This is a genomic window from Candidatus Thiodiazotropha sp. AKAK2, assembly GCF_058244685.1.
In genome coordinates this window covers 57,672-115,342 of the sequence record NZ_JBSYOP010000021.1, presented here as the reverse complement: position 1 = coordinate 115,342, position 57,671 = coordinate 57,672, and the positions used below count along the sequence as shown (strand labels likewise).

The window sequence follows — 57,671 nt, the reverse complement described above, 5'->3', positions numbered from 1 at the left end:
GCCTAACACAGTTGATTCTTAAAAACCGATGCGGTTATGACGATATCGAGTTGATAGATTATTGAACACTAGGGTTTACCCTATTCTGTGAAACGAAGCAGCGTATGAAATGTGAAACAATCGACCCTTTAATAACCTTGTGCCAACCAGGTTCAGTGTGGATTTTTCAACGTAAATAATGAAAGGCCAGTTGAGAATCGATGTGAAGAGAGATGATTGGGGGCTTGTCTATTTTTAGCGGGATATTTCAGTTAAAGTGCTGGTCCAGATTTCCCTAATCCGTTAGCTAGACTTAAATGACTCACTAAAGACCCAGAAAACATGGATTTCAGCTATGTGAGAATCAATGAAACCCGTTTACAATATCGATAAACTGGAAAGGCGGATTTTCTATCAATAATGACTCAACAGCGTGCTAAGACCATGACAGACAGAATATACGAAGGTATTCACAACGATCCCAAAGGCGCCATGAATCCCACCGGAAACATCATCCGGGATGCCTGGGTTTTTGGATTGATTCCGGAAACTGAGACCTGCGAAGGTTGGACGGTTCAGGGGATCACCGATCTCTATGACAAGGTTACTCTAGAGTGGGAGAAATATGGACACTTGGTGTCGAATCTACCGGAGGATCTAGCCGAAAGACACAGCCGAATCTATCAACAGGCGATCAGCCAGGCAAAGGCCAAAGGCTGGGATCCTGAATTGGGTGATGATGACTGAGGTTTGTTGATATGGGGGAAAATCTCAGCGAATTATTCTTTCGCCCGGATGAGCTGGCTTGTGAACGTTTGACCATTCCGGCTCCTCTCTACAATCAGTGTCGGCTTATTTTGAGTCGCTGTCAGTATGAACATGTATTTGTCCCGGTTCGTACCATGCAGATACAGGCGGTGCTGGATGAAAACGAGGTAATTTTTATCGATAACCTGGCCTATGCGGTTAAGGATGGCCAGGGTGGTAAGCTGATTCGATTGGCCTGGAAGTTCCGTCGTGATCTCGATCGGGATAATCTGACCGAACCGGCGCCAATCGATATGATCTATTACGACGAGAAAGCCAGGGAGCTTCATAATCGTCTGATCGGCGAGTTTAAGAAAGCCATGGATCTGCTTGAGGAAAGGGCCAAAGAGCATGGCTGTGAACCCAAAGTCAAACGGGTCCTGCCCTTTCCAAAAGCAGATTCCTGATCAGAGTCAGCTGTCTCGGTTAGCCGGTCAGTGCGGCGAACACACTGGGTAGTCTTTCCGGCAGGCGTTCCACATTATCCACGATAGAGTAGCCGTTCTCACCAAAGATTCTGGAGACATAGCGGTCAGCGTTGGGATCAAGGGTCAGGCAATAGGTATAGACGCCCTGCATGGCCAGGTCCTCAACCGCCTTTTTGGCATCGTGTCGAAGGTATTGAGGATCCCGCTCATCGATATCTGCTGGCTCTCCGTCGGTAACCAGTAGCACCAGTCTTTTTTGTGCATTTTGCTCGGTCAGATGCCAGCCGGCATGACGCAGTGCCGCCCCCATACGGGTGGAGAGCCCACCCTTCATGCCCGCCATGCGTGCTTTGGCTACATCGTCATAACTCTGATCGAAGTCCTTGAAGCGATAATACTGCACATCATGACGACCATCCGATGCAAAGCCGTGAACGGCAAAGTTATCACCAATCGAGTCGATCGCCCAGGAGAGCAGTCCGGCAGACTCCCGGGTCAGGTCGAGAATGCTTTCCTGATCCTCATAACCCTCTTCACCTTCGGCGATGTCGCCAATCTTTTCATTGGTCGATTCAGAGAGGTCGAGCAACAGTACGATCGAGAGATCGCGAACATGGCGTGTGATGCGAATGTTGATCCGTGGGTCGGGCATAACGCCTCGGCGGATGTCGATCATTGACCGAACAGCCGCGTTAAGATCCAGCTCTTCCCCCTCTTCGTACCCCCTGCGCCGTACAATGCCCTGGGGTTGCAGCGCATCGATCAGATGGCGGATACGCGAAGCGATTGGTTTGTGCTTGGTAAGGATCTCGTCCATGATTTCGGGATCGCCAACGCCTTGCTTGCGCTCAATGACGGTTGCCCATTCGGGACGCGCAAGCTGTACATGGTAATCCCACTCATTGTAGTGGTAGGGATCGGATACTGGCTCCACGCCTTCCATCTGATTGTAACTGACTCCCATGTCTTCGTAGGGGAACAGCTCAGTGGAGAGCACCAGGATCTCATCCGGATTGTCGTGAGTCATCTCTGAGTCGAGGTCGTTGACGAACTCCATCAGACTGACGTACCGACGAACCGTCTTCTGTGAAGTCGGCAGGTAGTCGATGCCCTGGGATTCGAACATGTTCTCAGAGAAATCCCAGAAATAGCGGTTGTCGTCCCGATATGGGATCGGCCACTCGGAGAGGATGCGCACACTGGGAATCTTGGCGATTTCGGTAATCTTGTTGTAGAAATCGATACCAGCCATCCAGGACAAGCGTGGATTGTAGGGGTCCTCTTCCAATTTGGTTACGAATTCATCGGCCGTCTGATTGATTACATCAAGCTCATCACGATAATCGCGATCCATGATGGTGCGGGTTGTTCGCATCATCAGGTCCATGGTCTCGTGCGGCTTGCCATAATCATCGTTCTCACCAGGCTCGGAGGTGAAGAACTGCAACCAGAGTTTGCGTAAACCGGGAAATGCGCTGTAGGCAAGGTACTCGACGCGAGCATCCTCGAACAGTTCAATCATACGCATTTGTGCCTGTGAGAGTTGCTCTGCAGAGATCGGTTCACGGGTATAGACCATGTGCGCAGCTGCATGAGCTGCAGTGGCCCGATAGACCTCCATGCCATGAATGCCACGGAATGGATCGAAGGCATCCGGAACGTGGATCTGAAAACTCTCGATATAGGGTCGAATGCCCTGACGGGATTCGAAGTCGCCTGCCGTGGGTCGCATGAAAAAGGCGCGTGCCCAGAGTGCGCGCAAGTAGAAGTTGAGCTTGCGCTGATTATCGATGAACAGGGTACCGCGTCTTTCAGACTGGAGAATCGAGCGGGCTGACTCGGTCTGCAGGCCAAAGTAGGCCAACTGCCCATCCAGGTCACGCTGATGCGCCTGTGCTCCCCACATCACCCAACGACGAAGTCCGCCCAGAGTCAGCTTGGAGAGGAGTTCGTCCAGGTTCTCCATCATCGGACGCAGACCCCTTGGGGCTTTGCCTGTCATCTGGTGCAACAGCTTGAGAAAACCGCGCATGACATCAGCATCGCCGAGGCGTGAGGCTGCTAGTGGTAGGCTGGCCACAATCAGGGTGATGACACTGCCGGAGGTGTGCGAAGCCAGTTTCATCATCGCTTCGACGATATCGGGGATGATGTCCTCACCCACCTCTTTGGCAACCCCCGGCATTTCCTGTACATAGGTCAGTACCAAGTCCTGGCCACGACCCAGAGTACAGAAGGCGCGCATACCTTCCAGGTAGTTTTGCAGGCCACGCGGCGACATGACCCGTTGGGCCTCATGGTAGGATGACTCAAGTGCCTCAAAGTGCTCGTGGTCGCCCTCATCGAGGCAGGTGATATATTCCGAAAAATTGACGCTCATGGTTCTCTCCGGACGCAAATTCCGCCGAGGTACGCAGAGGCCGCAGAACAAACAGCTGATACAGATGGGTAAGAATCAGTGTCTGCAGACTGAAAGGGGCTTTCCGCCCAGGCGCCTACCTCTTGGGAAGGCACTCTTTCAAATCGATACACGACATGAGTCATTGATTGAACCCTCTGCGCAGTCTGCACTCCTGTACGGTCTCCGCGTCCAACGCGCATCAGAAATAGGTGTTGACCGCAGCACTCAGGGTGTCGCGCATATCCGGATCATCGGTAAGCGGGGTGACCAGGGCCATTTGACACGCTGACATTGGGTCGATGCCTTTGGAAACCAGCTGTGCCGCGTACACCAGCAGTCGGGTAGACATGCCTTCATCCAGGCCATGACCTTTAAGGTTTCGAGAACGCTGAGCGATCTGTACCAGCTTGCCGGCAGTCTCCGCGTCTACGCCGCCTTCATGCTGTACGATCTCGGTCTCGGTTTCGGTTTCCGGATAGTCAAAGTCCATGCCGCCAAAGCGTTGTTTCGTGGACTGTTTAAGATCCTTCATCAACGACTGATAGCCCGGGTTGTAGGAGATAACAATCTGGAAATCCGGATGTGCCTTGACCAGTTCGCCTTTCTTTTCAAGCGGCAGTTCGCGACGGTGGTCGGTCAGCGGGTGAATCACCACAGTGGTGTCCTGACGGGCCTCGACGACTTCATCGAGATAGCAGATGGCGCCGATCCGTGCAGCCACGGTCAATGGTCCGTCCTGCCACTTGGTGCCGTTGATATCGAGTAGGAAACGTCCAACCAGATCGGAGGCGGTCATGTCTTCATTACAGGCAACGGTGATCAACGGCTTGTTCAGCTTGTACGCCATATATTCAACAAAGCGTGATTTACCGCAACCCGTTGGGCCTTTGAGCATGACCGGCATGCGCGCATCGTAGGCTGCCTGGTACATCTCGACTTCATTACCTACGGAGCGGTAGTAAGGCTCTTCTTTAATCTGATACTGGTCTGAGTTGATATCGCTCATGATGTCCTACCTTTTGTAATCAGGTTGTTATTCACCAGGATGCCAAAGGCACCGCAGGGGTAATAGTTGAAAGCAGGTTTTCCGAAACCCTAACACACTGTTTTGGAAAACCAGCTGACTTTGAGCAGCTGTTTCAAAAAAAAGCCCCGCCGCCCAGGGTAGGGGGGCGGGGCCCTTCGACTAAGGTTCTGAAATCAGAACTTAGACAGTTTCACCACGGTAGATAACCATGGACGCACCAGCGCACTGGGCATAGTTGTCCAGGCCCAGCAGGCGTACGTGGTTCTTCGGGTGAGCCTGGTGGCAAGCTTCACACTCGGCCAGGATGGCGTCAACGTCGGTCTCACCGAACATCGGAAGTTTCCACATGTACCAGTAGCTGCCACTCGCATTTTCTGGTTCAGTATGTTCGATGGATGGGTTCCAGCCTTTGGATACGATGAACTCGATCTGGGTACGGATCTGGTCAGCATCCATTGAAGGCAGGTAGGAGAAAGTTTCAAACTTGCGGCTATCTGCATTGGCCAAGCTTGACTTGTAGTCTTGCATATCACTCATTGGTATATACCTCTAACTGTTCGAATTTGATTGAGTCGTTCAGCCGGTGGTCGGGTGCCGACCACCGCTGAACTGGTCATTACTTGTGAGAAACGTCCAGCTTGTCGACGGTGTCGAATTCGAACTTGATCTCTTTCCAGGTTTCCATGGCGGCTTTCAGCTCAGGGCTGGAAGCAGCAGCATTGGTAAGGATGTCCTTACCTTCCTTCTCCAGCTCACGGCCTTGGTTACGAGCTTCAACACAGGCTTCAACCGCAACACGGTTAGCAGCGGCGCCAGCAGCGTTGCCCCATGGGTGACCCAGGGTACCACCACCGAACTGGAGTACAGAGTCGTCACCAAAGATGTTAACCAGTGCAGGCATGTGCCATACATGGATACCACCGGAAGCAACCGGCAGTACGCCAGGCATAGAGCCCCAGTCCTGATCGAAGAAGATACCGCGTGAGCGGTCTTCTTTGACGAAGGAGTCGCGCATGATGTCGATCCAGCCCAGGGTCGCGTCACGGTCGCCTTCCAGCTTACCGACAACGGTACCGGAATGCAGATGGTCACCACCGGACAGACGCAGGATCTTGGTCAGTACGCGGAAGTGGATACCGTGGTGCGGATTACGGTCGAGGACCGCATGCATGGCGCGGTGAATGTGCAGCAGCATGCCGTTGTCCTGACACCATTGAGCTAGCTGGGTGTTTGCAGACCAGCCACCAGTGATGTAGTCATGCATGATGATCGGCGCGCCGATTTCTTTTGCGTATTCAGCTCGCTTCATCATTTCGTCGGAAGTCGGTGCAGTAACGTTCAGGTAGTGACCCTTGCGTTCGCCGGTTTCAGCTTCCGCTTTCTGAATCGCTTCCATGACGAAGTCAAAACGATGTTTCCAGCGCATGAATGGCTGGGAGTTGACGTTCTCGTCATCCTTGGTGAAGTCGAGACCACCACGCAGACCTTCATAGCAGGCACGGCCGTAGTTTTTAGCGGACAGGCCAAGCTTTGGCTTGATGGTACAACCCAGCAGTGGACGACCGTACTTGTTCAGCATATCACGCTCAACCTGGATACCCTGAGGTGGTCCATTACAGGTCATGACATAGGCAATTGGGAAGCGGATGTCTTCCAGGCGCAGTGCACGCAGGGCCTTGAAGCCGAAAACGTTACCAACAAGAGAGGTCATGACGTTAACGACAGAGCCCTCTTCGAACAGATCGATCGGGTAGGCTACGAATGCGTAGAAACAGGTGTCGTCGCCAGGAACGTCTTCGATGGCGTAGGCACGACCTTTGTAGTGATCCAGGTCGGTCAGCAGGTCGGTCCATACAGTAGTCCAGGTACCGGTAGAAGACTCAGCGGCCACAGCGGCTGCCACCTCTTCACGTGGTACGCCCGGCTGAGGGGTAACTTTGAAGCATGCCAGGATATCAGTATCCAGTGGCGTGTACTCGGGCATCCAGTATGTCTCGCGGTACTCTTTTACACCCGCATCATATTTCTTGGCCATTATAGCGATTCCTCCAAATTTAGGATTGCGTTGCCTTGAAATACAGCCGGTAGTCAGTTAACCGGCTGTAAGTAAATGTTTCATGTATATGCTCAATTAAAGTTTCAGCATATGCTCAATCAAGGTGCAGCTAGTATAGGTATCTCAGAGCTTAAGGGAAGTCAGATCTTTTAATCGAAATCATAAATAAAAACTTATACTATAATGGAGTCATAATCATATTTTCTGATACTTGGATCGGTAGATACCTCTGGAATGCACGTAACTCTCCGTCAATTAAAGGTTTTTGAGACCGTCGCCCAACATCTCAACTACACTCAGGCCGCCAAGGCGCTGCATCTGAGCCAGCCGGCCGTGTCGATGCAGGTCAAACAGTTGGAAGAGTCGGTGGGTATGCCCCTGTTCGAACATGCGGGTAAAAAGATCCAGCTGACCGAGGTCGGGCGGGAAGTGCATCAATACGCCCGCACGATCTTTCAGACCTTTGAAGAGATGGAGGATGTGGTGTCAGCCTTGAAAGGGCTCGATACCGGGCATCTGGATATCGCGGTGGCGAGTACCGTCAACTATTTCGCCCCCAGGCTGTTGGCGGCGTTCAGCCGCAGTTTTCCCAGTATCGATCTGCGTCTGGATGTGACCAATCGTGAGCGGTTGATGAGCCTGCTGCAGAATAATGAGACCGATCTGGTGCTGATGGGGCGGCCTCCGGGGGATATCGATCTGGAATTCAAGCCTTTCATGGATAACCCTTTGGTGGTGATCGCACCACCGGGCCACCCTTTGCAGAATCAACGGAATATTCCTGCCAAGCGTTTAAGTGAAGAGGTTTTCATCATGCGTGAGGCGGGGTCGGGCACGCGATTGGCCATGGAGCGCTATTTCGACGAGCAGCAGATTGAGATCAGACCCGGTATGCAGATGACCCGTAATGAAGCGATCAAGCAAGCGGTACGTGCGGGGATGGGGCTGGGTGTGGTCTCCACCCACACGATCGAGCTCGAGCTGGAGACAGGGCGCTTGGTGGTGCTCGATATCGAAGGTTTTCCACTGCAGCGCCACTGGTACCTGGTTTACCGTAAAAACAAGCGCTTATCTCCGGCTGCCCGGGCATTTTTCGATTTTGTGATGGCGGAAGCCCAGCACATCAAAGATGCGCCGGTTTGAATGCAGGAGTGGCAGTGAAAGGGTATAATCACCATTTAAGGTCCACTGTTTCACGGCGTCGCTGCAACAGGCCGGTTTTTCCCCTTGCAGCGGTGAAACAGCAGCGGACTTTAAAGCATTCTGCCGATTCTAGATTCGATCATAGGTTTCTGCAGTAGAGGGGCTGTCGGGCAGAGGGCAGCTTCAATTTCAGACTGTATCATCAAGGAGCCATCCTAATCATGTCAGATCAGGGCACGACGGGTAACACCCCCAAGAGCATGGGTGACTATCCAATCCTGAGCCAGGTTAACTACCCGGGTGATTTGCGTAAGCTGGACCCGATCAAGCTGCGTCCACTGGCGGTGGAAATGCGGCGATTTCTCATCGACAGCGTAGCTCAGACCGGAGGGCATCTGGCGGCTGGATTGGGGGTAGTGGAGCTGACCATTGCCCTGCACTATGTGTTCAATACCCCCTATGACCGGCTGATCTGGGATGTGGGTCATCAGGCCTATCCACACAAGATTCTCACCGGGCGGCGCGAACGTATGGGGAGCCTGCGTAAAAAAGGTGGGCTATCCGGTTTTCCCAAGCGTAGCGAGAGTGACTATGACGCCTTCGGCACCGGCCACTCCAGCACCTCCATCGGTGCCGCACTGGGTATGGCGGTGGCCGCCAAACAGAAGGGGGAGAACCGCAAGGTTGTCGCCATCATCGGCGATGGCGCCATGGGGGCCGGGATGGCCTTTGAGGCCCTCAATCAGGCTGGCGCCCTGGATCAGGATCTGCTGGTGATCCTCAATGACAACGATATGTCGATCTCCGAACCCGTGGGTGGGTTCAGTAATCACCTGGCGAAACTGCTCTCCGGCAAGGTCTATACCAGCATGCGTGAGGGTGGCAAATCTGCGCTCAGCCATCTGCCCCACCAGTTAAGCGATCTGGTGGGCAAATGGGAGGAGCATATGAAGGGCATGGTGATGCCAGGCACCCTGTTTGAAGAGATGGGCTTTAACTATATCGGTCCCATCGAAGGGCATGACTTCGATACCCTGATCACCACGCTGCACAACATGCGGCATATGCGTGGCCCCCGTCTGCTGCATGTGGTGACCCAGAAGGGTAAGGGCTATATCCCGGCAGAGCAGGATCCCTGTGTCTACCATGGGGTGACTCCGTTCGATCCGGCCACCGGCAAAATGGAGAAAGGTACCAGCAGCAAGACCTATACCCAGGTATTCGGTGATTGGTTATGTCATGTTGCCGAGCAGGATGAAAAGCTGGTCGCCATCACACCGGCCATGAGTGAAGGCTCTGGCATGGTGACCTATGCCAAACGTTTTCCACAGCGCTATTTTGACGTGGGAATCGCCGAACAGCATGCGCTCACCTTCGCGGCCGGCCTCGCCTGTGAGGGGTTGAAGCCGGTGGTGGCGATCTACTCCACTTTTCTGCAGCGGGCCTATGATCAGTTGATCCACGATGTGGCCCTGCAAAATCTGGATGTCACCCTGGCTGTGGATCGGGCCGGGCAGGTTGGTGCTGACGGGGCGACACATGCGGGTTGTTTCGACCTGAGTTATGTCCGCAGTCTGCCCAATATGGTGATCATGGCTCCAGGGGATGAGCAGGAGTGTGATCGTCTGCTGCAAACCGGCTATGAGTATGAGGGGCCTGCGATGATCCGCTACCCCAGAGGAGCCGGTCCGGGGGTTGAGGTCGAGGTCGGATCAGCCGCATTGGAGGTCGGTAAGGGTGAAATCAGACGTACCGGCAAACAGGTGGCTCTGCTGGTGTTTGGCAGTCTGCTTGCCACCGCCCAGCAGGTTGCCGATCACCTCGATGCCACGCTGGTGAATATGCGTTTCATCAAACCGCTGGATGAGGCTCTGGTGCGGGAGATGGCTGCCAGCCATGAAATTCTGGTCACGCTTGAGGAGAATGTGGTTCAAGGTGGTGCCGGCTCTGCGGTCAACGAGTTCCTTGCGGCCAAGGGTATTCAAGTCAATCTGATCAATCTGGGGTTGCCCGATCGTTACCTGGATCATGCCAGTCATCAGGAGCAGTTGACGGAAGCCGGATTGGACTATGCGGGTATCCTCTCGGCCATTGAAAGGGTCAGTCGTTCATCCAAGTTGCGTCTGGTCTGAGTTACGATGCTGCAGATCACCCCAATCAAAGCCTTTGATGACAACTACATCTGGACACTGAGAAATCCCGGCGCCTCAACGGCTGTTGCTGTTGACCCTGGAGATGAAACTCCACTGCTCGACTGGCTGCAGGAAAACTCACTGACGCTGAGCGCGGTACTGATCACCCATCGCCACTATGATCACGTGGGAGGGGTTCCGGAACTGCGGACGGCGTTTCCCGACCTGAAGGTTTTCGGTCCTGCCGGGGAGTCGATCAAAGGGGTAACTGAGCCTCTGCATGAGGGGGATCGGCCGCTGATTCCGGGTCTGGATGCAGATTTTCAAGTACTTGAGGTGCCTGGCCATACCGCCGGACATATTGCTTATCTGGGTGAGCAGGCGCTGTTTTGTGGCGATACTCTGTTCGCTGCAGGCTGTGGACGGGTATTCGATGGCACGATGGCGCAACTGGCGAACTCATTGCAGAGGATTGCGCAACTGCCGGCAGAAACCAAAATCTATTGCGCCCACGAATACACCCTCGACAATCTGGGCTTTGCCCGTTGGGTGGAGCCTCAAAGTGAGGCGGTCATGCAGCGTATTGAAACCGAACAGGGTAAACGACAAAACGGCGAGCCGACCCTGCCCTCTAGTCTGCAGCTTGAGTTGGCGACCAATCCTTTTCTACGCACTCAGGTTCCATCGGTAGTGGCGGCAGCGGAAAAAGTTGTTGGAAAAACCTTGACCGATCACGCAGAAATTTTTAAGGTTATCCGTCAATGGAAGGATAGGGAATATGATTGAGGGGAGGGAGTCTCTATGATCGACTGTTCAATTATTCCTTCATCACTGGTCATCCGCTTGTGCCAATCATGACCAGGGCTCGAGTCCAACAGTGAATGTGACATGAGTTTATCAAGGAAAAAAGTACCGCCAAGTCAGGGAAGACCGTATGACAACTGCTCCACAAACAGTCACCTTTGATCTTAAGCGTCTCCCCTTGGTGACGTTCACGCTGATTCTGATCAACCTTTTTTTCTATTCGATTTGGCATCAACCAACCATAATCGGTTGCATCGATTGCGGTTTTTATACCGGTAAGTGGATCGGTCTGACGCTGGTCAGCCATATGTTTGTCCACGCAGGATTACTGAATCTCATCAGCAACCTGCTGTTCTTGGCGCTGCTGGGTTATATGACCGAGAGACTGCTTGGCCGTCATCTGTTTCTCGCCCTCTATCTGGGATCCGGCCTGGTGGTGACCATTTTGGCACTGATGTTTGTACCAGAGACCCTGGTTCCAGGATTTGGCACCTCCGGGGCGATCTCGGGTGTGCTGGGGCTTTCGGCAGTGATTTTTGGTCATCGGCAGATTCCTCTGTTGAAACTGTCCAGTCGTTACACCAATGTACAGTCAATGCCGGTATTCGGTTTGCTGCCACTTTGGATAAGCATCGAGTTTATTCAGTTCATGGTCTACTCCAACAGTCAGATGAACTACCTGGTGCATATCCTGGGTTTGCTGATCGGTGCGGTGGTTGTGCTGGTGATCAAGAAAACTCATTGGGTGTCGAGTTTAAGTTTGTTTGATGGAGCAGCGATCGCCAAAGACATCGATGCTGAATTGGATCGAGCCGGAGTCTATTTTGGTGAGCAACAATTCAGTGATGCATTGAAGGTACTCAGGCAAATCTATCGTGAGGAGTGTGGTGACTTGAGGTTTTTATCGCTCTACTATCAGTGTGGACGGCATTTTCCACAACAAGAGGATGTACATCGGGCTGCGCGAAAAATCTTCAGTCTGCCTGAGCGTGATAGCAAAACCGTTGATCTGATAGTCAAAACTTATCGTAACTATATCCGTTTAGCCGAACCTGGGCCCAGGTTCAATGAATCGATGCTGTTTCATCTTGCCGATCTTTTTGTCGATCGTAAATGGGGTAGTGAGTTGGATAAGATCATGTTGCTGATGCGGAAGAAGCATGCGGCCTGTCTGTTCGACAGTAATCTGCCTTACCGGTATGCAAAGCTGCTGGATGAGCAGGGTCGAACCTCGGAAGGTCTCGATTACCTTAAAAACATCACCTAAGGAATCTCTGTGTTGGTCGTCTCTGCGACACAGTTGTTACAACAGTGGGGGATACCACTCTGTAGCCTGCAGTGAAGCGATTGCTATGGGCCACAATCAGACGCAATTCACCGCAAATATTCATAATCTGCACAAGGCAATATTAAACAGACCTGAATGGTGCTTACTCTTACCCTGTTTGGTGGGGCATGGCCCCACCCTACGCTCTGAAATCAATGGTAGGGTGGGGCCATGCCCCACCAAATACGTTTTGATTAAATACATTGAAGCCCATGGCGCTTACTGAGCCACCATCAGTTTTAATACTGATGATAAGGTTAGTAATAGGGTGAAGCATCGCCATGATCATCGAATCTGCACAGACGCACTGATTTTTTCCGGACAGCAGTGGCCGAAGGTCGGGATCCAGCTGCCTCACACCTGGAACTCCCCTCTACACTATATTCCGACCGACTGACCGTCCTTTCTTCTGCTCAACACAATCGATGTTTTGAGACTAATCCTCCGGCACGCAGATCTTATTCTCGCCAACCGCTTTCAGTGTCCGGTAAAACAGAAAAGTAACAACCAGAGTCAGCACAGAGAGCAGTAGCCAACCAATAACAGCAAATCCAGACAGACCGGTTAATTCATACATCAGCAGGGTGGCAATGGTGATCGCAGCCAGTGGAAAGGAGTAGGCCCACCAGGAGAGAAAGAACTGAAGTCTTGTAAAGCGAGGTGCCATACTGGCCAGCAGCAGGGTGAGGAACAGGCCACTGTAGTAGAGCACATGGGCAAAGTTGTCCAATTCACCATTCAATTTCACGTAGGAGATGAAACCGACCGCGGGTGGTGCAATAAGAATGAAGAAGGTTGGCATCAATTTATCCGGCAGCGGATTATGAAACAGAACCCGATAGATGATGATGGTCAACAGCACCATCCAGAAGACAATGCCGATACTGAAAAAGAACCAGGAGATTTCATTGTGTCCATGGGTGGTACCGGCCACCGGTACCAGCACATTACCAACCACAGGAATAAACCAGGCCGGGTTGATATGGTTGATCTCAAACTTGTCGTGATGAATCCAGATATTCATGACGTAGAGTGTGAAAGCGAGATGCAGTGCGCTGCCGATTGACCAGAGTAGATAGGAGATCGATGGTAGCGTCTGTAACAGGGTGATCGACAACAGAATCAGGCTGATGGATACCGCTGGAAAGAAGTTGAGTTTGACCGGGTGATTGAGTTCCTTTACCACCTGTTGCGGATATCGGAACAGTTTTATGCTGTAGAGCCCGACCAACAAGATAAAGATTAGGGCCGTGAAGGGGATCAGGGCCATATCGATACGGATCGGTAATTCGAATCCGCTTTGGGCTTTCTCCCAGGCGATACAGAGACCGGCCAAACCCATGACCATCGCAAAGAATGAGATCGGAAAGTGTGCAAGACGTGGTGTTTCTTTCATGGGTTTGATTCCGGGATGGGCCAGCGTTAATTGTTGACTGAAATGATAAGTTAAGAGGATGGTCGGGACATTGAAAATTCTCAAAACCCCTGGGATCCATCTGGGTATGGAGAGGTTGGCGGGATAAAAAAAGCCGCCAAACCGGGAGGCAGGGCGGCTGTCTGGTTTGAGCGGTGTGAAATCAGACGTTACGGGCGTCCATCATGCGCTCAATGATCGGCTGCAGGACGATCTCCATTGAGAATCCCATCTTGCCGCCAGGCACAACAATGGAGTTGCGCCGAGACATGAAGGAGCCTTCAATCATCGACAGCAGATAAGGAAAGTTGATATCGAACTTCTTCGGATCACTGAAACGAATTACAACAAAGCTCTCGTCCGGTGTCGGAATATCGCGGGCGATAAAGGGGTTCGAGGTATCCACCGTCGGTACCCGCTGGAAGTTGATGTCTGTGCGGGAGAACTGGGGCGTAATGTGGTTGATGTAGTCCGGCATGCGTCGCATGATGGTATCGACGATCGCCTCTTCGCTGTAGCCCCGCTCTGCGTTGTCCCGGAAAATCTTCTGGATCCACTCCAGGTTGACGATCGGTACCACGCCAACACCCAGATCGACATGTTTGGCAACATCCGTTTCACCATCCACAACCATTCCGTGCAGGCCTTCATAGAACAGCAGATCGGTACCCTGATTAATCTCCTCCCAGGGAGTGAACTCACCAGGTTTCTGATCACAGCCGAGTCGGGCATTGTGTTCAGCGGCTTCTTCCGGGCTATGGAGGTAGTAGCGTTTGTTGCCGCTGCCGGTTGCACCGTAGGTCTTGAAGAGCTCTGCGATCTTATCAAAATGGTTGGCTTCTGGGCCAAAATGGCTGAGACCATTTGCCATTTTCTCACGCATTTCCACACGGGTATAGCGGTGAAAGCTGTCGCCTTCTACGACGGCGGGTTTGATGCCGTCACGATAGAAGATGTGCTCGAATGCACGTTTAACAGTTGTGGTGCCAGCGCCTGATGAGCCGGTTACGGCCACCACTGGATGCTTCTTTGACATGTGCTTCTCCCTAATCTGATCATTGTAATGGTTATGTCCGGTGTCCCCTCTTGGGGGTGATTTTTCTCTGTCCGGACCGCATATTGTTGAAAAAATGGTTGCCAACTATAACACGGCATTTCCCCAATACCAGAGATTTGGCGGCACAGAACCACCCTTCGGTTTAACCTTTTTCACCAAGTCATTCGGCTATCCGGCGGATAAAAATATCATGCTGCGATGCAATATCCGCATTGCTTCCGAAGCCTCGGTTATGCCCTGGGTAGGGTATTCGGAATTTAACACGATATGGTGTATTTAGCCGCAAATGTCCGCATATTTACTGCAAATTTCATGCAGATTTCCCAATATTGTTATGTCTCTGTTGTCTGCTTGATTGGGCGCTTAGCCATGACATTTTCGGGGTTGCGCTGACGACTCGGAATCATTGTGCCTCGCCAGTGACCCGGTTCAGCGGCTACTCATGAAACTCTGTTTATACGCAATGACTTGCGATCTTCTGCGGTTCTGTATTCCGTTTATTCGTGGCAAAAGACCCGCAATCGGCTGGGAGAAGGGTGTTGAGCCACCATGGCCCAACGAATCTTCAGTGCATAGTCAAGTGAATATGTCACATCGGGCGGATGCGCCTTTGCCTGGCTGGGAATGGCTTTCGTGCTGCATGCTATCTGGGCAGGCTCGCATCCAAGGCTTTAGGACAAGCTAATGAAAAATAATATAACCATTCCAGAGAAGGGGGAGGCGGGAGCAGACGAACTGATCCTTGCCCGAAGCGTTCTGTTGGCAAACATGTTTTCCGGAAAAGTGCCACCGGAGGATATTTTACGCTGTGTGCGCCGCTATTCAGAGGTCACTCACTGGGAAGAAGTTTTGTGCGCGGCAATCTACCCGAAAGCAGGAAAGCTCATCGCCATCGTCAGCCGACGCCAGCCTGATGGCTACAGTGGCATTCTGCGACGCCATGGGTCGGTGCAGTACGTAAGATTTTTTATCGACTGGGGAGATCAATCCGGTTTTCAGGCATTGGGGTTGAGCCATTTCAAGGTCTGTGATGCTACGCCGGATGAGTCCGAGGATCAGTTTCCGGTGTGTCATCTGGTGTCACTCGGTTTCAATGCTGATCGTTATTGGGAGTCGTTGATGCAAGGCTATCGGCCGGTCGTCCGGGCCGTGCTTTCGTGGAATCAGGTGCCAGAGTTGGATCCGGAGTTCGTACCTGTTTTCGGTAATCGAATCGATTCCCAGATTCAGGTCGAATCAGAGAAAGAGCTGCTGTTCCATTTCAAGATGCCGATCCGCGGTAGTCAACAGGGGGAAGGGCGACCACCCTGTGTGATGAGCGTGAGCTAGCCAGCCCCGGCTGTACCTTAGTGGGTACTGCTTTGTCAGCTCACCCTGATAATAAGCAGCACTAACAGATTCCCCCGCCACTCTATCGGCAGTAGCAGATCAATCCTTAGTGACAAGTGAATATGTCACACATTCTGAGTGTTCCATTCGATAACTTCCCAGGCCTGGGATTTGAAATCATAAAGTCATACCAGGCGGAAGCGGCGCCGCAGAAGCAGAGAATGAATCGTTTCAATGGATAAAAAGTCTGGTACAGCCAAGTGAATCGGCTGAGTTGGGTAAGGAAGCCCAAACCTACAAAACAGACGGGGAGAGGAAGATGAATGTTCAGACTGATCGCGACATGTTCGTAAGTCAAGATGGACCGGGTTACGGATTCAATCAAATTGATACCACAGACTCACTGGGTGCTATCAACACATCAGGATCGATGACAGGCAAATACCTGTTCAGTCAGCTCGCACTGACAAAAACGGCGGGTGGTGAAAGTCTCGGTAAACGACAATTCGATCTTGTATTGGGTACACTGATCCTGCTGCTGGCAAGCCCGGTGATGTTGCTTACTGCCTCACTGATCTGGTTGAGCTCCATGGGCCGAGATCCGGTGTTTTACCGTCAGCTCAGGGTTGGACTGAAAGGTCGTGAGTTTTATGTCTGGAAATTCCGCAGTATGCGTACCGATGCAGAACGCAATGGTGCACAGATGGCTGCGAAAAACGATAACCGTGTAACTCGTATCGGTCGTTTCATCAGAAAGACACGAATCGATGAATTGCCACAGCTGTGGAATGTATTTGTCGGCGACATGAGTTTGGTCGGTCCCCGTCCCGAGCGGCCGGAATTCGTCTCCAGCTTCCAGCGCAAGATTCGTGGATATGCGCTAAGGCATCAGGTAAAGCCGGGAATCACCGGTTGGGCGCAGGTTAAGTATCCCTATGGAGAGACGGTGGAAGATGCCGCTCACAAACTCTACTACGACCTGACCTATGTGCGTAAGAACAGTGTGCTGTTCGACCTGATGGTGCTGCTGCGGACCATACCGGTGATCCTGACCGGGCATGGTGCACGATAGTTTGTATCTGATTTAATCCGCAGATGAACGCAAATAGTATTCGTGAATAGGATATTCATCGAGATTCAAGGCAGGGTGTAGGGTTTCCGCACCCTGTCTTGCTTCTGACTCAAATATAATCCGGGGTTGGGTTTTGCCTTTTTCAGGGTGTTACTTTGTCACTTTCAGGTCGGCACAAATCCACAACAGATTTTTATTGTTTCTACAAGAATTAAAAGAAACAGAACCGGTTTTTATTGATACAAAAAAATAGTTTGAGTTTCTGTTAACCCGGTCAATACCGACTCCATGAACCAGGGAAGGATGTAAAGAAAAATCCGGTTCGCAGTTGTTGATAACAATCGTACTCCAGAGGAGTTTGCAAAATGTTTCTTCCAACTGATCAAGCCCTGGCAATCGATATTCGCAGCAGTGCAGAGGTTATGTTGTATGGTGTGGCCGAAAGTGCGGATGCCCACATTCCTTACTATGGTGGTCCGATTGATGAGTGGAATGTATTTCAGCAAAGCTTTATCACCCATGGTAATACCAGCTTTGTCAATGGTGTGTTTGATCTGATAAGAGAATATGGACTCTATCGGGATTGCTCGATTGTGTTGCTAACCAAGTCGAACCGTAAAGGGGTAAGGGCGGCAAGTCTGCTTCAAGTTGCTGGGTATAAGAATATACGCGTTGTTCAAAGAGTGGGTAACTCAGATAGCTTGGTGGAAGTTGCTCGTAAAAAGCAGGCATATACTTGTGATGAAGAAGGGGTTATGGAGGAGGGGTCTTATTCACCTTATCCTTCTGCGACTCTGCAATAAATATTATTTCTACGAGAATCGGTTCGTGATATTGGTGTCAGTATTTGCAGACGCTGTGGCATCTCCAAGCCCACATTAAGTTGGATTTTGAACTGGTCAGATTGAAACGATCTATGTGAATCACACAGCTTAGATCGGTAACCCGGCGGTCTGTTGATTTTCTTCGCCAATCTTCCGCTATTCTGGGTTACCTGTCATCAGTTTATGAAAGTTGATACCATTTGCCGGGAGGTTCCACGTATATCAAATTAGAATCATCCTTTGCTTCCATGATGGTTATTATACGTGTGTTGAGAACCTCCTTGATTGCAGGCGTTGTTTTTCTTCCTTTGGTTTTTAGCGTTTTATTTTTTTTATCTGATATCTGAAAACTGCCATCTGGCCTTATCGCCAATGTATACTCAAATGCCGACTTTTTGGATTTGATTTTGCAAAACTTGGCCATAATTCACCTACTAAAAAAATAATTATTTGTGGAAAGCTGACGTGAGCCAGAAAAGAGGCCATTCAAATCTGCATCCGATCCGATCAAGCCAAATCACTACGTCTCCATTTGCTTCCTGAACTACTTTCTCTTCACCTTGCATCCATTTTGGGTGAAGAGAAACTCAATACGAGACGTCCTGTAACTACGATTCTGCGGAAAGCATGCGGATAAAGTTAGTTGAAAAAATACATCATCAAGAAAAATTTCCTGTAATGTATTAAATAATGCAGTGAAATGGCGCTTAGGCCGTTATTATCGGGCTTCTGTCATTATATACAACAGAGTCTCGGTAAGCGGTTGTCAAAAGCGCATAAATCACATGCGAAAAAGGCCTTATATTTCACTAAGCAATTTAATATATTGCAGTAGCTGGTTTTAGACTGGCCACCAATAACCTGGTGGATCGATATATGCCCAGCGAGAGCCCTTTGCTTCGACTATTGTCAATTTCCGCACGTTGAGTACTTTCTTGATTGGCGGGCATTTTCGTTTTGAGGGCTTTATAAGTTTCATCTTGCCGTCACTGTCATCATATACTTTGACAGTCCCGTCAGGTTTCAATACCAGAGTATAATCAAAAATAGATTCGTTATCTTTTTTCTTGGATTTTGTCTTTTTTTCTCTATCGCTATTTGCCATATCTTGCTCCTCTCTACTGTGGTTGTACTAAGCTAGCGGACGTTTACTGAGATTTTTCCAAACACAAATCTTTCGCCAGCAAAGGATGAAGGTGACGCGGTAAGTTCCGGGTCGTTAATGTCATAACTATCTCGATCTTCAAAATTCATTTGTTTATCGAAGATGTTATTTATGCCAAGAGATACAGATCCGCGACGGTTTGGAAATCGGTAGTTAAAAGCAAGGTCAGTTGACACGCCACTGTCTTCACCTTGCTGGGTTTCTGTCCCGGTTTTGTTGAGGAACTCGCCTTCTTGGTCATAGTAGGTAGCAGTAAGCTTGGTAGAGAAACCGAGCGGATGATAATAACTGATGGAGACGGGTAGTTGGTGAGTCTTCAATTCAAGAACGCCGTCTGGTGCCAATACAACGGAATTTGATTGAATGTTTTTAGCGAGATCGCTCTTGTTATATGAGTACTCGACTCCAAAGGACCAGAAAGGTGAAGAGGTCCAATTAAGCCAAAACACGGTGTTCATGTCATCGTGTTCTATTGTTTGAGAAGTGCTACCTGGAGGTATGGTTGAAAAGTCAACAAGCCCGATCTCTGTCTCTAATTCACGATAAACCGAAGAGAGACCAGCATGTAAATTATGTGTAAATTGATGGTTATATTCCGCTGCATAGGCCCAGTAATCAGTTTTATCGAAATCATCGTACAATTGATTGAAACCGATAATTTGTGAAGGCTCCAGTGTCTCATAGAGTGATGGTAAAACAACACTCATCCGGTTTCGAAAAACAGCCAATCGAAGATCGCTGCTGGTCGTTGGGATGAACTGAAATCCTAATTTTGGATAGGCCTTGTTAAATTCGTCATTGTCTACTTCTTCCTTTATATAGCTTAACCCACCCATCAAAGTGGATTTATCGTTGATGTCGTAATGCAGATAACCATATAGTCTTGTTTGCCATGCCTCATGTTCAGATGAGGATATACAACTTGGTAACGGACAGCCCATTGCGAACTCAAACACGGACACGGCATCTTCATCTTCATTTTGACGGCTTACGCCCGCCAACCAAGCCGTTTGCTCCAGTTTTCCGGATAATTGCACTTCATAGAGATCAATCGTACGGTCGCTTTCTGTACTGAATGTTGTAAAGGGATCAAGGTCCTGAGAGCGGACAAATTCATAATCGCGCCTAATGCCGGAAATCAGCAAGTTGGTGTTGGCCGCCAATGCATGCCTAACACCTAATCGAATCGTGGATATGTCACTATTGACCTGGAAGTCATCAACATTGAGAAACTCTGGGAGCAGTCGTTGAGTCACATCCCCTTTTTCTTCTTCGGATTCGCTAATCTCAATTTGGAACGATGTGCTATCTGAAAGAGCAAATTGGGCAAATCCGTTATAGATGTCCTGCTCATAAACAGCACTTTCGTTACGAAATCCATCTGTTTCGGCATGGTACTGTCCAAGACTGAACGCAAATCGATCAGTTAATCCGGCTAAAATTGCATCCTCAGCCCAGGTGCTCTCTTCACCATATGAGGCATCTAATTGAAACGCCAAACCACTCTTAGTAAACAGCGGATTATATTCATAGTAGGATAGGTCGGCTGGCCCATTTCCATCCAATAGACCAAGGTTTGAGTTACTCAATTGAGGTTGCAGAGGATCCAGGTTCAGGGGTTGAGTCAATTTTGATTGTAGCAACTCGCTTTGTCTTGCGGCATCCCGGTTGCTAATACCCACGTAGCTGTCAGCCAACAACCGATGAGCTGAGTGATTGATGGGAGCCTGTATTAAGGCGTCGGTCGCCTGATAGGCTGCCTGCTGTTCAAAACTCAAATCGTTGTAGATTCTACCAAGCGCTACGTTTCGTGATGCCTCGTCATTATCAAGAAGCTGCCTTGAACGATATACACCCCGGTTATCATTTAACTCAATCGCACGCTGCTGCGCATGTAACGCCTCTACCGGTCTATTGGCTGATTGCAACAATATTGAATCATAAAACCAGGCCGTGGGATCGTTGGGATCGAGTTCTTTCGCCATGGCAAATTGTTGGGATGCCAAGTCGTTGCGCCTCTCCTCGTAATAGGCCTTGCCCATGTAACTGCGAAGCAAGGCGTTGTTTGGATCGAGCAGTGCTGCCGTTTCAATCTCTTTGCGGCCTTCCTCCAAATCACCTTGGCGAATTCCTAGCAGACCCAAGCCAAGGTGGGGCAGGGGAGCCGCGGAATCGAGTTCAATAGCCTTCTGAAATGCCGTTTTTGCTGAAACCAGGTTGATCTCGCGCAACGATGCGAACCCAAGAACGGTATGCGCCAGTGAGAGCTTGGAATCGATGCTGACTGCCTGATTGGCGGATTCACGAGCGGCGCGGGTATTGCCTGTCATTAACCAGACTTCCGCAAGTCGCGCCTGAGTCAGGGCGTTTTGTGGTGCAAGTTGTGCGGCTTTTTGGCTGTTGGCCAAGGCCGCGGGTATGTCGAACATAGCCTGATCAACATAGGATTGCGCCATATAGGCAGTGGCTGACTGGCTATCCTTTTCCAGTGCTTGTTTCGCTGACTCTGTCGCTTCTTCAAGTCGATTCTCAACTATGGCCTTGATGGCGGCTTGAGCCAATGTATCCGCTTCGCTGGGAAGAGCTGGCAGTGGCGGATAGTAAAGCGCCCAGGCAACGGCATTGAAGGGTCTGGCGATCGCCGTAACGACAGGCGGTTGATCCTGGTCGGCGCGGGCTGCCTGATTGGCACCCAGCTCTACCGAGCCCACATTATTGCTGGCAATTACCACCCCCTCTAACACGATCACCTCAGTGCCGGTATCATCTATTCGAACCACAAATTCAGTACCCTCTATGGAGGCGTTCACATAGGGCGTCTTGACCTCAAGACTCTTTGGTGTGCGGCTGATGAAATGAATGGCCCCTCGCAGGAGGTCCAGGAAGGAGGGGGTCGACTTAGCGACCTGACTAAATATCAGTGAGGAATTCTCATCCAGACGCAGCAAGGTATCATTTGTCAGGCGGATGGCCGCCCTGCTGTTGTCTGATGTTCTGAGGGCATCGCCAGCACAGAAATGATCTTCGAGTGCTGAAGGGTGCCAGCCCCTTTGATCAGCAATCCGCTTTTCCACCTTTCCCTCTAGGGAGACCAATTGCGCCACATGCACACAATCAGCAGAGACGGCATGCTGTGGTAAGAACAGGATGAAAACAAGAAACAAGTAGTGAGCGAGCATTGTGAAGTTTCGGCAATGCTGCATAGTGATCCCCTGAATAGCGATTTTTAGATCCAAAAACATCTCAAGCATAGCCAGTTTTTGAGCAAAAAAATTTCTCAAGCTTGAGTTATATAGTAACCAAAATTAAACAATATGCGAATTTATTTCGTATGGGCTAAGACTATTGGCCCGTATTTTTAATGTAGATTGTTCGTACCTCCTTATAACCCCCTCTCTCCAAACAGGATCATACCCAATAATCCAGCAAAAAAGTGTAATTATCCCAATGCTTTATACGGTTTTTGTTGTCGGGATAGTTTACCAAGCCGAATATTATTTCTGAATCCGTATCTTCGACAGTCGCACTGGCGAATTTGCAGCTGATTATCAACGGGTGGCTCAAGACCGAAACCTTTTCTGTAAGGCTGTGATGATGTTGGGCAGCTCATTGCATATTGATGACTGTTCGTACTACCTTGGTGCGCACTTACTCTGTGATGTTGCTACTTTATCAACAAGAAGTTGGCCCCTGACCTTGCCTTCTGCTACCCTGATCAGGGTGGCGCTGTCGTTGACCTCCAGGGTGAATTCCGTCCCTTCGATCGAGGCGTTGATGTGGGGGATAATTGGCCTGGGCGGGGTGGCTGATGCGACTGATAAAATGGGCCTTACCATTGATGTTCTCAAGCCAGCTCGTCTGCTGTTTAGGCGTTTTTATTCATAAAATCGTAATTATCACCATATATTTCCTTAATTCAGATGTTGGTGTTAATTAACAATATGGCCTGGTCAGTGGGAATGTTTAGTATTTGCGCTTTTGTGTGCTTCTACGGTCAGCGAACTGATTGATGTAGTAGTTCGTCGGGCCATCCGAGGGGAAATCCTCTGCGATCAATTGAAATTTCCTGTTGGCCGCTGGACGCTCGCCCATTTGCCATAATAGCAGCGCTTCCGCAAAAGCCTGATGAAGGCAGAGCATACTGGCGTCGACAGAGTCTGATTTGGCGGCAACCTCAAAGATCTTAATCGGCTTCTCCTTGCCCGAGACGGAGAATAGACCCAGCTCCCGGATCTGAATGCCCTTCAGGTGTTTGACGAAGTCCTCCGAGGCGAGAATCCGCGTGCCCAACAACTTGTTGAGATTCTCGATGCGGGAAGTGGTGTTAAGCATGTCTCCCACCGCGCGGTATTCGAAATGGTCGATGGCGCCCACATGGCTCATCACCAGTTCGCCCGCATGGAGTCCGATGCGGGTGAAAAGTTTGGGTGCGAGATCGGAGTTTTGGATCGCCGTTCCTATCGCCAGTGCCGCTTCACAGGCCATCTGCTCCATGTTGTGGTTGATTTCGGTCGCCGGCCAGATGGCGAGCATCGCGTCGCCGACCACATCCGAAACGATGCCTTTGTTTGCCCGTACCGGTGTGAAGAGGATTTTGAAATAGCGGTTCAGGTACTCCTGCAGCACTTTCGGCTCCATCTTTTCCGCCATCGCCGTGTAGTTCTGTGCATCGGAGGCGAGACATACCCCGTAGGCAGACTCGATCAGTCCGGCCGGCTGCTTGTTGTCCCGAGCCAGTTTTTCAATCACATCGCCCGGCAGATAGTAACCAAACAGACGTCGCAGATGCTCGCGGCTGGTGCGCATCTGTTGATAGTGCCAGATCAGACTGACGATCAGGGCCGCCGGCAGTTGTATGACCAGTGGAATAAACCAGGGCAGCCAGAGATTGAAGTGGTTGAACAGCAGATAGGTCGAGCCGAAGTAACTCCCGCCAACCACCATACCGACAATCACTCCGATCAGTCCTGGGTTGAATCGAAACAGCAAACTGATCCCCACGCCAAAGGTGATCATCAACAGTGCGATCCAGCCTGAATGAGGGCGATGCAGGACCTCCTGGTAGAGCAGGTTGGCATAGGCCGTGGCTGCAATTTCAACGCCACTGATATCGAGGCCGCTGGATTGGGAAAAGACGGTATAGAATCCGTCTTTCTGTTTCGGTTGATAGGCTCCGGCATAGCCGATGAACAGGGTTTTGTCTCGCAGATGTTTTAGTGAGTCAGCCGGTGAGGCGAGGATTTCCTGAAAGGAATGGGTTTTGATGCTGCCTGGCGGCCCGTAGAAGTTGAGATGGGGGTAGGTCGGGGCCTCAAACAGATTTATCACGGATTGCATCTGCTGATAGCGGAGATTCGACATCCTCAGCTTGTGCTGCTCTTCCAGCTGGATTCGCATAGGCTCAATCAAAGCTGGGTTATTGCGCAGGAAGAGAGCGATCTCATGCAGATCGTCAAGATTCGGCGCTTGCAGTGATCGTTTATATGGCTCAAGGGAGCCAAGCAAAAGTTGTTTCAACCTGTCACCGCCTGGATCGGCGGCATGCAGCAGTGCAGCCGCTGGCAGTGAAAGTCGTTGTTGATTACCGCTGAAAGTCCAGAACCGACTGACTTTGACCGGAACCTTCGGCAGCACGAACGGTGCGAGTTCGAGTGCCGCATCGGCCAGGATGGCGGTGGGAGGGATCAGTTGTTCTACGGTATGTTTACCGTCGCTGTTTTTGACCTGCTGCTGTTGCTGGTAGGAGACCAGCAATACATTGCCGCTTTGTCGTATGGTCTCTGCCAGTTGGCGATCTGATTCAACAGCTCTGGCTTTTTTGAAGAAGATATCAAAAACAATCAGCCTGACACCGGCTCGATTCAGCTGTTCAATCAGGTCTGCATGCAGACTGCGCGGCCACTCCGGGATCTCTTCACTCAATCCGAGTTGAGCCGCGGTTTCACCATTGATCGAGACGATCTCAATTGATTCAGGTGCTGCTCTTTGGCCACGTAGCTTGAACAACAGACCTAGGCCCATATCTTCCTCCCACGCGCTACCCACCGGTAGAAGGCTGATAAGTGCACCCAGAATACCAATCGAGATACCCAGTAGCAGTGCCGATCTAAGCTGATGTTTTTCCACAACGACCTTGTTGGTTTTTGACTGTTGACCAGTGAGTTTGTCTTACCCGCAAACGGCCTGCTGCGAGGCTGAAAAACAGCGCTGAATCCCTGAGGGTGTATCGTCTGGTCGGCAGATTTAGAGTGAGATTTGGATCACCACAATCCAATACAGTTGATCTTGCCACTGTAGAAGTCACTTTTTTCTGTTAAAGTTTTACCAGGGCTATCCATTAGGATGCGTGTTTACAGGCCCTGACCTGGTACAAACCTGCTTATGTGTATTCAGGGTGATTGATTTACAGTGTACAACATGGGAGCGTGAAGGGAGAGCACTGCGTCATTCCAGACAGTATGGCAAGAGGCTAGGGTTGATACGGAGAGTGGCCCCTGCAGATAACTTTTACCCACAGACAATATAATAAAGCCATGATAGAAAACGTCTCCATTTTTGCCGGTATGGACCCAAGCGATCTTGCACTGATCGAACAGCGTATGGTCAGAAGGAGCTATCCACGAAACACCATCATCCTCTCGGAAGGTGATAACAGCGACTCCATGTATGTTATCTTGAGTGGCAAAGTGAAGGTCTACCTGAATGATGAAAATGGCAAAGAGGCCATCATCAACTACCAGGAGGAGGGTGAATATTTCGGGGAGCTTTCACTGATCGATGACTACAAAAGATCAGCCTCGATTATGACCACCGTCAAGACCACCGTGGCAATCATGTCCAAGCAGGCCTTCCATCAGGTGTTACAGACCAATCCGAACATCTCTATCCATCTGTTGAAAGATATGGTTCATCGGGTCAGAACGCTTACTGACGAGGTCAAGAGTCTTGCTCTGTCAGATGTCTATGGGAGACTGAGTAAAACACTGTTGAGTCTGGCTGAAGAGAAGGATGGGCAGTTGGTCATCGAGGGGCATGTCACCCAGCAGGAGTTGGCCAACCGCATCGGCGCATCCCGTGAAATGGTCTGTCGAATCTTCAAGGATCTTGTCAAAGGGGGCTATATCACCTCCAACACCAATCAGTATGTGATCAACAAGCAGTTGCCGGCCCGTTACTGATCCACAGGCGGCCTTGTGTCCGGTTTACGCCGGGCGGACAGTAATCGGAGACCCCTTTCACTGTGACTGACTACCTGCGTGCTCCCCTGGCCAGTAAAGACCTGCCACCGGGTATCCCATACATCATCGGTAACGAAGCTGCTGAGCGCTTCAGTTTCTATGGCATGCGGGCAGTACTGGTGGTGTTCATGACCCAGTACCTGCTCGACAGCAGCGGCGCCGCCAATCCGATGAACGAGGAGGAGGCTAAGGGCTGGTTTCATCTGTTTGTATCGGCGGTCTATCTTACGCCTCTGTTTGGTGCATTGATCTCCGATAGTCTGCTGGGTAAGTATCGCACCATCATTCTGCTCTCCCTGGTCTACTGTCTGGGTCACTTTGCCCTGGCGCTCGATCACACCCGTCTGGGATTGTTGCTGGGGCTGGGATTGATCGCATTGGGTTCCGGTGGCATCAAGCCCTGTGTCTCAGCTCACCTTGGGGACCAGTTCGGCCGCAGCAATGCCCATTTGTTGCCTCGCAGTTTCGGTTGGTTCTACTTTGCCATCAATTTTGGGGCCTTTGCATCGACCCTGGCCACCCCGTGGTTGCTGTCGCAGGCCGGGCCCGATTGGGCGTTCGGCGTGCCGGGGATTCTGATGGTCATCGCGACCATTATCTTCTGGTCCGGCCGCCGCAGATTCGTCCATATACCCCCTGCGGGACTGGGCTTTGTGCGGGAGGTCTTCAGCGCCCAAGGCTTGTCGGTGCTGTTACGGCTTTTCGGGCTCTATCTGTTTGTCGCTGTATTCTGGTCGCTGTTCGATCAGACCGGTTCCGCCTGGGTACTACAGGCCAAAAGCATGGATTTGAAGCTGTTTGGGTTTGAGGTTCTGCCGGCCCAGATCCAGGCCGCCAATCCGTTGCTGGTGATGCTGCTGGTGCCCACTTTCAGCTATCTGATCTATCCGGCAATACAGCGCAGGTGGCGATTGACCCCGTTGCGGAAAATCGGTTTCGGTATGCTGCTCGCCTCACTGGCCTTCGCCATCTCCGCCTGGATTCAGTATCAGATCGATGCCGGCCATTCTCCATCCATCGTCTGGCAACTGCTTGCCTATCTGGTGTTGACCAGTGGTGAGGTGATGGTCTCCATCACCTGTCTGGAGTTCTCCTATACTCAGGCGCCGGTTCGCATGAAATCCTTTGTTATGGCCTTTTTTATGATGTCGATTGCGATCGGTAATCTCTTCACCAGTATCGTCAACTTCAGCATAGAGGGAACCTCGCTGCTGCAGGGCGTGGACTACTACCTCTTTTTCACTCTGTTGATGTTCTTTACAACCCTGTTGTACGCCCTGTTATCCCGCTACTATCGAGAGCGTACCCATCTGCAGCAAGAGCTGAACCAATCCGATTGAGTTGATCCTGCACGCTTCTCTCAGTTGATCCCTCAGGAAAAAAGTCGCAGCTGAGATGTGAATATTTCACAGCCATAAAAATCCCCATTCCCTATCCTTAAAGCATGAACTTTCAGTTGCTTGAACCAGTCGGGGAGAGAAAGGCATGTGGCACAAAACACTCATCATCACCATCGGTTTAATGATCAGTTTTTTCTCAGCGCCCCTATGCCTGGACAGGTTCCAGATCTCTCACGAATCTCCACTGCAGATCCTGCTCTCATTTGTGGAGACTGAACAGACTAACGGGTCAGAGCTGGGAGGGAAAAGGAACTCTTGAATGGTTAGCCTGCAGTCAGGAAGACTGCGCCGCAACGGATGCTGAACCAAACGATTTCTCTACTGCTCGACCTCTCATTTGGGTAGCACTCTCAGTCTTCGGCCGAGAGTGTTTTTTTTGCCTGCAACTCTGTCTGTTCAACCATGTTTCAGTCTGGAAACAGAATGCCCGGATTGAGGATCTGGTGAGGATCGAACTGCTGTTTGATGCGGCGCATCAGTTTCAGCTCCACAGGATCGAGTTCCTGGTCGACAAACTGGCGTTTGACGACGCCGATGCCATGCTCGCCGGAGAGTGTGCCACCCAATCCCAGCACCAGTTTGAACAGTGCGTTCAGACAGTACTCACCGGCGGCGAGTTGCTTCGGGTCGTCCGGATCGAGCAGCAGGTTTACATGGATGTTGCCGTTGCCGGCATGGCCGAAATTGACAATGGTGATACCTGTCTCCTGGGAGAGGTTCTCCAGGGTCTCGATCAACTCGGGGATGCGTGAGACCGGCACCACCACATCCTCGTTGATTTTTTTCGGTGCAATATTGCGTAGTGCCGGGGAGAGGGCCTTGCGGGTCTTCCACAGTTTGGACACTTCCTCCTGGGTCTCTGCGGTATGGATATCGATCAGACCCTCAACGCTGGCGGCCTGGGCGACCGCAGTCACCTCGTCGGCAATACAGTGTTCGGCGCCGTCCACTTCGATCATCAGCAGCGCGCCAACCGATGAATCGAGGGCCAGGTCGGAGAACTCCCTGACCATCTCCAACGCAGATTTGTCCATGAACTCAAGGGCGCAGGGGATAACCGGCTGTCCCATGATGGCGGAGACCGCTTTGGCGGCCGCATGGATATCGCAATAGGTCGCCTGCAGGGTCCTTTTGGTCTGTGCCAAGGGTGTCAGTTTGAGGCGTGCTTCGGTGATGACCGCCAGGGTGCCTTCGGATCCGATAATCAGCCTTGTCAGATCGTAGCCCACCACGCCTTTGGTCGTATTGACGCCGGTGTAGAAGCTTTCACCGCTGCCGGTGACCCCTTTCAGGCCGAGTGTGCTCTCCCGGGGCGTGCCATATTTCACGGCCCTGGGGCCGGCTGAGTTGTAGGCGAGATTGCCACCAATGGTGCAGACGGCAGCACTGGTCGGATCCGGTGGCCAGAAGAAGCCCTGCTCTTGGAGTGCGGTTTGCAGCTCCTTGTTGGTCACCCCGGGTTCGACCCTGGCCAAGCGGTTTTCCCGGTCAATCTCCAGGATCCGGTTCATGCGTTCCAGTGAGAGGACGATGCCGCCCTGCTGTGGCACCGTGGCACCGGTTGTACCGGTACCTTTGCCCCGGGTTACCAGTGGGATGCGATGCTGATGGCAAAGCTTGACGATACCGGCAACCTGATCGTGCTCCCGGGCAAATGCCACGGCTGCAGGCGTGGCCTGCAAACGACTGTTGTCATAGCCATAAGGCAGGCAGTCGCCCGGATCGGTAAAGAGATTCTCCTTGCCGACGATCCTGGCGAGCTGATTGATCAGCTCCGCTGAGAGTTTTTCGCTCAATTCAGATGTACTCGAAGACCCGTACAACCCGTCGTACACCACTGATATGACGCACCACCTCGGTTACCGCATCACCCTCCTGTTTGGTGATCAGGCCAAGCAGAAACACGGTTCCCCGTTCGGTGACCACTTTAACTCTGAGTGGATCGAAACCGGGTATGTCGATGCTGGTGAGTTTTAGTTTGACCTCGGAAGTCAGAGCCACATCACGGCTATCCTCGCCAATCGAGGAGCTGCTGCCAATCTCGATTTCATTGACCACCCGGCGCACCCGTTCCACACCGGTTACCAGTTGCTCTGCCTTGCTTCGCAGGTTTTCATTGGTCGCCTGTCCGGTGAGCAGTACCACCATGTTGTAGCTGGTGACAGCAATATTGGTCTGTTCTTTGATCTTTGGATCTTTCTTCAAGACATCGTAGGCCTTAAGCTCGATGCTCTGGTCCTCGACGATCACGCCGGTGGTGCGTCTGTCATGGATGATGGTTGCAGTGGCCGCTGCACCGCCGACAATTGCTGCGGCACATCCCTGCAGGGTGAGAGCAGCGAGGAGGATGTAGAGAGTGGTTGGGAATTTTATCTGCATGAGCTTCCTCTTAAAGTTATCTGTCTTTGGGCCTGTTAAAACGAATCCTATACATCCTGCTGGGACTGTTTTTGTGTTCAGCAAGGCACAACAGGGCGTATTAGTGTGGTGTTAACAGGCCCTAGTTGCCCGGATCCGTTTAATTTGCTCGTTACGTCGGATTGAGAACTGATAAGCGGTATCATCAACCACCAAGCAGCTGTTGGTCCACCAGGTCACACAAACAGTGAATGATCAAAAGATGCACCTCCTGTATCCGTGCGGTGACACTCGATGGAACGCGAATTTCGACATCCCCCGGGGCGAGTAGTTTCGCCAGCTCCCCGCCATCTTTGCCGGTCAGGGCAACCACCGCCATCTCCCGTTCGTGAGCCGATTGTACCGCATGATTCACATTACTCGAATTGCCGCTGGTGGAGATGGCCAGCAACAGGTCGTTGGGTTGACCCAGGGCCTCGATCTGGCGGGAGAAGATCAACGAAAAATCGTAATCGTTGCTGATCGAAGTCACAGTCGAGCTGTCGGTTGTCAGGGCAATGGCAGGCAGACCCGGTCGCTCACGCTCGTAACGGTTGAGCATCTCCGATGAGAAGTGTTGCGCATCACCGGCCGAACCCCCATTACCACAGCTCAGGATCTTGTTGCCCTCGAGCAGACGGTCGAATACCAGTCTGGCGGCATCGGCAATCGGTTGGGTTAAAAGCGGCAGAGCTTCGATCTTGGTCTGAATGCTCTCGTTGAAGAGTTTCTGGATGCGCTCTTGGTCTAGCATCTGTCTATAAGGCCTGGTGGTGGATCTGATCCGGATTCGCTGGCAAGTGTCTCATAAATTCCTCAGCCCGGCATCATTCAATTCTGCTGATGTTGGAAGAGAGATCGGTCCGTAAATGAACGCAATTAGTCTGTTTATTTCCAATAAATCCAGGTAGAGCCTTTCAGGTGCCGTATCTTAGTTTGCCAGGGAGGCGAGGGTGAATGGCATCACCCAGGATTGTCTAGCGATCAACAAACCATTTGCGCTTATTCGCGGACTGAATGCTTGTAGAACAATCTGCTAGACGGCAACGGCGTTGATTAACTCTGAATGGCATCCTTAATCCAGGTGGTCCGCTTGTCAGCAGAACCGTTTATTGCCACCACATCGAACCGGCAGGCCTGGTCGATGCGGTTTTTTTGCAGGTAGAGATTGGCGGCGGCCAACAGCTTGCGCTGTTTGCTTGGGGTGATGCTCTCCAAGGCGGAACCGTAGTCATCGGATTGACGATAGCGGACCTCAACAAAAACCAGGGTGCGCTTTTCACGCATGATCAGATCGATCTCTCCCACTTTACAGCGAAAGTTGCGGGTGACCAGTTTGAGTCCGCGGCGACTCAGGTAGTCAACGGCCTGCTGCTCTGCGGCTTCTCCCTGCTGCAGATGGTCGGCTTTCATCTTCGGCCGGCGGGCTCAGAGAGATCGTGATCCGATACGGGTGGTAGCTCGGCTTCGAGTGGTTCAGAGCTATCCGCTTCCTCTACGCTGTCCAGCTCACCAAAGCTGTCCATGTCATCGAGGGATTGGGTATTGTTCGGCATCTCAATGCGTGGTGCATAACCGATGATGCTCGCCTTACCCTTTTCCATATCGGCCCAGGCCAACAACCGGTGCATGCGGTTCTGTGCATCCAGATAGATGGTGCCGCTCTTGCCGTTGTAGAGTCTGCCCGGCTGCTCCTGCATGGCCTGTAGCTGGGAGAGCAGGTTGTAGCTGTCGATCCCCATGGCATAGAGTCTGGCATAGCGACCCTTAACCCCGGGCATGAAACGTTCGAGACTTTTGCGCGACAGGGCGCCTCCGTGATTGTCTTCAAGCAACCAGGGGGTGTCGACAAAACTGATCTTGCCCAGATCCCGGTCCAGCTCGGCCTGTTCGATCCCGGAGTAGATGTGGGAAGTGGACAGAATGGGCAGGTTGCCGGCGCGGTAAAACTTCAGTTGTGGACGGATCTGTCTCGCCTTTTGTGGGCGGGCCGCGAGAAAGATGAAATCCGCGTCCTGGCGTGTGCGGGGTTCGGCCTCAACTCTTTGGCCCATCAATCGGGTCAGTGAGCGTATCCGCGCCTCGCTCTCATTGATATTCAGCAGCATGCGGATCGGTACCGAAAAATCGTTCTCTTTGGGCAGATAGGTTTGGCTCTCCATGATCTCACCACCCAGAGTCAGCCAGCGATTGCGAAAGCTGTTGGCCAGACGGTCTCCCCAGTTACCCTGGGGGGTCAGGAGCAAAGCTGTTCTATGGCCTTCCAGCCAGGCACGCTCGGCGACCTGTTCCGCCTCATCTTCCGGAGCCAGGCCAAACTGGAACAGGTTGGGATTGGGCTCATAGAGCTCATCCTCCACCTGGTTGAGCGCCAGTACCGGGATGTCGAGCAGCTCCAGGTTGGAGATCATCTTTACCGAATCCTTGTTCAACGGGCCGACAATCATCTGTGCGCCATTGAGGACCGCCTGCTGATAGATGCTCAGGGTGCTCTGTAACTCACTGCTGTCGTAAAACTGCAGTTTGGGACGGTATTGGGGAGGCTGCTGATACCAGGCTGCCATCAGTCCGTCCCTGACCGCCGCCGCGACTTTGGCATAGGGGCCGCTGCGGGGCAGCATGATGGCGATATGGTCATCGGGACTGAGTCCCTGCAGCTCAAGCAGGCCGGCCATCAGGGCCGGCATCGCCGGGTGGTCGGGGAAGCGCTGCCGCCACTCCGCCAGACTGTTGCTCAGCTCCTCCGGGTCCGCTGTTTGGGATTTGATGACCTTCGCCAGTTCCATCCAGCCGATCAGGGTGGAGGGGGGGTACGGCTGCAGCAGGGTCAGTGCGGTATCGGTCATGGTGGTCAGGGTCTGCACCAGTAGCTCCTGGATCAGCAGACGCTGGTCCGGGTCCTCCTCCATGAGCGGATCGAGTACATTGAGCTCCCGGGCGCTCTCCAGCAGGTTGCCCGAGAGACGGAAGATCTCCGCCATGTTGCGATGGTAGTACTGGCGCAATTCGATGGGCGCGTCCGGTCCCGGCTCCGGCTGCATCAGATCCAGTGCCTGGTCGATGTCGCCCTGCAACACCGCCAGTTCGGTTTTCAGCATCCGCAGTTTCAGGTTGAACTCCGGATCGGTCTCGGATGGCCGGATCAGCTTTACCAGTGCCAGGCTGCGCTCCTGTTCGCCCGCTTTCAGCCAGTACTCAACCGCCTCCAGCAGCAGCTGGTCACGAAATGGGGGTTGAGACTCCATGGCATAGCTTTCAACAATCATCGCCGCGGTTGCATAATCCTCATCTTCAAGTAATGAAGTGACCTGAAGTCTGAGTTCAGGCGACATCTGCTGGGCGGGCAGGGGCTCTTTGGTGACCGTGGTACAACCCTGCTGAAACAGCAGGACAGAGATCAATAACAGGGCAAAATGGCGGATGATGTGCATAACTCAGTATCTGTAGCGGGATCCAGTATAATCAACCCGGCAACATAATCGATTGCCAACAGGGCTTCAACAACGATGTTGATCCAAGCAGGGGTAACCTGTCAGGATTGATCTTCAAAATCAGTAAGTTACATAAGACACTGCCCTGCAGTGTCTGTTAAATGGGAATATCTGTGTCTAAGGGCGTACTTTACGTTGTCGCAACACCAATCGGCAATCTTGATGATCTGACCCCCAGGGCGGTCGAAATACTCAAACGGGTCGATTTCATCGCCGCCGAGGACACCAGGCATACCCGCCCTCTGTTACGCCATTATGCCATCGATACCCCAATGCGTTCGCTGCACCAGTTCAATGAACGGGCAAAAATGGACTCTCTGCTGGCTGAGCTGGATGCGGGGGCCTCGATTGCGCTGGTCTCGGATGCCGGCACACCACTGATCAGCGATCCCGGATTCCCTCTGGTGAGGGGCTTTGCGGCAGCGGGGGGGCAAATCGTACCGATTCCTGGCGCCAGCGCCCTGGCCTGTGCCCTCTCGGCAGCCGGTCTGCCCACCGACCGGTTTCTGTTTGCCGGTTTTCCACCCCGCAGCCGCTCCCAGCGGCAAAAGTGGCTGCAGGAACTCGCAAATGAGCGGGCGACACTGGTCTTTTATGAGGCAAGTCACCGGGTAGTGGAGAGCCTGGAAGATATGAGTGCCGTCTTTGGTAGCGAACGGGACGCTGTGATTGCCCGAGAGATGACAAAGACCTATGAAACCTTCCTCAGGGGGAATCTTCAATCTCTACGGCAAATTCTGCAGCAAGAGGAGGATCAGCGGAAAGGTGAGTTTGTCGTTCTGATTGAAGGCTCGACTGTTGTATCTCAGTCACGCGTGGAAGTGGATGTGGAGCAGATGCTGGTCACACTCCTGGCGGAACTACCGCTCAAACAGGCGGTTTCCCTAGCTACAAGCATCACTGGCATAAAAAAAAATAAACTATATAATCAAGCACTTGAATTGTCACGCGCCTAAGTTGTGAATTGTTACCGTTAATTTATGAGCATTTTGGACGATAATAAGTCTAACAAGGTGTTTCATTTGTACGACATGATGCGCAAACCACAAATTCTGACAATCTGGCTACTGATATTCGGTAGCTCATCCAGCCTGGCGGCGGAGAGTGAGCTAGAGTTCACTCCCTTTGTCGGCTATCGCTTTGGCGGTACCCTGGATGATGAGCGGAACGATCGCCGTTGGGATTTCGAAGAGGCATCGGATTGGGGATTCACCTTAAGCCAACCGGCATCAGAAACAACCCGCTATGAATTTCTCTACAGCCATCAGGATACCTCGCTGGCGGACTCCACCGACCCGAACAATGCCTTCGATCTGAATGTGCACTACTTCCACATGGGTGGCACCGTGGATGTCTACCAGGATCGTTTCACCCCATACTTCTCTGGTGGCGTGGGCATGACCTATCTGCATCCCGGGCAGCCGGGTTATGAGAACAAGACCCGCTTCTCCCTGAGCGTTGGCGGCGGTCTCAAGTGGTACCCCACCGAGCGTCTGGGGATTCGTTTCGAGATGCGCGGTTACAGCACCCTGGTCAACTCCAACAGCAGCCTGTTCTGTGATAGTGGCTGCGAACTGCAGATCAGTGGCGATGCCTTTCCCCAGTTCGAGACCAACCTGGGTCTGATTTTTCGTTTCTGATCACCGATTCCTGCTTGCCTGATCTATCCCTAACCTGTGCTTAAGTCTGGTATGGGGCTTGTTTGAGCTGGTGCTATAAAGTAAGAATTCCGCAAATGAATCTTTGCGAATCAGGCAGATTAGGGCTGATCGGTATCGTCAGTGTTTCGGTATCCTCACCATCACCCTCACTACTACTGAATCCTCCCAACCACCGTCATCCCAACGAATGCCCACTGCTGTCCGGAAAAAGTCAGTGTGTCTGTGTTTATTCAAAGCCTATTTGGTGGGGCATGGCCCCACCCTACCATTGATTTCAGGGTGTAGGGTGGGGCCATGCCCCACCAAATAGGGTTTGATTAAGCAATAACTGGTGACATTCAGTAACACTCCTCCCTGTTACGAATTCACTTCGCTAAGATTCGCCCTTAAAAAAACACCAACCCGGCTAGGTCTTCAGTTCAATCACCCGATTCATCCCGGACAACAGCAAGCGCATGCCGCACGATAGGTTTTTCAGGGTGTAGGGTGGGGCCATGCCCCACCAAATAGGATTTGATTAAGCAATAACTGGTGACATTCAGTAACACTCCTCCCTGTTACGAATTCACTTCGCGAAGATTCGCCCTTAAAAAAACACCAACCCGGCTAGGTCTTCAGTTCAATCACCCGATTCATCCCGGACAACAGCAAGCGCATGCCGCACGATAGGTTTTTCGGTTGCATCAATTGCCAGTTGAGCTTATCCCTCGAGTAAACCTTCATTCGTGAGCATTAGCGGTACTTAGCGTCCATTCGTGGCCAAAAGAGTACACCACACCAACAACAACCGGGGCTCAATCAGAGCCCCGGCAGCAGTGTTTAGTGGGTTACCTCGATCCGTTTCGGTGTTTTATCTTCCGTCTTGGGGATGGTGATTTCGATGACGCCGTCTTTACCGGTGGCTTTTACCGCTTCGGCATCGGTATTTTCCGGCAGTGAGAAACGGCGATAGAAGATACCGTGGGAACGTTCCACCCGCCTGAAGTTGTCCCGCTCTTCAATCTCTTCGAACTTACGTTCACCGCGGATGCTCAAGACACCATTTTCCATGGTGATTTCGATATCTTCCGGTTTAACACCTGGGATATCGGCACGGATCAGGAAGTGATCCGTCTCTTCTTTGATATCAACAGCTGGTGCCCAGTCACCGCCTACCAGGTGGGAGGTCTCCTCATCCCGATGCGGCTGAGGATGGAACATCCGGTCCATTTCCTGACGCCAGTCCTCAAGGGAACGCCAGGGATCATAACGTGTGATATTCATGACGTACCTCCTTTTGTAACGTGCTTCCTAAGAGGCGAAATGCGCAAAACTTACGACTCGCCCCTACTTTGAATATGGTTCTGTTTTGGCGCTTTTTCAAGCCCTGAAAAAGGTAATTTCCAGCTTTGGGAAACCATTTCCAACTATCTGAAATAAAAGGAATAAAAAAGCTATCTTGAGCGGCTGTTACGGACTCTTTTGGGGCTGCCGCCGCGCTTTTGTCTACGCTGTTTGATTGCGGCTTTGGTGGCTTGATTCCGGCCTTTGGAAGCTGGCTGTTTTTGCCTGCCATCGGCGGCGGGCTGCCAGCTTGGCACCAGATGTTTTTTGCCGTTTCCAATCAGATCGCTACGTCCCATGCGGGCCAAGGCATCACGCAGCATGGGCCAGTTTTTCGGATCGTGGTAGCGTAAAAAGGCCTTATGCAGGCGGCGCTGCTTCAATCCTCTGACCACGCTCACATTGGCACGGCCCGGGCCGATTTTCCGCAGGGGATTTCTGCCGGTGTGATACATCGCCGAGGCGATGGCCAGCGGGGTTGGCAGGAAGGCCTGTACCTGATCGGGGCGGAAGTTGTTGCGCTTCAACCAGAGCGCCAGGTTGAGCATATCCTTGTCACTGGTGCCGGGGTGGGCGGCGATGAAGTAGGGGATCAGATACTGCTCTTTGCCCGCTTCCGCCGAGTATTTGTCGAACAGCTTCTTGAACTGCTCATAGCTCTCAATCCCCGGCTTCATCATTTTGTCGAGGGGCGAGGCTTCGGTGTGTTCCGGTGCGATCTTCAGATAGCCCCCCACATGGTGGGTGACCAGTTCCCGGATATATTCCGGGGATCGTATCGCCAGGTCGTAGCGCAGGCCGGAGGCGATAAAAATCCGCTTGATGCCCGGCAGTTTCCGGCTGCGCCGATAGAGATCGATCAGCGGTTTATGGTCGGTATTGAGATTCGGGCAGATACCGGGAAAGACACAGGAGAGCCGGCGGCAGGCAGACTCGATCTTCTTATCCTTGCAGGCCAGCCGGTACATGTTGGCGGTGGGGCCACCCAGGTCTGAGATGTTGCCGGTGAAGCCCGGTACCTGGTCGCGAATCGTCTCCACCTCGCGGATGATGGAGTCCTCCGAGCGGCTCTGAATGATGCGGCCCTCATGCTCGGTAATCGAGCAGAAGGTACAGCCGCCGAAACAGCCGCGCATGATATTCACCGAGTGGCGGATCATCTCCCAGGCCGGATTGCGCGCCTCCCCATAGACCGGGTGGGGAGTTCGGCTGTAGGGGAGTTCATAGACCCGGTCCAGCTCTTCCGTGGTCAGCGGGATGGGGGGCGGATTGAGCCAGACATCCCGCTTGCCATGCTGCTGTACCAGCGCCCGGGCGTTGCCCGGATTGGTCTCCAGATGAAACACCCGGGAGGCATGGGCATAGATGACCTCATCCTCTACCACCTGATCGTAGGAGGGGAGGCGAACCACGCTCTTCTCCCGGTCCAGTTTGCTGGGTCGGGTACGGGTTGTGAAGCTGATGGTCTGCTTGCAGTCGGGCTGATGCTGATAGGGGTCGGTATGGACCGCCTTGGCGCCCGGGGTATCCAGCTCGGTGGAGTCGATCTCGAACCACGTTTCGGGAATCCCCTGACTCATAAACCCAGTGCCGCGGATATCCCGGATCTGATCGATCTTCTCACCTTTCGCCAGCCGATGTGCGAGCTCCACGATGGCCCGCTCCGCATTGCCGAAGATCAGCAGATCCGCCTTCGAATCGGGCAGAATGGAGCGGCGCACCTTGTCCGACCAGTAGTCGTAGTGGGCAATCCGCCGCAGACTCGCCTCGATACCGCCAATGATGACAGGAACCCCTTTAAAGGCCTCCCGGGCGCGCTGAGCGTAGACAATGACGGAGCGATCCGGGCGTTTGCCAGCCTCCCCATCCGGTGTATAGGCATCGTCGCTGCGGATGCGGCGGTCCGAGGTATAGCGGTTGACCATCGAATCCATATTGCCGGCGGTGATGCCGAAAAACAGATTGGGGCGTCCTAATTCTCTGAACGCATCCGCATGGCTCCAGTCCGGCTGGGCAATGATGCCGACCCGAAAGCCCTGCACCTCCAGCAGTCGTCCAATCAGCGCCATGCCGAAACTGGGGTGGTCCACATAGGCATCGCCGGTCACCAGGATCACATCGCAACTGTCCCAGCCCAGGTCGTCCATCTCCTCCCGGTTCATCGGCAGGAAAGGAGCGACACCAAAGCGGGCGGCCCAGTAGGGACGGTAGGAGAAGATGTTGGCTGGCTGGGTCATTGGGTAGTGATTATATCGTGCTTTTGAGTGTCGGGCAGTGTTGTCATTCCGATGGAGAATTACGTACCCGGCAATGGTCCAAACGCGAGTTCACAACATACCTCGCTATGTGCTCGGAAATCACCCCCAATCCCTGTGCGTTTATCACTACGCTTTGGCGGACTGAAAACCAGTAAAACAGGAATTCCATTCCTGTAACGAGTTGTCGAACCCCCACCCGCAACCTATTCTCAAAAGAGAAGCAAACAGGACAATAAAACAACACGGATCCCTAAGGGAAGCACATGATCCCCCACGAGAAGGAAAGCCCCGATTTCACCTACGACCTGGCCACCGAGCGCCAGGCCCTGCGCGGAAACAAAACGCACCGCGGCATCCCGGACAAAGCCCCCAACCGACTCCTCGCCGCCACCTGGAATCTGACCAATTTCGGTGTCCAGCAACGTACCGATGACGACTTGGCATTGATGGCCGAAATCATCAGCTGGTTCGACCTCATCGCTATCCAGGAGATCGCGGACGACCTTACCGATCTCTGCGCACTCGTCGATCACCTGCCGACAGGCTACCGTGTCATCCTCTCCGACATTGGTGGAAACGACGAACGCTCAGGCTTCCTCTACGACAGCCAAAAAGTTGCCCGCCTCGAACTCGCTGCAGAAATCGCCGTACCCCCCAGTGACCATCGCTACATCCGCATGCGCGGTGTCTCCGGCGCTTACAAAGGCTTCGACCGTAACCCCTATGTTGTAGCTTTCAAGGCAGGGGGGCTGGAATTCACGGCTGTCTCCGCCCACCTCTACTTTGGCAGTCACACCTACTACGACGAAGACCGCCGTGCCCTCGAAGCCTACGCCCTGGCCCGCTGGGCCGATCAACGCAACCGAGCCGCCGGGGCCTATTCACAGAATATCCTCGTCATGGGTGACCTCAATCTCCCCATCCGAGACAACTCAAGCTCAGTCTATAAAGCGTTGAAGGCCAAACGCCTCATCCTGCCGCAACACTCCACAACAATGGGCAGTAACCTGGCAGGGGACAAAGACTACGATCAGGTCGCCTTTCACGCGGGAGCAATGAAAGACGCCTATCAGGGGAACTCAGGGGTGTTCGACTTCGACCGCGATCCGTTCTTCAGGGCGGCCTGGGATGTCGATCCGGACTATTTTAATAAGACGGTGAAATACCATATTGCGGATCATCGGCCGTTGTGGGTTGAGTTTTTGGTGTGAGGGATTAATCTGATTTTTTGGGTAGGTTAGGGTTGAGCAGATTGTTGAATTTTATGTGGGATGCTGGTCGTTGCCTACCGAAAGAAATTATTCAAGACCATCGATGATGGCCTGCATTCGCAACCCAAAGGCAACACTCAAGACTTGATGATGGAGATGTGGGTGATTGGAATATGACAATCAAGTCTAATACACATAGAGAACCAAGACAGATCAGATCATAATATCAATATATTAACGAGTAGAATTATGAGCACAGAAGATAACGAAAATCTACCAGCAAAACATACTGAAGAAGACCAATCCGTTTCTGATCTAATCACACGAGCAGTAAAATCACTCAGCGTTAAACCGACTAAGGCAGCACAGAGACTACTCAAAGGACTGTTTCGAGTGATTCTTATGTCTTCCGATACCTTGCTTGAACGGTATGTGACCACAAAAGGAAGACTTGGTGATGCCAACCGCGATATCCGCCAAAAAGATATTCTACTAAATTTGCGAAAAAAGGAGGCCGACACATGGTTGGATTTGTTGAAACGGGACCAAGACATACCAGTTGACCGCTTCAGCGACCTAGAAACTCTATCTCGACGAATGAACGCTGCAAGAATCGTAACAAGGGCATTAGAACTATCCCAACATGAACCCGTACATAGTGATGAGAGTGATAGTGAAATCTCAATTTCTTCAGCTTGGTTTGACCGCTTCCTACAGTTCGCATCAACAAAAAACGAACCATGGCGGGAAGATGTTCTTGCGGTAGCTCTTGCACGAGAAGCTAGTATTCCAGGATCTATTTCACTCCGTGCATTATGGTCGTTGGTTATGCTAGAAGATAAAGAGTTCAAAGATTTATCCGACTTTGTAAATCTTTCGGCAAAACTTTATCGAGATGGGCTGCCTTTGGGATTTTACATGGTCGGCTACTATGCTCAGCTGATCAAATCAGATTATGTTAGATATGACCATAATAATGGGTCAATCAGCGACTTGTTTGATCGCCTGGAAGCAATTGAACTTTTTTCTTTAGGGCATGGTGACATCGACTTGATGAAGGCGAACGAGTACAAATTGGAAATGGGATCGGTCAGCTATGCCATTTCTATGGCGAAGAATCCACCTAAAGATTTAGCAGACACCTTTCTTGAAGGACAGAATTCACCCCCATTTGGGCGTGAGGATGAAGTAGAAAACGACAAAGATGGCCGTTACAGCCTACACGCTATGCCACTGACCCGGGCTGGAAATGAAATCGCAGAATTGCTCGATTGGAAACCATCCGAGCAAGCAATTAAGAGATTCGAAGAGGCATTACAACAACAGGGCGAGAATTTGAAGGCAGTCGGTTTAAATTAGTGACATGTATGCAATGCTAAAGTACACAGCAGTAATATTGGAATAGACTCTGTTAGGTTATTTTTTCAGGTAGTGTAAAGGATGTGAAATAGTGAAGAATTCTCTGTTTCTATATTTTTCACAACTTCGGTTGTTTTGGCGGTTGCGTTCGATAGTCAATAAAGCCTATTTCTGGATTGGTACTCAGAATTTTCGTTCCCGATATTTTGCAAGAGAGAAGAAAGATGGTTTTGTCGGACTACGGCATTTATTTCATATTACACAGTTGCAATTAGTATTGGCATTCCTTTTTGCTATATTACTACAATTGGCAAATCCAGTAGTTACTGAGTTTTACAAATTCACGTTTTTAAGAATTCCGGATGATGGTGATTATGCCACATTTTTAGTAACCATCAGTGGTATAGGAAGTGTGTTTATCGGTTTGTACTACGCTGCAATCAGCACGATTGCTGGCTCGATATATGCGAAAGTGCCAAACAATATACGTGATCTTCTCGCGCAGGAGCGAGTAGGGAATGTATATATGCACTTTTTGTCTTTTATCACTTTCTTAGGATTATCATTAGTATCATTTCGGGTATTGGGTTTTGATCGGATTGAGCTTGCAATACCCGTGATGCTGATTTCGGTAGGAATTGGAATAATCGCTTTCGTTAAATTAGGCCAACGAGTATTTTATTTATTTGACCCTACTGCACTAAGTTACCATTTGTTTGCTCAGTTAAGGCGATATACAAATATGGTAATGGCAGGTGGGTATCGGTGGAATGACGTAGCCTTTCAACAAAATGCAAACAAGTTGGCTTCTTCTAGTCTGGATACGCTGGAAACTTTATCAGATATAACTAAAAATGAGGTTCATCTACGTGGCTCACCATTCATTGAGCTTTGTAAAAATCTAGTTTCATTTCTCTTATATTATGAAAAATCGAAAAATCTAATACCTTCAGATAGTCAATGGTATAAACAAAAATACATCCATCTAGACTGGTATCGTACAGATGATTCAAGGGTATCCATAGCCCATCAAACTGGTACAACCCTACAACCAGACATTACAAACGATAAAGAATGGATTGAATCTAGAGTTTTTGTAATTATTAAGCAATGTTTGGAAGTTAACTTAAAAGAAGATCGATATAACGAAGTTATAGAGTTAGCAGGTTATGTTGATGTGTATTTGAAGCTATTGGCAAAAATTGGCCGAACGAATCGTGCTTTAGAAATTACTGAAAAGTTTGGTGATTGTGTTTTGCAAATTATTTCTCAGGTATCAGAAAACGAAATAGTAACCAATGAGATTCTTGAAAAGCTAGCAATAATAGAGCGATTCGCAACTATGCCAATTACAATTGCACTTGCATGTAGAGAGCATATCGAGGCATTAGATTCAGGAGTAATAGAAAGAAGGCTGTCAAAAGTAACCTGGAATAATGATTCAGATATCTATAAACATGGATTCCCTTCCTACTGTTTACCTCAACTTGAGTGGTTTAAGTCAAGACTGGAATTTGAAGTTTTAACAGAAGGTAAGATAGTGACACCTGTATGGTATCAGAAAGAACTATTGTTGCAAATTGAATCTGACACATTTGTTAAGAACACACAAGCTTTGATAGATAAGGGTGCAAGTTTATACAAATCTTGGATTGCTAAAACCGAGGACACTAAACATCCGTGGTTAGTCGGAGCTGTATTGAGTAGAGAATGGGAGTTTTGGCACAAAGTAGAACATCAAATGGAAATCTGGCATGACAAATGGTCAAACTTAAGTGATAAAAAGAAAATAGAAGGATTGCTTTGGTCTGAATTTGAATTCGAAAAATTAGACCAGGCTAGTAAGAATAGACAGTCAGAGTTATTAGATTTAATGTCAACCCAGAATTTAATGCTGGCGTTTCTAAAGAGACCTAAAGGTTTTCCAGATTATGCTGGCCAGTTTTTGCATACTTCGGGCGAAGTTTCATTTGAAGCTCTTCTAAACAATGACCAAAACATATTAAGGAACGTTTTCAATATGTATATGTACGGATGCTTCATGCGCTTTAATAGTTTGCGTCCGAAGTCAGCTACAGTAGATTGGCGAGTACAGCAGGAATTCAAAATCGCAGCAGCACCGTTACTAGACTTGATGGAGCTTTCTGGTTATGCGAAATTAATGGCAGATTATCATAATAATAACCAATTGTGGCAAATAGCAGTTGATGCCTGGAATAAATATTTGGAGGAAAGGGGAAAAGAGTCACCATTGCCATTATTGGCTGGTTCTATCGCTTTAACAGAAGGGGCTTTTGAAATACCGCATAGAGGTGTATTGCGTACAAATTGGGATATGCGTATCAGTCATAGGTTGTCAGATGTTTCTCGGCACAAGGTCTTTTCAGAGCATTTAATTGTATCCCACGAAGAAATAGACCATGACAGTACTTTGGTCCGCATATTTGCACAAGAACCACATGGTAGTTTTCACGATGGTATAGATATATTCATTACTTTCTTCCTGCGAAATAAAGACGGAGCAGATGAGTTTGATTTCGGATGGAAAAGACGTGATTTGCAAGATTCTTTAGATAGAGAAGAAAGAAAAGTAGCAAAAGCTGAAGACACAGAAGGTACACAGTGAGAAGGTATAGAGCGCGGAAAGATGTTAAACCATCTCTGGCTACACACTTTCCAAGCCTATCAAAAGGGCTGGATATTGATCCTGATGTTCATATGTTCACTGAAGATATACGTTTGGCAATTATGCCAATAGGCGGGACAACTGAAAAACAGAGAAAATTCACTATCAAACTTCAGGGTGATGTACAGGATTGTGAAAGGGCAAAAAAAATAGTTGGTGAGCTAGGTGAGTTTGATAAATATGATATTTCTGAAATGGCATGTGATGCTGTAGATAATATTGCCAATCGCCTAGCCAGGGAAGGACAAGCTGTTTTTGAAATTATATATCATGAAGAGCAGATATACTTTATTGGTTCAACAACGAAGAATCTCTTTAAAGTATTTAATTGGTACCTTCAAATAATTCCACCTGACGACTGGGATTTGTGGAAACGAAAAATAACTATTATTAACAAGAAAAAAATGTGGAAATTACAAATTCCTCACAAGCTTGGTGGCGTAAGGGGCTATAATAAAGTCTTGAGAAAATTACGAAAATATAACCATTTAGGGCCCGATTTTTATAGACAAGATCTCGAGCGAGGAATAACAGCAAAAGATTTTGATTTCTTGAAATATGTAAGAAGTGGTGAGATATATTTCAACAGAGTTACCCATGCTTGGGGTTGGAACAGAAGAGATTGGAGTCAGAATAGATGCACTGAGTTCTACTCATTCTATAAGATGCTTAGTTTTAGATATGCGCAGGCAATATTACGTGAGTACATACTTGAAGAAATCAATCAACTTTTAAGTGGATTGTCTATCAACTGTAAATTAGTCGTGACAGGGCTTCCAACTGCAAAAGATATATTACAAATAAGAAATGATATGCAAAAGGGTGAACTTTCCTTTACTGCGGTATCTGATAAGGTAGGAATGTAGGTATATATGAGCACAGAAGAGATAGAACTGAAGGATGTGGTGAGGTACAAACCGCACCTATCGAGTAATATTCGATAAGTGACGAACGCCTGCTATTGGCCGGTCAGCGACCTATTTCCGCTACTGCAATTCGGCTGATATTACCCATGGTGCTTTTGCGACTAAAGCAGTCATTTTGATAAAATAGATAAGAGGCGTACTCTAGATATATTCGAACTTCAACTTAGCGACATTGGATCGCTTGGGGGAAGATCAATTCCTCTTCCGGTATTCCGCCGGGCTCATGCCAGTCTTAGATTTAAACAACTTGCTGAAATGCTGTGGATAGTCGAAGCCCAGGCCGTAGGCAATCTGGCTGATGTGGTCGCTGGAGTTCAATAGCTGTGTCTTCGCCCTTTCGATGATGAACTTTTGGATAAGCTGTTGGGCATTACTACCGGTTTCCTTCTTCAAAAGGTCGCTCAGGTAACTGGCTGACATGTTCAGTTGCTCGCCACAGAACCTGACCGTTGGTACACCCTCGTTCGCCGCCCTGTCTTCAACATAGTAGTTATGCAGCAGAACCTCGAATCGGGTGATCAAATCCTGGTTCATGTTGGTACGCACATAGAACTGGCGATCGTAGTAGCGTGTGCAGTAGTCGAGCAGCAGTTCGATGTTGGATATGATCAACTTCTGCGTATGGCGGTCAATAGCGTGGGTCAATTCTCGCTCGATCTTTTGTACCAGTTCGTTGAGGATGCGTTTTTCGACTTCAGACACATGCAGGGCCTCGTGGACCTCGTAGGAAAAATAAGAGTAACTATCAATAGTTCGACCCAGTTCGGAACGGCGTATTAAATCGGGATGAAAGAACAGAACCCATCCCACTTCGCCGTCGGTCGATTCCTTGTCTCTGAACTGCAATGCCTGGCCGGGCTTTGAAAATACCAATGTGCCTTCCTGGAAATCATAGGTGTTTCGGCCATACGTAATGGTGCCTTTAATACCTGATTTGAAGCTGACCTGATAAAATCCAAAAACGTAAGTCTTATCCCTGTAGTCGTAATTCACCATGCGCTCGTCGATGGGCAGAACGGAAACCAGCGGGTGCTGGGGCGGTTCCAGGCCCAGCGCTTCATGAACTTGGGCGATGCTTTCAATATTGACGATGGAGTTCATGTCAGTTCCCCGATTTTGAGCGGGCCAGAACCTGTTCTTTGAGGGCAGCGCCCAAACGGTCATAAGCGGCTTGTACTGGGCTCGGATCCCAGAAATGAACGCCAATACCCCTGTAGTCTTCATGAATGGTGACCAAGGTTCCGTTCTCAACTGATTTCAGAATGTAGTGGTGGTCAAAGGTTAGCACGCCGATGGTGCCGCCGTATTGATTGATATGTTCGTCTTCGTGTATCGACTTCACTTTGGCTGAAAGCTCATAGGTTTTTCCCGGTTCCTGGGTATATCGGTAAATGACCGTACTGCGTTTGACCAGTTCTCCTTCAATGGGCACTAAAACCGGGTTCCAATCTTTGTAAGCCGACGTATTTGAGAGAACTTGCCAAACATCGCTCGGGGCCGCGGGAATGAATATTTCACTATGAACCGATTTTCGACCTGTGAGCGCACCGATGATGAGTATGCCGGTCAAAACGGCAACCCCGATCAACACCGTCTTTAAGGTTGGGATAGACATTGCTTGTTCCTTGTAATCTTCAGTTGGCTGATGGTTCTCGTGGTGGCCTGCGAGAGCCAATCCCCATTGACTTGCATTCAGCGAAACTCATAAATACCGATCGAACCACCCCATCAGATCCTCGGGATGGGACCCGATATGATCGTAGGCGGCAAAGCGGCTGCTCTCCAGGCCGAGAAGCATAAGTTCTTTTTCGACCGTGAGCCCATTATAGTAAGCATCGACCATACCCATTTGGGTCCATGGGTCATTCCTGTTCTGCACGACCAGCGTGGGGACAGCAACCTTAGAGGCATCCTTGACGAAGCTCGGTTCGGACAAGTCAAATCCAAGACGTTTCTTGCTTACCTTCTCACCTGCCCGCACAAAGAAACCAGGCATACCGAGCGCTTCAATGAAACAAGTGTAAAGCAATGGTTGCACGGCAATCATTGCCTTGATATTACTCCGCTTTATCAGCCCATTCTCGCGGCCATAGGCGTAGGTGGACGCCGCCGCCCCCATACATATGCTTAAAAGCCCAATCGAGGCATCAGGGAAATGTTTCGTTACGAAATCAACAGCACCAATCACGTCCTTGGCCTCTTCCGGCCCCCAGCTAACCCAAGGGATCGGACCAAGATCGCTGACACCATGGCCGCGCATGTCGTACATCAGTATCGAGTACCCCTTATCCACCAGATATCTCGCCTGGCGCAGAAACTGAATCTCCTTCTTCCAGGGAGTGATTGGCCCGTGGCCCTTGGGTGTCCAACCTCCACGATTGCACTGCACGCCGAAGTGGCTTTGAACGATCACCTTGTCGTTTCCACCCTCAATCAGCCAACCACGCAAGGTAGTGCCATCCTCAGCCTTAAATTCCACGTTTTCATAGTCGAGGCCATGATTTTCTGGCTTGTCGAACAGTGGCGATTGACCTGGTTTGACCATCATGTTTGAGATCAAGTTTCCAAACATTTTCTTACTCCATCTTCAGCTCAGACTGCTGGAACCAACATTTCGGCCATTTTGCCCAAGAAGGTCTGATGGGGCATGCTGGATTTCATTTCCATCAACATTGCCGCGTCAGCCCCAATGGGATTGTGGATAGGGGTGTCCTCGGTAGCGCAGCTGTAAATCAGTTCGGCGACATCCTGGGGATCGGCCACCTTACCGCTGATCTCCTGCATCTGTTGGGTCAGGCCGATGAAATGGGTAGCCATCAGCTGGGCTCGCTCCTGAATTTCAGTATCTCCTGCTGCGAAGTTATTGTCAGTGGCAGCATTGAAATTTGTGCCAAAGGCTCCTGGCTGAACTGTTCGAACCTTAACATTGAAAGGTGCGTATTCCAGGGCCAATCCTTCGGACCAACCTTCCATGGCGTACTTGCTGGCCGAATAGGTGGAAGCAAAGGGGAGTCCAATAACACCGGCCATCGATGTCACATTGACAATAGCGCCGCTACGCTGCCTTCGCATATGGGGCAGAACTGCCGCAGCTAAATTCATAGGGCCAAAAACATTAGTTTCAAACATCTTTATGATTTGCGCATATTCAAACTGCTCAAACATGGCATGGCCTCCGTATCCGGCATTATTGATGAGAGCGTCAATGCGTCCGAACTGCTTCAAAGTCGCTGAAATAGCATCGTCAATACTCTCTTTGTCGGTGACATCAAGACGCTCGACTGTAACGTTTTCCAATGCCGTCAGTTCAGTGTCCTTTTCTGGGGAGCGCATGGTGGCGATTACATTCCAGCCATTGGCTTGGAAGGTCTTAGCGGTAAGCTTGCCAAATCCTGAGCTGCAGCCTGTGATAAGTACGGTTCGTTTGGTCATGAGATTGATCCTCGATAAGTGTGACTTCTTCACCAAGCTAAGTGCTAGCTATAAATCCACTTTACTGCGGGACCGAGAACCCGACGTATATATGCTCCAGAAAAATGAATACATATTCCGGAAACTGACAGAAATGATTCGAAGCAGGAGGATTTTCTTGTCTTTATATAGATGCTAAGGTTCGTATACTTCCTATTTCAGCATACAAGCAGAAGGGCTGCTTTGGGGTGACGGAATACTCGAGTCATTAACTTCTCGAAATTCCGCTTTTGGCCGGAGAGCGACCGTACCCCGGACTCAAACCGGGCAATATTTGGTCAGATCTCTGTATGCTCCGCGATTTCAAGAGCATCATCCACTTCTACCCCAAGATATCTCACTGTACTTTCGAGCTTGGTATGGCCAAGCAGTAATTGAACGGCACGCAGATTCTTTGTCCGTTTGTATATAATGCTGGCTTTCGTACGGCGAATCGAGTGCGTTCCATAGACAGACGGATCGAGCCCTATCATAGCAACTCAAGCTTTGACAATCCGTGCGTACTGGCGCGTCGTGATATGAGCCTCAGGTCGTACCCGACTTGCGAATAGCCAGGTTTCACCTCGCAATTTTGCAGCCGTTATCCATTGCATCACCGCAGCACGGGTTTGGTCGGTGATTTCAAACCGAACCTATTGTCCCGTTTTCTGCTGTAAGATTGAGGCGCGTGACAGGACGTTCTCGCCATGGACGACATCACTTGTCTTCAGCTTTACCAAGTCACATGCTCTGAGCTTACTGTCAATTGCCAGATTGAACAATGCGATATCGCGATACCTCTTTTTCATCTTTAAGAGGATCCTAATTGACCAGATATCCTGTGCTTTAGTGGCGGTTTTTGCCCGATGATCCTTCCTTTATTCCATGGGATGCAACGATCATTGGCACATTCGATGTCCGTGTGTTGCTGCTTCATGATTCGATTCCTCAATTCAAGTGAAAGGAATCATTAGTATTGTCGATTTACAGTACGGTCACTTTCGCAACCATTCCGGTCATTAAAGGCTGGCTCTTCTGATTTCTGTTGTTAACCAAAAGCAGACAACAGCGATTTTTTCTACAAAACTGTGGTCTGTCCCATAATGTTCTCGCACCTTGAAGCGGACAGTCGGAACTCAATAACAGAGAAGCTGTTTCAATCGAAACTGATTCCTTTAAACTCTGGCGTTGCCCACACCCATCTCGATTTGAGATGCTATTGTCGGCTGTGCTGCGGAAAACCAACCTACGGGATTGGCATTCCCTGCAGCCTCTCCTCACATTGTCATCAAGGATTCATCCAACAGACATGCTTCTGTCACATCGGTTGGCTAGTGTTTCTCATGAATCAAACCAAAGTGGCCTCAGACCAGAGGAGAGATGATGATGGAACGGCCAACTCTGAACTATTTCGCAGGCTGGACGTACCTGATCGACTCAGAGTACAGAAAGGAGATGCGGGAGAACTGGAAGGAGATGCCCGGCTTCATTGTAGGGATGCAACTATTGTCGGGAGCCGCCAGCGTGCTGTTTCCCCTCATCATTGCAGGACTGATCGGCGTCGTGCTGCTGCACAAGCTCTAATCCACAATACCCCTCAGTTGGCTTGTACGACAGTGTCAACTGACACTCCACTCAGATTCAGGAACTTTGTCAGTTGTGCTGAACAAAGTTGGTCAGCTACTGCTTATACCCTGAAGCGGTCTTCAGAAACCCTGAGTAAGATGGCCGGAGTTAACCAACAAACTGTTAGCAGTACTTCAACTTCAGCATCCTGATGTTCGCTTCTGCCACACAGCGGACCAAATTACTGATCTAGCTCAATTTCCCTTGGTAATTAGCGACTACGACAGAATCGCTTGGTAATTAAGGTACGACAAAATCGCTTGGTGTTAACACCGTAAGCTGTAGAAGTCTGAACTTGATGTGACAGATTGAAAGTCTAGTTATGGTGTCATTTGGCAGTCATAGCTTCCGTCCGGGTAAAACAGACATAGCGAGTTTTCAGCTTAGATGCCTGCTACGCGACCGTTGCGAACATAGGTCACTGAGTGAACAAGCTCTCCGGGTCCTCGAGAGCGGACGTTGGCGCAAGAACACGGCCAAGACCTGCCACTTTTGTCATTGGTCATAATTACTGCATGCTGATGACGGCTAAAGTTCTAGTGTCGTCAGGTTCCTGCCGACCAATTTCACAAATGCCTTAGCGGTGGGGGATATGAAATGCCCCGGTGGATATATGGCGTAGATGGACATCTCTGTAGGTACTTCGTAGTCCGGTAAGACATGGACGAGCCTACCGGCTTTCAGGTAATCCGTTATATCCCAAAGGGATCGCAGTGCGATGCCAAGGCCGTCGAGAGCCGCCTGTGTGGCCATTTCGGCGCTGTTCGTGTCGAGCCGGCCCGATACTCTGATCCGCTCGTCTTCCAGATCCTTGCGCAAGCGCCAGGTGTCTTCTCCTACGAAGATTATGCAATTATGCCGATCGAGATCTCTCGGATGCGATGGCATACCGTTGCGTTGAATGTAGGACGGGGAGGCACAGAGTACCCGGTGACTGTCACCTAGCTTACGCGCAACCATTGTCGAATCCTTCAACTTGCCGATCCGAATGGCTATGTCGATGCCTTCGGCCGCGTAGTTTAGGGTTTCGTCGGACAAGTTGAGATTCAGCCGCGTCTCCGGGTAGTCCGTCAGGAACGAGCTGATTACTTTCGGCAGGAATTTCTTGCCGAACAGTGATGGCGCCGCAACCCGCAATAGCCCCGTCGGAATATCGGACCTCCTGCCTACGCTGTGGCGGGCCGCCTCGTACTTGTCGATAAGATCCTTCGCGTGTTGCAGAAATCTTGTGCCCTGGTCCGTCAGGGACAAGGAGCGCGTTGTCCGGTTCAGCAGAGTGCAGCCCAGATTGGCTTCCAGTCGCTTGAGCCTGTCGCTGGACACGGTGGCTGACAGGCCGCAGGCGGTGCCCCCGGCAGAAATCGAATTGAGCGCTACGATCCGCTCGAAAAGGATGACATCTTCGATTTTCATTATCCATATTATGCGGATTATTATTTCTGTAAACAAGTGATTATCCGGAGAATGATCCTGACTAGAATAATGCTGGAAACCAAACTCGTGGTATGAGCGTGATTGATTTCGAGTTATCCGAGATAAGCGGTATCAAACACAACCGTGGAGAAACAAATGATGCGTACTTTTAAATTAGTCGTGTTGCTGGTACTGAACTTGTTGCTTGTCCCTGTCACCCAGACCACACAGGCTGCAGGACCGATCCAGGTGGACATTTACAAAGGTAAAACTGCCACGGTAAACTCCTATATCTTCTCGAACGGTGAATCCCTGATCGTTATGGACGTGCAGCGAGCGACCAGCGAAGCAAAAAAGCTCACCAAGGTCATCAAGGCCAAGGGCCTTCCCCTAACCCATATCCTGGTGACGCACGGCCACCCGGATCACTACATCGGTATGGACTGGCTGCTGAAGGAATTTCCCGCCGCCACGGTCGTCGTCGCAAATGAGAGCATCAAACAGGACATCATCGGTTTCTCGACCTGGATGGAAGGTATTGGCTGGCTGGATGCAGAACCGTCACTCAAGCCCAAATCGGCCAAGAATCCGAACGGATTCGACTACGAGAACAACATCACGGTTCTGGAAGGAGACACCCTGGAGTTTGTCGGCGGCGGCGCGCTGACACTGCAAACCCATTATGAGCCGTCCGAGTCAGAGCATCTCACGACGGTTTATGTCGAGGATATCAATGGTCTCTTCACCGCAGACTTCGCTTATAACAAGGTTCACCTGTGGATGGGATCCGGTGTGACCGACGCGCATATCGGTAACTGGCGGGCCCAATTGGTCAAATTTGAAGAGGAGTACAAAGACCGTAACCCGACCGTCTACCCAGGGCACGGTGAGCCGACCGATATGAGCATCTTTGCTGAGCTGATCCAATATATCGACGATTTCCGGCGGATTACCGCGAACGCCACATCGAGAGAAGAGGCCATGGCGGAGATGGAAAAGCGCTATCCGGACTATGGCGAGGCCGGTTTCCTTCTCAAGAACAGTGTGGATTTCCACGTTTCAGAATAGGCAGTTAAAAGGACGGCCCTATGGCCGTCCGCTGATTTTTTCCTTTCGTAACATTCCTTCCCGCCGCAATCCTAGACGAGGCCATAAACCGGGACACTCACCATTTGTAGCATCGCTGAATCGAGCCATAAACCGGGACACTCACCATTTGTAGCATCGCTGAATCGAGAATGAAGTCTTTTCCTGGAATGAAGTTTTATGCAAGCTCATGACATTCCAGTTGAGATGATGAAGTATCAGCGGCTGCCAAACAGGTCACTATCATTATTATAAATTATTTGAATAACAAATCAGTCAAAGAACGGGAAAGGGTTCTATTAAACCCGTTTATATCCTTTGGATATCAGCATTGTTTCAGAAAAATAAGATATTGCTGGATACAAATCACAAGCCTTTACTCTAATTAACTAAGAAAAAAATCAGGAGTTCCATTAGATAGTTCTATTTAACACATACTGACAAAGTGTATGGTCAAGAACGGAGGAGAGTTATGAACATTAAAGCTGGAGTCTGCGCCTTTATCTTTTTCTTCATATTCATTACACCGAATATCCATGCGCAAAACGTTGAGGGATCAGAAGAGCAGGAACTTGAATATCTTGAACTGATAATGAATATTCTGCGCCATCACTTGGAAGCGATCGAACTGCTCACCCAAAAAGAAAGTAAATACTACGACAATATTGTGAATCATGCCGCAGCGCTCTGGCATACTTCAAATCTATTAGACCATATCTATCCGGATAAAGACCAAATCAATGATCGGGAATGGCCATGGGCTGACAAACAGGAATTTGATGAAAGAGTCATGGCCAATCGAGCTGCAACCAATAAACTGAGAAAAGCGGCGAAGGTATGGCTGAAGGATAGGGATCAAGAGAAAATCCTTGCCTCGTTGGAAGAACTCAAGAAAAGTTGCCGAAGTTGCCACAAGTCACTGCGGGACTGGCCTTGATTTTACATACTACCTCGATTCTAGAGTCTCACAACCCTAATAGAGACTCTGCTTCGATACAGGTAGGCAACTTTTCAGCACTCTGGAAATTGCCGAAGGTCTTAACGACATCGGTTTAGGCGCAGCTAAACCGAGGTGAGCTGGCGCAATGAATTCTTAGGGAATATTGCAATGAGTCCGAAACCCGGAAAGATAACGGTTTTTTACGACGGCGCCTGCCCAAAATGTATTAAGGACAGAGAAAATTATGAAAGGCTTGCAGGTGAAAGAAAAAGCAGTGTGAACTGGGTTGACATCACCGGTAGAGACGCGGAACTGCAGGAAATTGGCATCGATCCACAAAAAGCGTTAACAGAGCTGCACGTGTTCGATGAAAACAAAAATATTCTTTCTGAAATTGATGCATACATTGCGCTTATGGGCAGGGTACCGGTTTTGACTCCACTGGCCTGGTTTATAGGAATGCCGGTAATTCGCCCGCTCATCAGTAGGCTTTATCACTGGCAGGTTGACCAAAGACTCCGCAGGGAAGGGCGGCTATAAAGTTGGGGAGTGTTAGAAAATCTGTTCTGTCGTCATAAACCCATCATAAACCGGGACACTCACCATTTGTAATATAGTTTATTTGCGGCTAGTTATCGGCTAGTTATCGGCTAATTTAAGGCTAAGAGCTGGGCATCTATATGCACAATAAGCAACACACTTCTCTCGATAATCCGTGAAATAGTGGAACCCCTTCCCGCATCACTGATGTGAACGCTTGCGAAAGACGCGAAAAGGGCTTGTGCGTGGCACTTACTATGTAAGGATTTCATAAAACGTTCGCTTATGGCCGTGGTTAGATTCATTTAAAAATAGGCAAATACTGAAGTGGCTTATGCCTTTACGGGTTATGATAAAGCAAAGGCCATGTTTAAAATGGCATGCCACTCAAGTTGATAAAAAAACCTGATAACGGCAATTAATCATGGCTAACTACACTATGGCCAGGCGTAGATAATCTGAATATGTAGACACAAAAAACTGTCGGTTTTTTTTACATTCAATTCCCTTATTTTTATTCGAGTTATTTCTAGCTTACTGTCTTAATTGAATTATTTATTAGATGGCATTTATTTTGCGTTAGGAATAAAACGAGTGCAGGCTTTATCGCACCATCACAGATTTATCACTAAACGGTGGATAAATGATGATCCAAAATGGAGAGCATGTGATGAAAAGGCTACTTACCTGCTTCTTAGGGCCGCTTCTGTATACCGGTCTCTTGACTCAAGCTGGCGCGACCATCATTTCAGGTGAAGTAACTGTCGGAACTGGAGATTTTGTTTTATTAGATCCTGTATTCACAGAATCGAGTCCAGACAACACGGTCGGAAACAACACATTTCAGACTAACAATCTGTATGGATTCAATGAAGACCAGAATATCAGCCTATTCGATGATCTGAATGTGGACATCCTTGCGGATGGTGCAGGCGGTGGCTCTGGGCCCGGTATCCTCTCCACAGGAAGCATGGTTGCCAGCCACTATATCTTTTTCGATCCAAGGCGATCGACTTCCCAGGTCGGCCGTGTGACCTTCGACTCAGATATTCTCGGGATACTGACCAGCACAAGCAATCTTGCAGCCAGTGACTTTCTGATCAATAACAACGTAACCTATCTCAACCCAAGGCTGCGTGGACTGGAAGCGAATGACTCGGTAGCCATCACCGGATCGAACGAGATTGAGGTCGACTGGAGAGCGTCATCACCGGGAGACTATATCCGTGTGCTGACTGCATACTCACCGGAAGAACCCCCGACAGCAGCAGTACCTGAGCCGTCGACACTAGCACTCCTGAGTATTGGGTTAGTTGGATTTGGCTTGCTGCGTCGCAGGGCCGTTTCTTGAGAAGAGGCTGATCAAATCATCGACATACCATCGGAAGCCGGAACCCACACTTCCTAATAAACATTGGGTTCCGGTTTCTTGCACATATTACGCATCAGCTTCTCAACATAAACAAAGGTCATCGACAAGATACTGGCTCAGCTCATGACGAAAGGCGCATGATTACCACCGTTCGAGTTGTTAAAGGCAACGCGAGTCTCACTAGATTCAGACAGGTTTGAATAGATCTGGGGTTTTTACAGTTATCCTTTTTAATCGACATCCACCACTAGTCGCGGGTCAGCGCGAACAACAGGCCGCGTTCGACCCAAAGATCAACACGCAAGCCGCGCATCTCCAATGTGCGCGGCTGCTCACCGAGAGCTGGATCGGGCAACTCGCCCATCGACGCGGGCCGGTAGGGAACCTGGTACAGGTTCTGGGTACGCCCTTGAGCGTCGTGTCGACGCAGTTGCGCAGCGGTTACGCCCTGCAGGCTGCAATAGCGTCCGCCGAGCAGTCGTGCACCCTCGGCCGGCGCGAGAGGCTCGACCAGACGGAACCCGAGCTGGTCGAAATGACCGTCGAGCTCGGCGATCGTCGTACCGTGCACCTCGAGTGGAGTCTGCGCAAGGTGGTTCATGACCGCCTCTTCGGCGATCGCGTGCAACAAGTCGGGTTGTTCGAACGGCAACCAGCTGACCACAAGCGCGACCAACAGACAGGCGGCAGCAAAGAGCTGCAGCGTGCGACTATGCCACCAGCTACGCGCAGACCGGGTTCGCTGCAGAGCCTCGAGCTCGTCGAGACGCGCATCGTCGAGACGAACCGACTCCAGATGTTCGATCAGGCTTTGTTTCAAATTGGGCTTCATCGTTTCACCCCCTCTGCGGCAGCATCGTCACCGAACTCGGCACGCAACCTGGCGCGCAAGCGGTGAATTCGCGCTAGCACAGTGCCCCGACGGCTGCCGAGTGTCGAAGCGATCTGGGCCGCGGTCATGTCTTCGACCGCCCAATAGTAGAGGATCTCACGTTCGAACACATCCAGCCGCGACCATGCCTGCTGCAACATGTCACGGCTGATGGTCAATGACTCGAGACAGTGGGTGTCGATCGCCAACAACTCCGCATCGGCGTGAGCATCGCCGGTCTCGGGACTGGCCTTGCGCCGCCGTGTGATGTCGATGTAACGGTTGCGCATGACACGGCGTGCGTAGGCTTCGGGACAGGCCAGCGCGCCGGGTGGGCGTTGCAGGCAACGCTCGACTGTGTCCTGTAAGAGATCGCCGGCCCCCGGCTCGTTGCCACTGAGCGCATAGGCATAGCGGTAGAGGCGATTCAGCATATCGCGGTCAAACAGCATTGCCGTGCCGCTCCATTGCACCTATCCAGCCACGCTTGATCAGCTCGCCGAGGCGTTCGGTAGCGAGGCTGTCATCGGCGGCCAGCCTCGCCAGATCCCACCCCTGGACACAACGATCGAGCAGGCGCCACAGTTCGATGTCGACCACCTCGACCCAGGCTTCGTAGCCTCGCCGCTCGATAACCAGGCACCATTCACCGGGTTCAATGTGCAGCGCCGGCGGGTCGCCGCCATCGTGGTGCGCTGCCCGGATCGCATGCACAGGCCAAGTCGTGTGTAGCCAGTCCAGCGCCGATATCGGTCGCGGAAACAGCTGCGACGGATCGGCATCGGCCAACGGGCCGAGGTCCAGCGGAGGATCATTGTCCGCATAGTAGATGCTGTGACAGGCCCATTCGAGTGCGACCAGCTCGCCGAGCCACGGCAGTCCGGCGAACACCCTGTGTGCGTCGACGACTGTGTCGACGAATGTCGCGAAACCTCCACCAAAGCGATTCAGGTCGGGTTGAGTCGAACTGTTTAGGCGCACGAATTCCCGCGCCAGGCCGTCGAAAGAGCGCCTGCCGAGCAGTTGGCGGCACACTGGGTAGACATCGTTCAGTGCCGCAACACGCACTCCTTGGCTCGATCTGCGATAGACCTCACAAGCCTGTTCTGCACTGAGCCCGGGCACGCTGCGCGCCGCCTGCGCGACATCAATTGCTGTGCCGCCGTCGATTGCTGCAGCCAGGTCGTGCTGCCACTGTGCGAGGGCGGTCATGCGACCGCCCTCGCTGCTTCATCCAGAATACGGCTCGCCCGCAGCGCCTCGTCGAGCAGCACATCAAGTGGTGGAATGTCATTGTCCCACTCGATGCACACCGGCACACTGGGCAAGGCGCATGCGACTTGGCGAAACAGTGCCCAGACGGGTTTGCTGACACGATTGTTGTGCGCATCAATCAGGTAATCCCCCTTGTCCTCGTATCCGGCCAGATGCACCTCCCGCACTCGGTGCAATGGCACC

Annotated in this window: 48 protein-coding genes (1 of these 48 only partly in view); 22 read left to right on the top strand and 26 right to left on the bottom strand. The window is 50.7% G+C overall.

The features are described from left to right. The first annotated feature begins 423 nt into the window (after positions 1-423). Entirely contained in the window at positions 424-726 is a 303-nt protein-coding gene (locus AC4IE8_RS08270) for a hypothetical protein (protein WP_490790784.1), read from the top strand. Between the two features lie 11 nt (positions 727-737). Further along, positions 738-1,193 carry a hypothetical protein gene (locus AC4IE8_RS08265; protein ID WP_490790783.1) on the top strand — a complete coding sequence of 152 codons (456 nt, stop codon included), beginning with the start codon at positions 738-740 and terminating at the stop codon, positions 1,191-1,193. Between the two features lie 19 nt (positions 1,194-1,212). Here AC4IE8_RS08265 and AC4IE8_RS08260 read toward each other — a convergent pair whose 3' ends face one another. The 4 genes from AC4IE8_RS08260 to AC4IE8_RS08245 all read right to left on the bottom strand — a co-directional run bounded on the left by AC4IE8_RS08260 (position 1,213) and on the right by AC4IE8_RS08245 (position 6,680). Further along, complete coding sequence (locus AC4IE8_RS08260; RefSeq protein WP_490790782.1) at positions 1,213-3,594, bottom strand: nitric oxide reductase activation protein NorD; 2,382 nt, start codon at positions 3,592-3,594, stop codon at positions 1,213-1,215. 220 nt (positions 3,595-3,814) lie between these two features. Then, positions 3,815-4,621 (bottom strand): CbbQ/NirQ/NorQ/GpvN family protein, encoded by an 807-nt coding sequence (locus AC4IE8_RS08255; RefSeq protein WP_068988154.1) that lies wholly within the window; start codon positions 4,619-4,621, stop codon positions 3,815-3,817. A gap of 201 nt (positions 4,622-4,822) precedes the next feature. After that, positions 4,823-5,179 (bottom strand): ribulose bisphosphate carboxylase small subunit, encoded by a 357-nt coding sequence (locus AC4IE8_RS08250; RefSeq protein WP_068988155.1) that lies wholly within the window; start codon positions 5,177-5,179, stop codon positions 4,823-4,825. A gap of 79 nt (positions 5,180-5,258) precedes the next feature. Further along, positions 5,259-6,680: a form I ribulose bisphosphate carboxylase large subunit gene (locus AC4IE8_RS08245; protein ID WP_305782024.1), complete on the bottom strand. Its 1,422-nt coding sequence runs from the start codon at positions 6,678-6,680 to the stop codon at positions 5,259-5,261. Positions 6,681-6,932: 252 nt separating this feature from the next. On the opposite strand from AC4IE8_RS08245, the gene AC4IE8_RS08240 reads away from it, so the two are divergent. The 4 genes from AC4IE8_RS08240 to AC4IE8_RS08225 all read left to right on the top strand — a co-directional run bounded on the left by AC4IE8_RS08240 (position 6,933) and on the right by AC4IE8_RS08225 (position 12,044). Beyond that, positions 6,933-7,841, top strand: coding sequence for a LysR family transcriptional regulator (locus AC4IE8_RS08240; protein WP_068988157.1), 909 nt, complete (start codon positions 6,933-6,935; stop codon positions 7,839-7,841). Positions 7,842-8,062: 221 nt separating this feature from the next. Then, a complete protein-coding gene (dxs, locus tag AC4IE8_RS08235) occupies positions 8,063-9,973 on the top strand; it encodes a 1-deoxy-D-xylulose-5-phosphate synthase (protein ID WP_490790781.1) in 1,911 nt (636 codons plus the stop codon). Between the two features lie 6 nt (positions 9,974-9,979). After that, a complete protein-coding gene (gene gloB, locus AC4IE8_RS08230; protein WP_068988159.1) occupies positions 9,980-10,759 on the top strand; it encodes a hydroxyacylglutathione hydrolase in 780 nt (259 codons plus the stop codon). Between the two features lie 148 nt (positions 10,760-10,907). Continuing rightward, positions 10,908-12,044 (top strand): rhomboid family intramembrane serine protease, encoded by a 1,137-nt coding sequence (locus AC4IE8_RS08225; RefSeq protein WP_490790780.1) that lies wholly within the window; start codon positions 10,908-10,910, stop codon positions 12,042-12,044. Between the two features lie 496 nt (positions 12,045-12,540). Here AC4IE8_RS08225 and AC4IE8_RS08220 read toward each other — a convergent pair whose 3' ends face one another. Together AC4IE8_RS08220 and AC4IE8_RS08215 are read right to left on the bottom strand one after the other, a co-directional pair. Next, positions 12,541-13,500 (bottom strand): SLAC1 anion channel family protein, encoded by a 960-nt coding sequence (locus AC4IE8_RS08220; protein ID WP_490790779.1) that lies wholly within the window; start codon positions 13,498-13,500, stop codon positions 12,541-12,543. A 181-nt stretch (positions 13,501-13,681) separates the two neighbouring features. Next, positions 13,682-14,554, bottom strand: coding sequence for a phosphoribulokinase (locus tag AC4IE8_RS08215; protein WP_068988162.1), 873 nt, complete (start codon positions 14,552-14,554; stop codon positions 13,682-13,684). Positions 14,555-15,259: 705 nt separating this feature from the next. Between AC4IE8_RS08215 and AC4IE8_RS08210 the strand changes: the two genes are divergently transcribed. The 3 genes from AC4IE8_RS08210 (at position 15,260) to AC4IE8_RS08200 (ending at position 17,779) form a co-directional block, all read left to right on the top strand. Beyond that, positions 15,260-15,904, top strand: a complete 645-nt coding sequence (locus AC4IE8_RS08210; RefSeq protein ID WP_068988163.1) for a hypothetical protein — start codon at positions 15,260-15,262, stop codon at positions 15,902-15,904. Between the two features lie 319 nt (positions 15,905-16,223). After that, complete coding sequence (locus AC4IE8_RS08205; RefSeq protein ID WP_068988164.1) at positions 16,224-16,976, top strand: exopolysaccharide biosynthesis polyprenyl glycosylphosphotransferase; 753 nt, start codon at positions 16,224-16,226, stop codon at positions 16,974-16,976. 365 nt (positions 16,977-17,341) lie between these two features. After that, positions 17,342-17,779, top strand: a complete 438-nt coding sequence (locus AC4IE8_RS08200; protein ID WP_490790778.1) for a rhodanese-like domain-containing protein — start codon at positions 17,342-17,344, stop codon at positions 17,777-17,779. 862 nt (positions 17,780-18,641) lie between these two features. Here the strand turns inward: AC4IE8_RS08200 and AC4IE8_RS08195 are convergent. The 3 genes from AC4IE8_RS08195 to AC4IE8_RS08185 form a co-directional block, all read right to left on the bottom strand. After that, complete coding sequence (locus tag AC4IE8_RS08195) at positions 18,642-18,905, bottom strand: hypothetical protein (protein WP_490790777.1); 264 nt, start codon at positions 18,903-18,905, stop codon at positions 18,642-18,644. Between the two features lie 32 nt (positions 18,906-18,937). After that, positions 18,938-22,207 carry a FecR domain-containing protein gene (locus tag AC4IE8_RS08190; RefSeq protein ID WP_490790776.1) on the bottom strand — a complete coding sequence of 1,090 codons (3,270 nt, stop codon included), beginning with the start codon at positions 22,205-22,207 and terminating at the stop codon, positions 18,938-18,940. A 721-nt stretch (positions 22,208-22,928) separates the two neighbouring features. Beyond that, positions 22,929-25,091, bottom strand: coding sequence for a CHASE2 domain-containing protein (locus AC4IE8_RS08185; protein ID WP_490790775.1), 2,163 nt, complete (start codon positions 25,089-25,091; stop codon positions 22,929-22,931). A gap of 407 nt (positions 25,092-25,498) precedes the next feature. Here AC4IE8_RS08185 and AC4IE8_RS08180 point away from each other — a divergent pair, with 407 nt between their 5' ends. Next, entirely contained in the window at positions 25,499-26,143 is a 645-nt protein-coding gene (locus tag AC4IE8_RS08180; protein WP_068988170.1) for a Crp/Fnr family transcriptional regulator, read from the top strand. A gap of 62 nt (positions 26,144-26,205) precedes the next feature. Next, positions 26,206-27,543, top strand: coding sequence for a POT family MFS transporter (locus AC4IE8_RS08175; RefSeq protein ID WP_068988171.1), 1,338 nt, complete (start codon positions 26,206-26,208; stop codon positions 27,541-27,543). Positions 27,544-28,010: 467 nt separating this feature from the next. Here the strand turns inward: AC4IE8_RS08175 and AC4IE8_RS08170 are convergent, their stop codons facing one another. From AC4IE8_RS08170 to AC4IE8_RS08150, 5 genes are all read right to left on the bottom strand, one after another. Continuing rightward, positions 28,011-29,399 carry an FAD-binding oxidoreductase gene (locus AC4IE8_RS08170; RefSeq protein WP_068988172.1) on the bottom strand — a complete coding sequence of 463 codons (1,389 nt, stop codon included), beginning with the start codon at positions 29,397-29,399 and terminating at the stop codon, positions 28,011-28,013. Position 29,400: 1 nt separating this feature from the next. After that, the gene (locus tag AC4IE8_RS08165; RefSeq protein ID WP_068988173.1) at positions 29,401-29,982 is read right to left on the bottom strand and encodes a BON domain-containing protein; all 582 of its coding nucleotides are present in this window, start codon (positions 29,980-29,982) and stop codon (positions 29,401-29,403) included. A 184-nt stretch (positions 29,983-30,166) separates the two neighbouring features. Then, entirely contained in the window at positions 30,167-30,754 is a 588-nt protein-coding gene (locus AC4IE8_RS08160) for a phosphoheptose isomerase (RefSeq protein WP_068988174.1), read from the bottom strand. Positions 30,755-31,056: 302 nt separating this feature from the next. Continuing rightward, a complete protein-coding gene (locus tag AC4IE8_RS08155) occupies positions 31,057-31,413 on the bottom strand; it encodes a YraN family protein (RefSeq protein WP_068988175.1) in 357 nt (118 codons plus the stop codon). Next, positions 31,410-33,431 carry a penicillin-binding protein activator gene (locus AC4IE8_RS08150; protein WP_068988176.1) on the bottom strand — a complete coding sequence of 674 codons (2,022 nt, stop codon included), beginning with the start codon at positions 33,429-33,431 and terminating at the stop codon, positions 31,410-31,412. Before AC4IE8_RS08150 ends, AC4IE8_RS08155 begins: the two co-directional genes overlap by 4 nt. A gap of 173 nt (positions 33,432-33,604) precedes the next feature. Between AC4IE8_RS08150 and rsmI the strand changes: the two genes are divergently transcribed. Both rsmI and AC4IE8_RS08140 read left to right on the top strand, forming a co-directional pair. Beyond that, positions 33,605-34,447 (top strand): 16S rRNA (cytidine(1402)-2'-O)-methyltransferase, encoded by an 843-nt coding sequence (rsmI, locus tag AC4IE8_RS08145; protein WP_490790774.1) that lies wholly within the window; start codon positions 33,605-33,607, stop codon positions 34,445-34,447. Positions 34,448-34,513: 66 nt separating this feature from the next. Further along, positions 34,514-35,131, top strand: coding sequence for an outer membrane protein (locus AC4IE8_RS08140; RefSeq protein WP_490790773.1), 618 nt, complete (start codon positions 34,514-34,516; stop codon positions 35,129-35,131). Positions 35,132-35,971: 840 nt separating this feature from the next. Here the strand turns inward: AC4IE8_RS08140 and AC4IE8_RS08135 are convergent. Both AC4IE8_RS08135 and AC4IE8_RS08130 read right to left on the bottom strand, forming a co-directional pair. Continuing rightward, a complete protein-coding gene (locus AC4IE8_RS08135; protein WP_490790772.1) occupies positions 35,972-36,415 on the bottom strand; it encodes an Hsp20/alpha crystallin family protein in 444 nt (147 codons plus the stop codon). A 170-nt stretch (positions 36,416-36,585) separates the two neighbouring features. Further along, on the bottom strand, positions 36,586-38,712 hold the full coding sequence (locus tag AC4IE8_RS08130) for a YgiQ family radical SAM protein (protein WP_490790771.1): 2,127 nt from the start codon (positions 38,710-38,712) through the stop codon (positions 36,586-36,588). A 284-nt stretch (positions 38,713-38,996) separates the two neighbouring features. On the opposite strand from AC4IE8_RS08130, the gene AC4IE8_RS08125 reads away from it, so the two are divergent. The 4 genes from AC4IE8_RS08125 (at position 38,997) to AC4IE8_RS08110 (ending at position 44,855) form a co-directional block, all read left to right on the top strand. After that, a complete protein-coding gene (locus AC4IE8_RS08125; protein WP_490790770.1) occupies positions 38,997-39,944 on the top strand; it encodes an endonuclease/exonuclease/phosphatase family protein in 948 nt (315 codons plus the stop codon). A 249-nt stretch (positions 39,945-40,193) separates the two neighbouring features. Beyond that, positions 40,194-41,303, top strand: coding sequence for a DUF2806 domain-containing protein (locus AC4IE8_RS08120; protein WP_490790769.1), 1,110 nt, complete (start codon positions 40,194-40,196; stop codon positions 41,301-41,303). Positions 41,304-41,394: 91 nt separating this feature from the next. Continuing rightward, positions 41,395-43,929 (top strand): hypothetical protein, encoded by a 2,535-nt coding sequence (locus AC4IE8_RS08115; RefSeq protein WP_490790768.1) that lies wholly within the window; start codon positions 41,395-41,397, stop codon positions 43,927-43,929. A 92-nt stretch (positions 43,930-44,021) separates the two neighbouring features. Further along, positions 44,022-44,855, top strand: a complete 834-nt coding sequence (locus AC4IE8_RS08110) for a hypothetical protein (RefSeq protein ID WP_490790767.1) — start codon at positions 44,022-44,024, stop codon at positions 44,853-44,855. Positions 44,856-45,107: 252 nt separating this feature from the next. Here AC4IE8_RS08110 and AC4IE8_RS08105 read toward each other — a convergent pair whose 3' ends face one another. From AC4IE8_RS08105 to AC4IE8_RS08085, 5 genes are all read right to left on the bottom strand, one after another. After that, the gene (locus AC4IE8_RS08105) at positions 45,108-46,016 is read right to left on the bottom strand and encodes a helix-turn-helix domain-containing protein (RefSeq protein ID WP_490790766.1); all 909 of its coding nucleotides are present in this window, start codon (positions 46,014-46,016) and stop codon (positions 45,108-45,110) included. Position 46,017: 1 nt separating this feature from the next. Next, positions 46,018-46,530 carry an SRPBCC family protein gene (locus tag AC4IE8_RS08100; protein ID WP_490790765.1) on the bottom strand — a complete coding sequence of 171 codons (513 nt, stop codon included), beginning with the start codon at positions 46,528-46,530 and terminating at the stop codon, positions 46,018-46,020. 87 nt (positions 46,531-46,617) lie between these two features. Continuing rightward, positions 46,618-47,487 carry an alpha/beta hydrolase family protein gene (locus AC4IE8_RS08095; protein ID WP_490790764.1) on the bottom strand — a complete coding sequence of 290 codons (870 nt, stop codon included), beginning with the start codon at positions 47,485-47,487 and terminating at the stop codon, positions 46,618-46,620. Between the two features lie 20 nt (positions 47,488-47,507). After that, positions 47,508-48,347, bottom strand: a complete 840-nt coding sequence (locus AC4IE8_RS08090) for an SDR family oxidoreductase (RefSeq protein WP_490790763.1) — start codon at positions 48,345-48,347, stop codon at positions 47,508-47,510. A gap of 317 nt (positions 48,348-48,664) precedes the next feature. Next, positions 48,665-48,859: a tyrosine-type recombinase/integrase gene (locus AC4IE8_RS08085; RefSeq protein WP_490790762.1), complete on the bottom strand. Its 195-nt coding sequence runs from the start codon at positions 48,857-48,859 to the stop codon at positions 48,665-48,667. Between the two features lie 892 nt (positions 48,860-49,751). Here AC4IE8_RS08085 and AC4IE8_RS08080 point away from each other — a divergent pair. Then, positions 49,752-49,949 (top strand): hypothetical protein, encoded by a 198-nt coding sequence (locus AC4IE8_RS08080; RefSeq protein ID WP_068988182.1) that lies wholly within the window; start codon positions 49,752-49,754, stop codon positions 49,947-49,949. A gap of 570 nt (positions 49,950-50,519) precedes the next feature. On the opposite strand, the gene AC4IE8_RS08075 is transcribed toward AC4IE8_RS08080, so the two are convergent. Then, complete coding sequence (locus AC4IE8_RS08075; protein ID WP_490790761.1) at positions 50,520-51,404, bottom strand: LysR family transcriptional regulator; 885 nt, start codon at positions 51,402-51,404, stop codon at positions 50,520-50,522. Positions 51,405-51,560: 156 nt separating this feature from the next. Between AC4IE8_RS08075 and AC4IE8_RS08070 the strand changes: the two genes are divergently transcribed. The 4 genes from AC4IE8_RS08070 (at position 51,561) to AC4IE8_RS08055 (ending at position 55,321) form a co-directional block, all read left to right on the top strand. After that, a complete protein-coding gene (locus AC4IE8_RS08070; protein WP_490790760.1) occupies positions 51,561-52,472 on the top strand; it encodes an MBL fold metallo-hydrolase in 912 nt (303 codons plus the stop codon). 490 nt (positions 52,473-52,962) lie between these two features. Further along, on the top strand, positions 52,963-53,427 hold the full coding sequence (locus AC4IE8_RS08065; RefSeq protein WP_068988184.1) for a cytochrome c: 465 nt from the start codon (positions 52,963-52,965) through the stop codon (positions 53,425-53,427). A gap of 171 nt (positions 53,428-53,598) precedes the next feature. Beyond that, the gene (locus tag AC4IE8_RS08060) at positions 53,599-53,970 is read left to right on the top strand and encodes a thiol-disulfide oxidoreductase DCC family protein (protein WP_490790759.1); all 372 of its coding nucleotides are present in this window, start codon (positions 53,599-53,601) and stop codon (positions 53,968-53,970) included. Between the two features lie 670 nt (positions 53,971-54,640). After that, the gene (locus AC4IE8_RS08055) at positions 54,641-55,321 is read left to right on the top strand and encodes a PEP-CTERM sorting domain-containing protein (RefSeq protein WP_490790758.1); all 681 of its coding nucleotides are present in this window, start codon (positions 54,641-54,643) and stop codon (positions 55,319-55,321) included. 268 nt (positions 55,322-55,589) lie between these two features. On the opposite strand, the gene AC4IE8_RS08050 is transcribed toward AC4IE8_RS08055, so the two are convergent. The 4 genes in view from AC4IE8_RS08050 to bufB are tightly spaced (each overlapping or abutting the next) and all read right to left on the bottom strand, a layout consistent with a single transcriptional unit that may run on beyond the window. Then, positions 55,590-56,174, bottom strand: a complete 585-nt coding sequence (locus AC4IE8_RS08050; protein WP_068988187.1) for a hypothetical protein — start codon at positions 56,172-56,174, stop codon at positions 55,590-55,592. Continuing rightward, positions 56,171-56,665 (bottom strand): RNA polymerase sigma factor, encoded by a 495-nt coding sequence (locus AC4IE8_RS08045; protein WP_490790757.1) that lies wholly within the window; start codon positions 56,663-56,665, stop codon positions 56,171-56,173. Before AC4IE8_RS08045 ends, AC4IE8_RS08050 begins: the two co-directional genes overlap by 4 nt. Next, complete coding sequence (locus AC4IE8_RS08040; protein WP_490790756.1) at positions 56,655-57,425, bottom strand: HvfC/BufC family peptide modification chaperone; 771 nt, start codon at positions 57,423-57,425, stop codon at positions 56,655-56,657. The genes AC4IE8_RS08045 and AC4IE8_RS08040 overlap by 11 nt, the downstream gene beginning before the upstream one ends. Further along, positions 57,422-57,671, bottom strand: partial view of an MNIO family bufferin maturase gene (gene bufB / locus AC4IE8_RS08035; protein WP_490790755.1) — the end only. Its footprint extends 566 nt past the window's final position; only the last 250 of its 816 coding nucleotides appear in the window; its start codon lies off the right edge, out of view — the gene reads right to left on this strand; it ends in the stop codon at positions 57,422-57,424. Before bufB ends, AC4IE8_RS08040 begins: the two co-directional genes overlap by 4 nt.

What these genes read in the sequence shown, in the direction of transcription:
- AC4IE8_RS08270 (WP_490790784.1), top strand. Translation starts at nt 424, where the DNA reads ATGACAGACAGAATATACGAAGGTATTCACAACGATCCCAAAGGCGCC.
- AC4IE8_RS08265 (WP_490790783.1), top strand. Translation starts at nt 738, where the DNA reads ATGGGGGAAAATCTCAGCGAATTATTCTTTCGCCCGGATGAGCTGGCT.
- AC4IE8_RS08260 (WP_490790782.1), bottom strand. Translation starts at nt 3,594, where the DNA reads ATGAGCGTCAATTTTTCGGAATATATCACCTGCCTCGATGAGGGCGAC.
- AC4IE8_RS08255 (WP_068988154.1), bottom strand. Translation starts at nt 4,621, where the DNA reads ATGAGCGATATCAACTCAGACCAGTATCAGATTAAAGAAGAGCCTTAC.
- AC4IE8_RS08250 (WP_068988155.1), bottom strand. Translation starts at nt 5,179, where the DNA reads ATGAGTGATATGCAAGACTACAAGTCAAGCTTGGCCAATGCAGATAGC.
- AC4IE8_RS08240 (WP_068988157.1), top strand. Translation starts at nt 6,933, where the DNA reads ATGCACGTAACTCTCCGTCAATTAAAGGTTTTTGAGACCGTCGCCCAA.
- dxs (WP_490790781.1), top strand. Translation starts at nt 8,063, where the DNA reads ATGTCAGATCAGGGCACGACGGGTAACACCCCCAAGAGCATGGGTGAC.
- gloB (WP_068988159.1), top strand. Translation starts at nt 9,980, where the DNA reads ATGCTGCAGATCACCCCAATCAAAGCCTTTGATGACAACTACATCTGG.
- AC4IE8_RS08225 (WP_490790780.1), top strand. Translation starts at nt 10,908, where the DNA reads ATGACAACTGCTCCACAAACAGTCACCTTTGATCTTAAGCGTCTCCCC.
- AC4IE8_RS08220 (WP_490790779.1), bottom strand. Translation starts at nt 13,500, where the DNA reads ATGAAAGAAACACCACGTCTTGCACACTTTCCGATCTCATTCTTTGCG.
- AC4IE8_RS08215 (WP_068988162.1), bottom strand. Translation starts at nt 14,554, where the DNA reads ATGTCAAAGAAGCATCCAGTGGTGGCCGTAACCGGCTCATCAGGCGCT.
- AC4IE8_RS08210 (WP_068988163.1), top strand. Translation starts at nt 15,260, where the DNA reads ATGAAAAATAATATAACCATTCCAGAGAAGGGGGAGGCGGGAGCAGAC.
- AC4IE8_RS08205 (WP_068988164.1), top strand. Translation starts at nt 16,224, where the DNA reads ATGAATGTTCAGACTGATCGCGACATGTTCGTAAGTCAAGATGGACCG.
- AC4IE8_RS08200 (WP_490790778.1), top strand. Translation starts at nt 17,342, where the DNA reads ATGTTTCTTCCAACTGATCAAGCCCTGGCAATCGATATTCGCAGCAGT.
- AC4IE8_RS08195 (WP_490790777.1), bottom strand. Translation starts at nt 18,905, where the DNA reads ATGGCAAATAGCGATAGAGAAAAAAAGACAAAATCCAAGAAAAAAGAT.
- AC4IE8_RS08190 (WP_490790776.1), bottom strand. Translation starts at nt 22,207, where the DNA reads ATGTTTTTGGATCTAAAAATCGCTATTCAGGGGATCACTATGCAGCAT.
- AC4IE8_RS08180 (WP_068988170.1), top strand. Translation starts at nt 25,499, where the DNA reads ATGATAGAAAACGTCTCCATTTTTGCCGGTATGGACCCAAGCGATCTT.
- AC4IE8_RS08165 (WP_068988173.1), bottom strand. Translation starts at nt 29,982, where the DNA reads ATGCAGATAAAATTCCCAACCACTCTCTACATCCTCCTCGCTGCTCTC.
- AC4IE8_RS08160 (WP_068988174.1), bottom strand. Translation starts at nt 30,754, where the DNA reads ATGCTAGACCAAGAGCGCATCCAGAAACTCTTCAACGAGAGCATTCAG.
- AC4IE8_RS08155 (WP_068988175.1), bottom strand. Translation starts at nt 31,413, where the DNA reads ATGAAAGCCGACCATCTGCAGCAGGGAGAAGCCGCAGAGCAGCAGGCC.
- AC4IE8_RS08150 (WP_068988176.1), bottom strand. Translation starts at nt 33,431, where the DNA reads ATGCACATCATCCGCCATTTTGCCCTGTTATTGATCTCTGTCCTGCTG.
- AC4IE8_RS08135 (WP_490790772.1), bottom strand. Translation starts at nt 36,415, where the DNA reads ATGAATATCACACGTTATGATCCCTGGCGTTCCCTTGAGGACTGGCGT.
- AC4IE8_RS08130 (WP_490790771.1), bottom strand. Translation starts at nt 38,712, where the DNA reads ATGACCCAGCCAGCCAACATCTTCTCCTACCGTCCCTACTGGGCCGCC.
- AC4IE8_RS08125 (WP_490790770.1), top strand. Translation starts at nt 38,997, where the DNA reads ATGATCCCCCACGAGAAGGAAAGCCCCGATTTCACCTACGACCTGGCC.
- AC4IE8_RS08120 (WP_490790769.1), top strand. Translation starts at nt 40,194, where the DNA reads ATGAGCACAGAAGATAACGAAAATCTACCAGCAAAACATACTGAAGAA.
- AC4IE8_RS08110 (WP_490790767.1), top strand. Translation starts at nt 44,022, where the DNA reads ATGTTCACTGAAGATATACGTTTGGCAATTATGCCAATAGGCGGGACA.
- AC4IE8_RS08105 (WP_490790766.1), bottom strand. Translation starts at nt 46,016, where the DNA reads ATGAACTCCATCGTCAATATTGAAAGCATCGCCCAAGTTCATGAAGCG.
- AC4IE8_RS08100 (WP_490790765.1), bottom strand. Translation starts at nt 46,530, where the DNA reads ATGTCTATCCCAACCTTAAAGACGGTGTTGATCGGGGTTGCCGTTTTG.
- AC4IE8_RS08095 (WP_490790764.1), bottom strand. Translation starts at nt 47,487, where the DNA reads ATGTTTGGAAACTTGATCTCAAACATGATGGTCAAACCAGGTCAATCG.
- AC4IE8_RS08090 (WP_490790763.1), bottom strand. Translation starts at nt 48,347, where the DNA reads ATGACCAAACGAACCGTACTTATCACAGGCTGCAGCTCAGGATTTGGC.
- AC4IE8_RS08085 (WP_490790762.1), bottom strand. Translation starts at nt 48,859, where the DNA reads ATGATAGGGCTCGATCCGTCTGTCTATGGAACGCACTCGATTCGCCGT.
- AC4IE8_RS08080 (WP_068988182.1), top strand. Translation starts at nt 49,752, where the DNA reads ATGGAACGGCCAACTCTGAACTATTTCGCAGGCTGGACGTACCTGATC.
- AC4IE8_RS08075 (WP_490790761.1), bottom strand. Translation starts at nt 51,404, where the DNA reads ATGAAAATCGAAGATGTCATCCTTTTCGAGCGGATCGTAGCGCTCAAT.
- AC4IE8_RS08070 (WP_490790760.1), top strand. Translation starts at nt 51,561, where the DNA reads ATGATGCGTACTTTTAAATTAGTCGTGTTGCTGGTACTGAACTTGTTG.
- AC4IE8_RS08065 (WP_068988184.1), top strand. Translation starts at nt 52,963, where the DNA reads ATGAACATTAAAGCTGGAGTCTGCGCCTTTATCTTTTTCTTCATATTC.
- AC4IE8_RS08060 (WP_490790759.1), top strand. Translation starts at nt 53,599, where the DNA reads ATGAGTCCGAAACCCGGAAAGATAACGGTTTTTTACGACGGCGCCTGC.
- AC4IE8_RS08055 (WP_490790758.1), top strand. Translation starts at nt 54,641, where the DNA reads ATGAAAAGGCTACTTACCTGCTTCTTAGGGCCGCTTCTGTATACCGGT.
- AC4IE8_RS08050 (WP_068988187.1), bottom strand. Translation starts at nt 56,174, where the DNA reads ATGAAGCCCAATTTGAAACAAAGCCTGATCGAACATCTGGAGTCGGTT.
- AC4IE8_RS08045 (WP_490790757.1), bottom strand. Translation starts at nt 56,665, where the DNA reads ATGCTGTTTGACCGCGATATGCTGAATCGCCTCTACCGCTATGCCTAT.
- AC4IE8_RS08040 (WP_490790756.1), bottom strand. Translation starts at nt 57,425, where the DNA reads ATGACCGCCCTCGCACAGTGGCAGCACGACCTGGCTGCAGCAATCGAC.